Source organism: Streptomyces sp. NPDC014734 (genome assembly GCF_043083325.1).
GTDB lineage: Bacteria > Actinomycetota > Actinomycetes > Streptomycetales > Streptomycetaceae > Streptomyces.
Genome location: NZ_JBIBYN010000007.1, coordinates 272293 through 329963, shown reverse-complemented (window position 1 = coordinate 329963; position 57671 = coordinate 272293). Strand labels below are relative to the sequence as shown.

At 71.1% G+C, this 57671-nt stretch carries 42 protein-coding genes, 1 tRNA gene and 1 pseudogene (2 of these 44 only partly in view); 22 read left to right on the top strand and 22 right to left on the bottom strand.

The features are described 5' to 3' along the window. From iolD to ACF1CT_RS14870, 3 genes are all read left to right on the top strand, one after another. Positions 1-974, top strand: partial view of a 3D-(3,5/4)-trihydroxycyclohexane-1,2-dione acylhydrolase (decyclizing) gene (gene iolD, locus ACF1CT_RS14880; protein ID WP_391784209.1) — the 3' portion only. It extends 913 nt beyond the left edge of the window; the window shows 974 of its 1887 coding nt (coding positions 914-1887); its start codon lies off the left edge, out of view; it ends in the stop codon at positions 972-974. Between the two features lie 75 nt (positions 975-1049). Next, entirely contained in the window at positions 1050-2549 is a 1500-nt protein-coding gene (gene mmsA, locus ACF1CT_RS14875; protein WP_391784208.1) for a CoA-acylating methylmalonate-semialdehyde dehydrogenase, read from the top strand. Positions 2550-3142: 593 nt separating this feature from the next. Beyond that, positions 3143-3622 (top strand): transglycosylase SLT domain-containing protein, encoded by a 480-nt coding sequence (locus tag ACF1CT_RS14870; protein ID WP_391784207.1) that lies wholly within the window; start codon positions 3143-3145, stop codon positions 3620-3622. A gap of 176 nt (positions 3623-3798) precedes the next feature. Here ACF1CT_RS14870 and ACF1CT_RS14865 read toward each other — a convergent pair whose 3' ends face one another. Next, positions 3799-4515: a VC0807 family protein gene (locus ACF1CT_RS14865; RefSeq protein ID WP_391784206.1), complete on the bottom strand. Its 717-nt coding sequence runs from the start codon at positions 4513-4515 to the stop codon at positions 3799-3801. A 209-nt stretch (positions 4516-4724) separates the two neighbouring features. Here ACF1CT_RS14865 and ACF1CT_RS14860 point away from each other — a divergent pair, with 209 nt between their 5' ends. Together ACF1CT_RS14860 and ACF1CT_RS14855 are read left to right on the top strand one after the other, a co-directional pair. Further along, positions 4725-5330, top strand: a complete 606-nt coding sequence (locus tag ACF1CT_RS14860) for a DUF4291 domain-containing protein (RefSeq protein WP_391784205.1) — start codon at positions 4725-4727, stop codon at positions 5328-5330. 177 nt (positions 5331-5507) lie between these two features. Next, positions 5508-6230 carry a DUF981 domain-containing protein gene (locus ACF1CT_RS14855; RefSeq protein WP_391784204.1) on the top strand — a complete coding sequence of 241 codons (723 nt, stop codon included), beginning with the start codon at positions 5508-5510 and terminating at the stop codon, positions 6228-6230. A 248-nt stretch (positions 6231-6478) separates the two neighbouring features. Here the strand turns inward: ACF1CT_RS14855 and ACF1CT_RS14850 are convergent, their stop codons facing one another. Together ACF1CT_RS14850 and ACF1CT_RS14845 are read right to left on the bottom strand one after the other, a co-directional pair. Beyond that, on the bottom strand, positions 6479-7006 hold the full coding sequence (locus tag ACF1CT_RS14850; protein ID WP_391784203.1) for a hypothetical protein: 528 nt from the start codon (positions 7004-7006) through the stop codon (positions 6479-6481). Between the two features lie 305 nt (positions 7007-7311). Next, entirely contained in the window at positions 7312-8457 is a 1146-nt protein-coding gene (locus ACF1CT_RS14845) for a DUF3103 family protein (RefSeq protein WP_391784202.1), read from the bottom strand. A gap of 574 nt (positions 8458-9031) precedes the next feature. Between ACF1CT_RS14845 and ACF1CT_RS14840 the strand changes: the two genes are divergently transcribed. From ACF1CT_RS14840 to ACF1CT_RS14830, 3 genes are all read left to right on the top strand, one after another. Next, positions 9032-11668, top strand: coding sequence for an alpha/beta fold hydrolase (locus ACF1CT_RS14840; RefSeq protein WP_391784230.1), 2637 nt, complete (start codon positions 9032-9034; stop codon positions 11666-11668). Between the two features lie 260 nt (positions 11669-11928). Beyond that, positions 11929-12822 (top strand): ABC transporter permease, encoded by an 894-nt coding sequence (locus tag ACF1CT_RS14835; protein ID WP_391784201.1) that lies wholly within the window; start codon positions 11929-11931, stop codon positions 12820-12822. A gap of 238 nt (positions 12823-13060) precedes the next feature. Next, positions 13061-13525: a DUF1772 domain-containing protein gene (locus ACF1CT_RS14830; protein ID WP_391784200.1), complete on the top strand. Its 465-nt coding sequence runs from the start codon at positions 13061-13063 to the stop codon at positions 13523-13525. 114 nt (positions 13526-13639) lie between these two features. Here the strand turns inward: ACF1CT_RS14830 and ACF1CT_RS14825 are convergent, their stop codons facing one another. From ACF1CT_RS14825 to ACF1CT_RS14815, 3 genes are all read right to left on the bottom strand, one after another. After that, a complete protein-coding gene (locus ACF1CT_RS14825; RefSeq protein WP_391784199.1) occupies positions 13640-14812 on the bottom strand; it encodes a CapA family protein in 1173 nt (390 codons plus the stop codon). Between the two features lie 204 nt (positions 14813-15016). After that, positions 15017-16375 carry a phosphoribosyltransferase family protein gene (locus ACF1CT_RS14820; RefSeq protein ID WP_391784229.1) on the bottom strand — a complete coding sequence of 453 codons (1359 nt, stop codon included), beginning with the start codon at positions 16373-16375 and terminating at the stop codon, positions 15017-15019. Between the two features lie 287 nt (positions 16376-16662). Further along, positions 16663-20529 (bottom strand): hypothetical protein, encoded by a 3867-nt coding sequence (locus ACF1CT_RS14815; RefSeq protein WP_391784198.1) that lies wholly within the window; start codon positions 20527-20529, stop codon positions 16663-16665. Positions 20530-20690: 161 nt separating this feature from the next. Between ACF1CT_RS14815 and ACF1CT_RS14810 the strand changes: the two genes are divergently transcribed. From ACF1CT_RS14810 to ACF1CT_RS14785, 6 genes are all read left to right on the top strand, one after another. Beyond that, positions 20691-20870: a hypothetical protein gene (locus tag ACF1CT_RS14810; RefSeq protein WP_391784197.1), complete on the top strand. Its 180-nt coding sequence runs from the start codon at positions 20691-20693 to the stop codon at positions 20868-20870. A gap of 871 nt (positions 20871-21741) precedes the next feature. Beyond that, positions 21742-23265 carry a type I-E CRISPR-associated protein Cse1/CasA gene (locus ACF1CT_RS14805; protein WP_391784196.1) on the top strand — a complete coding sequence of 508 codons (1524 nt, stop codon included), beginning with the start codon at positions 21742-21744 and terminating at the stop codon, positions 23263-23265. Further along, positions 23262-23822 carry a type I-E CRISPR-associated protein Cse2/CasB gene (gene casB, locus ACF1CT_RS14800; RefSeq protein WP_391784195.1) on the top strand — a complete coding sequence of 187 codons (561 nt, stop codon included), beginning with the start codon at positions 23262-23264 and terminating at the stop codon, positions 23820-23822. Before ACF1CT_RS14805 ends, casB begins: the two co-directional genes overlap by 4 nt. Further along, complete coding sequence (locus ACF1CT_RS14795; RefSeq protein ID WP_391784194.1) at positions 23819-25150, top strand: type I-E CRISPR-associated protein Cas7/Cse4/CasC; 1332 nt, start codon at positions 23819-23821, stop codon at positions 25148-25150. Before casB ends, ACF1CT_RS14795 begins: the two co-directional genes overlap by 4 nt. Next, the gene (cas5e, locus tag ACF1CT_RS14790; RefSeq protein WP_391784193.1) at positions 25147-26031 is read left to right on the top strand and encodes a type I-E CRISPR-associated protein Cas5/CasD; all 885 of its coding nucleotides are present in this window, start codon (positions 25147-25149) and stop codon (positions 26029-26031) included. The genes ACF1CT_RS14795 and cas5e overlap by 4 nt, the downstream gene beginning before the upstream one ends. Beyond that, the gene (locus ACF1CT_RS14785; RefSeq protein WP_391784192.1) at positions 26028-26750 is read left to right on the top strand and encodes a type I-E CRISPR-associated protein Cas6/Cse3/CasE; all 723 of its coding nucleotides are present in this window, start codon (positions 26028-26030) and stop codon (positions 26748-26750) included. Before cas5e ends, ACF1CT_RS14785 begins: the two co-directional genes overlap by 4 nt. Before the next feature lie 147 nt (positions 26751-26897). Here the strand turns inward: ACF1CT_RS14785 and ACF1CT_RS14780 are convergent, their stop codons facing one another. Further along, on the bottom strand, positions 26898-27719 hold the full coding sequence (locus ACF1CT_RS14780) for a hypothetical protein (protein ID WP_391784191.1): 822 nt from the start codon (positions 27717-27719) through the stop codon (positions 26898-26900). A gap of 476 nt (positions 27720-28195) precedes the next feature. Here ACF1CT_RS14780 and ACF1CT_RS14775 point away from each other — a divergent pair, with 476 nt between their 5' ends. Beyond that, positions 28196-28687 carry a hypothetical protein gene (locus tag ACF1CT_RS14775; RefSeq protein ID WP_391784190.1) on the top strand — a complete coding sequence of 164 codons (492 nt, stop codon included), beginning with the start codon at positions 28196-28198 and terminating at the stop codon, positions 28685-28687. Here ACF1CT_RS14775 and ACF1CT_RS14770 read toward each other — a convergent pair. Then, positions 28627-30384, bottom strand: a complete 1758-nt coding sequence (locus ACF1CT_RS14770; protein ID WP_391784189.1) for a CDP-glycerol glycerophosphotransferase family protein — start codon at positions 30382-30384, stop codon at positions 28627-28629. The genes ACF1CT_RS14775 and ACF1CT_RS14770 overlap by 61 nt on opposite strands. Positions 30385-30780: 396 nt before the next feature. After that, positions 30781-30853, bottom strand: a tRNA-Arg gene (locus ACF1CT_RS14765). Positions 30854-31181: 328 nt separating this feature from the next. On the opposite strand from ACF1CT_RS14765, the gene ACF1CT_RS14760 reads away from it, so the two are divergent. The 7 genes and pseudogenes from ACF1CT_RS14760 (at position 31182) to ACF1CT_RS14730 (ending at position 40666) form a co-directional block, all read left to right on the top strand. After that, positions 31182-32885: an ATP-binding protein gene (locus tag ACF1CT_RS14760; protein WP_391784228.1), complete on the top strand. Its 1704-nt coding sequence runs from the start codon at positions 31182-31184 to the stop codon at positions 32883-32885. Beyond that, positions 32882-34927, top strand: a complete 2046-nt coding sequence (locus ACF1CT_RS14755; protein WP_391784188.1) for a GTPase — start codon at positions 32882-32884, stop codon at positions 34925-34927. Before ACF1CT_RS14760 ends, ACF1CT_RS14755 begins: the two co-directional genes overlap by 4 nt. Positions 34928-35023: 96 nt before the next feature. Next, a pseudogene (locus ACF1CT_RS14750) lies at positions 35024-35380 on the top strand (single-stranded DNA-binding protein); the annotation flags it as partial. A gap of 806 nt (positions 35381-36186) precedes the next feature. Continuing rightward, the gene (locus ACF1CT_RS14745) at positions 36187-37641 is read left to right on the top strand and encodes an LAETG motif-containing sortase-dependent surface protein (RefSeq protein ID WP_391784187.1); all 1455 of its coding nucleotides are present in this window, start codon (positions 36187-36189) and stop codon (positions 37639-37641) included. A gap of 239 nt (positions 37642-37880) precedes the next feature. Next, the gene (gene ettA / locus ACF1CT_RS14740; RefSeq protein ID WP_391784186.1) at positions 37881-39545 is read left to right on the top strand and encodes an energy-dependent translational throttle protein EttA; all 1665 of its coding nucleotides are present in this window, start codon (positions 37881-37883) and stop codon (positions 39543-39545) included. Between the two features lie 6 nt (positions 39546-39551). Continuing rightward, positions 39552-39974 carry an acyl-CoA thioesterase gene (locus ACF1CT_RS14735; protein WP_391784185.1) on the top strand — a complete coding sequence of 141 codons (423 nt, stop codon included), beginning with the start codon at positions 39552-39554 and terminating at the stop codon, positions 39972-39974. Beyond that, a complete protein-coding gene (locus ACF1CT_RS14730; protein ID WP_391784184.1) occupies positions 39971-40666 on the top strand; it encodes a hypothetical protein in 696 nt (231 codons plus the stop codon). Before ACF1CT_RS14735 ends, ACF1CT_RS14730 begins: the two co-directional genes overlap by 4 nt. Before the next feature lie 144 nt (positions 40667-40810). On the opposite strand, the gene ACF1CT_RS14725 is transcribed toward ACF1CT_RS14730, so the two are convergent. From ACF1CT_RS14725 to ACF1CT_RS14665, 13 genes are all read right to left on the bottom strand, one after another. Next, positions 40811-41122 carry a hypothetical protein gene (locus tag ACF1CT_RS14725; RefSeq protein WP_391784183.1) on the bottom strand — a complete coding sequence of 104 codons (312 nt, stop codon included), beginning with the start codon at positions 41120-41122 and terminating at the stop codon, positions 40811-40813. Beyond that, positions 41122-42057 carry a serine hydrolase domain-containing protein gene (locus tag ACF1CT_RS14720; protein ID WP_391784182.1) on the bottom strand — a complete coding sequence of 312 codons (936 nt, stop codon included), beginning with the start codon at positions 42055-42057 and terminating at the stop codon, positions 41122-41124. The genes ACF1CT_RS14725 and ACF1CT_RS14720 overlap by 1 nt, the downstream gene beginning before the upstream one ends. Beyond that, the gene (locus ACF1CT_RS14715; protein WP_391784181.1) at positions 42054-43640 is read right to left on the bottom strand and encodes an alpha/beta hydrolase; all 1587 of its coding nucleotides are present in this window, start codon (positions 43638-43640) and stop codon (positions 42054-42056) included. The genes ACF1CT_RS14720 and ACF1CT_RS14715 overlap by 4 nt, the downstream gene beginning before the upstream one ends. Positions 43641-43971: 331 nt before the next feature. Continuing rightward, complete coding sequence (locus tag ACF1CT_RS14710) at positions 43972-44376, bottom strand: globin (RefSeq protein ID WP_391784180.1); 405 nt, start codon at positions 44374-44376, stop codon at positions 43972-43974. A gap of 223 nt (positions 44377-44599) precedes the next feature. Then, positions 44600-45781 (bottom strand): FHA domain-containing protein, encoded by a 1182-nt coding sequence (locus ACF1CT_RS14705; RefSeq protein WP_391784179.1) that lies wholly within the window; start codon positions 45779-45781, stop codon positions 44600-44602. A 101-nt stretch (positions 45782-45882) separates the two neighbouring features. Continuing rightward, complete coding sequence (locus ACF1CT_RS14700; RefSeq protein ID WP_391784178.1) at positions 45883-47241, bottom strand: VWA domain-containing protein; 1359 nt, start codon at positions 47239-47241, stop codon at positions 45883-45885. A 247-nt stretch (positions 47242-47488) separates the two neighbouring features. Next, on the bottom strand, positions 47489-48817 hold the full coding sequence (locus ACF1CT_RS14695) for a protein phosphatase 2C domain-containing protein (protein WP_391784177.1): 1329 nt from the start codon (positions 48815-48817) through the stop codon (positions 47489-47491). A gap of 2 nt (positions 48818-48819) precedes the next feature. Beyond that, entirely contained in the window at positions 48820-51438 is a 2619-nt protein-coding gene (locus ACF1CT_RS14690; RefSeq protein ID WP_391784176.1) for a tetratricopeptide repeat protein, read from the bottom strand. A gap of 61 nt (positions 51439-51499) precedes the next feature. After that, positions 51500-52822 (bottom strand): hypothetical protein, encoded by a 1323-nt coding sequence (locus tag ACF1CT_RS14685; protein ID WP_391784175.1) that lies wholly within the window; start codon positions 52820-52822, stop codon positions 51500-51502. A gap of 197 nt (positions 52823-53019) precedes the next feature. Continuing rightward, positions 53020-54069: a glutamate ABC transporter substrate-binding protein gene (locus tag ACF1CT_RS14680; RefSeq protein WP_391784174.1), complete on the bottom strand. Its 1050-nt coding sequence runs from the start codon at positions 54067-54069 to the stop codon at positions 53020-53022. A gap of 11 nt (positions 54070-54080) precedes the next feature. Beyond that, entirely contained in the window at positions 54081-55505 is a 1425-nt protein-coding gene (locus ACF1CT_RS14675; RefSeq protein WP_391784173.1) for a hypothetical protein, read from the bottom strand. Between the two features lie 430 nt (positions 55506-55935). Beyond that, positions 55936-56910 (bottom strand): N-acetylglucosamine kinase, encoded by a 975-nt coding sequence (locus ACF1CT_RS14670; RefSeq protein WP_391784172.1) that lies wholly within the window; start codon positions 56908-56910, stop codon positions 55936-55938. Beyond that, on the bottom strand, positions 56901-57671 hold the 3' portion of the coding sequence (locus ACF1CT_RS14665; RefSeq protein ID WP_391784171.1) for a 6-phospho-beta-glucosidase. 495 nt of this gene lie beyond the right edge of the window; the window shows 771 of its 1266 coding nt (coding positions 496-1266); its start codon lies beyond the right edge, outside the window; the stop codon is at positions 56901-56903. Before ACF1CT_RS14665 ends, ACF1CT_RS14670 begins: the two co-directional genes overlap by 10 nt.

Genomic DNA, 57671 nt, shown 5'->3' with positions numbered 1-57671 from the left:
GGACCCGCTGGTCCGACTTCACCACCGCCTCCGCCACCCTGTTCCAGAACCCGGCGGTCCGCTTCCTCGACGTCAACATCACCGGCTTCGACGCCCACAAGCTCGGCGCGCTCCCGCTCGTCGCCGACGCCCGCAGCGCCCTGGAGTCCCTCACCGCCGCGCTCGCCGCCCGCCACCACCGAGTCGACCCGGCCTACGAGACCGAGTACACCGAGGCCAAGGAGGAGTGGGAGCGGCGCGTCACCGACGCGTTCACCGCCCACGACCCGCACGCCCGCCCCACCCAGGCCCAGGTGCTGGGTCTGCTCGACGGCATCGTCACCGAGGACGACATCCTGATCAACGCGGCAGGTTCGCTCCCCGGCGACCTGCACAAACTGTGGCGGGCCCGCTCCCCGCACCAGTACCACGTCGAGTACGGCTACTCCTGCATGGGCTACGAGATCCCGGCCGCGATCGGGGTCCTGCTGGCCGCCCCCGCCCGCCCCGTCTGGGCGCTGGTCGGCGACGGCACGTATCTGATGAACCCCACCGAGATCGTCACCGCGGTGCAGCAGGAACTCCCGGTCAAGCTGGTCGTCCTCCAGAACCACGGCTACGCGTCCATCGGAGGCCTCTCCGAGGCGGTCGGCGGCGAGGGCTTCGGCACCGCCTACCGCCACCGCGCCGCCGACGGCACCTTCACCGGCCCGCCGCTCCCCGTCGACCTCGCGGCCAACGCCGGCTCGCTCGGCATGCGGGTGCTGCGTGCCAAGACCGTGCGTGACCTGCGCGAAGCCCTCGCCGAGGCACGCGCGACGGACCGCCCCACTTGTGTCTACGTCGAGACCGAAACGCCAGACACAGTGTCGGGCCCCCCTCCGGCACAGGCGTGGTGGGATGTGCCCGTAGCCGAAACGGCCACCCGGCCACCGGCCGTGGAAGCCCGTGAAACCTACGACCGCCATGCCGCCGACCGACGTCGCCACCTGTGAAGACGCGACCGTGAAGACGCCACCGAAGACGCCACCGAAGACGTCGTTCGAGACGCCATTGAAGGAGTTCCTGTCATGAAGACCGTCAACCACTGGATCGGTGGCAAGACCGTCGAGGGCGCGTCGGGCAACTACGGCCCGGTCACCGACCCGGCGACCGGTGAGGTCACCACCCAGGTCGCGCTCGCCTCCCTCGAAGAGGTCGACGCCGCGGTCGCCGCCGCCAAGGACGCCTACGCCACCTGGGGCACGTCCTCGCTGTCCGCCCGCACCGCGATCCTGTTCCGCTACCGCGCGCTGCTCGACGCCCACCGCGACGACATCGCCGCGCTGATCACCGCCGAGCACGGCAAGGTGCACTCCGACGCGCTGGGCGAGGTGGCCCGCGGTCTGGAGATCGTCGAGCTGGCCTGCGGCATCACCACCCAGCTCAAGGGCGAGCTGTCCACCCAGGTCTCCAACCGGGTCGACGTCTCCGCGATCCGCCAGTCGCTCGGCGTCGTCGCGGGCATCACCCCGTTCAACTTCCCGGCCATGGTGCCGATGTGGATGTTCCCGCTCGCCATCGCCTGCGGGAACACCTTCGTGCTCAAGCCCAGCGAGAAGGACCCGTCGGCCGCGAACCTGCTGGCCGAGCTGGCCGCCGAGGCAGGTCTCCCGGACGGCGTGCTGAACGTCCTGCACGGCGACAAGACCGCCGTCGACGGCCTGCTGAACCACCCGGACGTCGCCGCGGTCTCCTTCGTGGGCTCCACCCCGATCGCCCGCTACATCCACACCACCGCCTCCACCAACGGCAAGCGCGTCCAGGCACTCGGCGGGGCGAAGAACCACATGCTGGTGCTGCCGGACGCGGACCTCGACGCCGCCGCCGACGCCGCCGTCTCCGCGGCGTACGGCTCGGCGGGCGAGCGCTGCATGGCGATCTCCGCGGTCGTCGCGGTCGGCTCCATCGGCGACGAACTGGTCGCCAAGATCAAGGAGCGCGCCGAGAAGATCAAGATCGGTCCCGGCAACGACCCGGCGTCCGAGATGGGCCCGCTGATCACCGCCGCGCACCGCGACAAGGTCGCCTCCTACGTCACCGGCGCCGCCGCCCAGGGCGCCGATGTCGTTCTCGACGGCACCGGCCACACCGTCGACGGCTTCGAGAACGGCCACTGGATCGGCCTCTCCCTCCTCGACAACGTGTCCACCGACTCGGACGCGTACAAGGACGAGATCTTCGGCCCGGTGCTGTGCGTGCTGCGCGTCGACACGTACGAGGAGGGCGTCGCCCTCATGAACGCCTCACCGTTCGGCAACGGCACCGCGATCTTCACCCGGGACGGCGGCGCCGCCCGCCGCTTCCAGCTTGAGATCGAGGCGGGCATGGTCGGCGTCAACGTGCCGATCCCGGTGCCGGTCGGCTACCACTCCTTCGGTGGCTGGAAGGACTCGCTCTTCGGCGACCACCACATCTACGGCAACGACGGGGTGCACTTCTACACCCGCGGCAAGGTCGTCACCACCCGCTGGCCGGACCCGGCCGACGCCCCGACCGGTGTGGACCTGGGCTTCCCCCGCAACCACTGATCCGCCGCCCCGCCCACCGCTCGTCGCCCACCGCTCGGCACAGCGGTCCCGCTCACGGGCCGGCCCTCCCCGCCGGCCCCTCCTTGCCGGTTCTCCCCGCCGGCCCTCCCCCGACGGCCCGCCCGGACGCATCCCCCGCGTCCGGGCGGGCCGTCGCCGCATTCCGGCTCCGCAGGTCCTGGAGCGGGAGCGGGTAAGAAGGTCCGGATCCGGGCCGAGGGATGCCTTCCGGAACGTGCCGGAGGGAAACACGGTGCGTCCGGGGGGATGTGCCGACGGGAGGTGGATGCGCTGCGTTTTTCTTCCCATACGTGGGGTAATTCGGCTCTCTCATTTGTGGCGCAGGCCACGTGACGGGCGCCACTCATATGGTGATTTGGTGGGATTGCGGTGTGCGGTGGACCACGTGACGGCGGTCACTATGGTCGAGGGTAGTAGCCATTTCCGGCGCTGCCTGCCGTCTTTCTCGTGTCCTGCCGGTTCATTTCCGGAGCCATGTACGATCCCCTTTAGTAAAAGGGGGCTATTGACCCGGATTTCCTCGTCGAATAACAATTCTTGGCATCACCCCCCGACGGAAGAGGAATTACCGAATGCAGATCACCGCGATGTCCCAGAAGTTCGCCCGTATGACCGGCGCCAAGAAGGCCTCGCTGGGCATGCTCGCCGCCGGTGCCGCGATCGTCGCCGGTACCGTCGCCGGAGCCCCGTCCGCCTCGGCCGCCACACCCGCGGCTCCCACCCAGGCGACCGGCGGCAACGTGGACACCTGGATCAAGCAGGCGCTGGAGGTCATGCGTGCCAAGGGCATCCCGGGCACGTACGAGGGCATCCACCGCAACCTGATGCGTGAGTCGGGCGGCAACCCCAACGCCATCAACAACTGGGACTCCAACGCCGCCAAGGGCATCCCGTCCAAGGGCCTGCTCCAGGTCATCGACCCCACGTTCAACGCGTACCACGTCGGCGGTACCGCCAAGAACGTCTACGACCCCGTCGCGAACATCGCCGCCGCGGCCAACTACGCCGCCCAGCGCTACGGTTCGATCGACAACGTCAACTCCGCCTACTGAGTGGGGCGTCCGGGTTGAGCGATCTCGCCGAGGGCTGTTCCGGTCCGGGACCGGAGCCCAGCAGAAAACGGGGAAAGGGGAGCCACGACGGCTCCCCTTTCCGCGATTCCGCCCCGCTGCCCTTTCCGCGATTTTTTCCTTCGGTCCCCGGCGCCCGGTGCCCCGAGGCCCCGGCGTCAGCGCGTGGTGTCCGCGACGCCGTCCCGCCGGACCTCCTCGGCGAGCATCCGCGCCATCGGAACGGCCCCCACCCGCCCCGAGACCAGGAACGCGCACACCATCGTCGCCACCATGATCACGGTGCCGAGCCACACCATCGTGTCGACCGGCACGGTGCAGGCGCCCACCGTCCGCACCACGCACTCACCCAGCAGTGCCGCGCCCCACACGGCCGAGAACCGTGTCTCCGCCCGGCGGAACGCCTCCGACCCCGCCGCGAGCCGCCACCACGCGGCGTCCTTGGCCGCGTCCCCCTTGACCAGCCACGGGCGCATCGCCGCCGTCATCATCGGCTGTCCCCTCCACACGGTCACCAGGATGAGGATGCCGACGATGCTGCTCACCCCGCTGTCCTTGGCGAGCATCAGCCGAGGGTCACCGACCATCAGGCTCGTCAGCAGACCGACAAGGTTGACCGTCACCATCAGCGCCGCCAGCCCGTTGAGCCGACGCCCGCGCAACACCCCCCAGGCGGTGCGGACGGCCGGCACCACGCTGCTCCACGCCAGCGCGGCGAAGGTGCTCAGGCCCGCCGCCTTCAGCGCGTAGTACGAGACGAGCGGCACCCCCACGTCCACCAGCAGCGGCAGCACGCTGTTGAGCAGCGCCGCCCCGCGCGGACCGGCCGGGACGGCGGTGGCGATGACCGGGGCGGCGGCGGTCGTGCTGCTCATGACGGGTTCCTCTCCCGTGTCGGCGGGGCGCCTTCGTTGCCCCGCTCTCGATACGTACAGACTCGCCGCCGGGGCGGGGCGCCCGGCAGGGCCGCGTGTACCGAGGTCCGTATGACGAATGTCAGGCTCTGTCGGTGACGCGGCTTCCGGACGCCCGGCCCGCCGTAACTCGCTCGCCCCACGGGTCCGCCCGGTGCTCTGATGAGGGCATGACCGCTCCGACCAGGCCATCGCACGAGATCCGCGCCCAGTACACGGACACCACGATCACCGTCTACCAGGCGTACGCCCCGTTCATCGGCCTCCCCGCCGTGCGCGACGGGCGCTTCCCGGACGTGTGGAAGCGCGACCGCATGACATGGATCAAGCCGAGCTTCCTGTGGATGATGTACCGCTGCGGCTGGGCTTCGAAGGAGGGGCAGGAGACCGTCCTGGCCGTCGAGATCACCCGCGAGGGCTTCGACTGGGCCCTCGCCCACTCCGAACTCTCCCACTACGTCCGGGGGGTTCACCCCGACCGCACCACCTGGCAGCAGCGGCTGCGCCGGAGCCCCGCCCGCGTCCAGTGGGACCCGGAGCGCGACCTCCGCCTGGAACGGCTGCCGTACCGGTCCCTGCAACTGGGCCTCTCCGGTGAGGCGTCACGGTGCTACGCGGACGAGTGGACGGTTTCGATCCGTGACGTCACCCCGCTCGCCCGGCGGATCCACGCACAGGTGAAGGCCGGGCGGCTCGACGACGCGGCCGGACTCCTGCCGCAGGAGGCGCCCTACCCGCTGGGCGAGGCGCCGCTCCCGACGGCCACGTCCGTCTGACCCGAGGACCGAAGAGGGAGACCCTACGGAAACCCCCGACGGGGAAGCCCCCGGCGAGGAAGCCCCCGGCGGGGAAGCCCCCGGCGAGGAAGCCCTCGACGGGATGCCCTCGACGAGGAAGCCCTCGGCGGAAGGGAAATCCCCAATAATGCCCATATGGGGCATTACGCTCCGCGCATGATTCAGCATGTCATGCCGCTCGCCGCATCCGGTCTGAAGATCGACTGGACCAGGATGCCGACGTACAACACGATCATGTCGGTGGCCGCCGGCGCCGGACTGCTGCTCGTGGTGGCGCTGGGACGTCAGCTCCTGACCCCCGGGCGCACCACCACACCCGACGGCTGGGCGCTGGCGTTCGGCGCCCTCGGCTTCACCCTCGTCACCACCGGTCTCCACATGACGCTGACCTGGCCACTCGCCGGACAGGGCTTCCCGTTCGACAACGTCATCTTCGGCGAACCCGCTCTGGCCTTCGGCGTCTTCCTGCTCGCCGCCTCGTTCTACCTGTGGAAACGCGGCGCCGAACTTCTCGGCGACGACCGCGTCGTCCGTACGGCGCGCGTCGCCTCGCCCCTCTCCGTATTCGTCTTCGGCATGGGGCTCGCCTGCTTCGGGATCGCCGCCGCGGGCTGGAAGTACACCCTTTTCGCGGCACCGCCGGAGGAGCCCATCTCGGGGGAGTTCGCGAAGTGGCCGATCCTGGAGGCCAGCTTCATGTCCGGGCTGTACGTCCTCGTGGGCATCGGCGCGCTCCTCTTCCCGTTCGCACTGCGGCGCCCCAGGAGCTGGATGAGCCCGGTGATCGGCGTCGTCTGGGGGCTTGCCGGAATCGCCTTCCTGTTCTTCGGCGGACTCAACTACTTCACCCACATCGGACTCATCGTCAACACCATGTGAGCGGTCGCGGAGCCGGTGGCCCCGTCGGGCCCGCCACCCACCGGGACCACCGGACCCACCAGCCTCACCGGAGCCACCGGAGCCACCGGAGCCACCGGAGCCACCGGAGCCACCGGACCCACCAGCCTCACCGGAGCCACCGGCCTCACCGGGACCGCAGGCCTCAACACTCGATCGCGTACACCAGCCCCGCCCGTTGACCAGCCCGTCCCGTTGACCAGCCAGTCCCGTTCACTACCCCGTCCCGTTCACCACCCCGTCGCGTTCAGTACTTCACCCGCGATGTCCGTGACCTTCCTTCCGTCCGTGGCCACCCTGATCGTGTCCGCGGGCGAACGTTCGTCCAGGAGGCGGGCCTTGCGGACGCTGTTGGCCATCTCGCCGTCCAGCTCCGAACCGATCTCGCGGCCCACGAGCCGGCCGTACGTGGTGGTGTCGGAGGCGGTGAGCAGCACACGGATGATCCGGACGTCCGCGCCCATCGCGCGTTCGAACATCGCCGCCGATTCGGGCAGCACGCTCACCGTGTTGGTGTAGATCAGCCGCCGGTACCCGAGTTCCGCGAAGTTCGCCCAGACCGCCGTCAGGTTGCGCTCGGTGATCGCGGCCCGGTGCGGGTCGTTCTCCGGTGCCGGGTGGACCTGGCCCATCAGATCGCCCTCCAGGACCGTGTGCGCCGTCCTGGCGGCCCGCAGCAGCGCCGAGACCTCCAAGGCCACGGTCGACTTCCCCACGCCCGCGCGCCCGCCGATGAGTAGTGCTTCCGCATGCTTCATGGGGGGCAGAGTGCCAGTCCGTGGACCTCGTTGCGATCCGTTTCGGCGGGTCGTGTCGCCGGGCGCGTCGCGTACGCGCCGACGGGTGCGGTCCGGCGCCGCCCGGTGCCCGCGGGGGGAGGGACGGGCGGCGCGGATGACTCAGGGCCTGTCGGGAGGCCTCTGGCCGGGCGGCAACGTCCTGGCACGCACGCTTTTGGTGCTGCCGGAACGACCGAGCGGCTCCGCCACCGGGCCATCCCGGCGCCCTGGAATCGCACCCACCGCCCCGTCCGCCTTCCGGCCGAAGGTCACCCGACAGGTTCTCAGAGCTCCGACACGTGGTACGGCGAGACGCTCATCCAGCCGTTGCCCGCGGCGCCGTTGCGCGTGCCGCTGGTCGTCCTGGCGAGGGTGTACCAGGAGTCGACGTAATCCGGGTCGTCGGTCCACCAACTGGTGGGGACGGCGTCGAGCAACGCGTCGGCGAGCGGGATGTACGCGCCCTGGTCGGTGATGGTGAGCAGAACCGCGACGATCGCCTTGGCCAGGGCCTGGTAGTTGGTGTCGCCGTCGTCCTCCATCATGACCGCGTCGGCCATGTCGTACTTGTAGTTGGCCCAGTTCACGAGGACCTGGTTCGGGTAGTAGGTCGTGTTCTCCTTGTTCAGGTAGGGCATGTCGACGGTGTCGACGCGCGGTTTGCCGTCCTTGCCGAAGCCCGTGACGAGGGTGAAGATCTCGGCGTCACCCTTGAAGAACGGCTCCTTGACGTCGGCGATCCGCACCGAGTCGATCCGGGTGGTGTCGATGCCCGCCGCGGCGGCCGTGGCACTGACCGCCGAGGTCCGGGCGGGGGCGTTCAGCCCCTTGGCCTCCAGCGCCTTGTCGATGACGTCCAGACCCGCGGCGACGGCCTTCGCGCCGTCGACGTCGACGAGATAGACGGGCCGGTCCGGCGCGGAGTCCAGGGCCAGTTCGTGGGCCGTGCCACTGCTGTCGTACGCGGTGAACGTCGAGGCGTCGTCGTCGGACGGTGCGGCTGCCACCAAGGGAGCCGTGCCCGAGGCGAGCCGGCTCCTCATCGACGCGTCCGCCAGGCCGAGCCGCAACAACGAACCGGCCCGGCCGGACAGGCCCTTGGCGGCGGCGACGTCCTCGTCGGCCCTGACGAGGCGCGCGGCGAGTTTCCGGCCCGCCGCGGCGGTGGCGTCGGCGGTCAGTTCTCCGAGGCCCACCGTGTCCGATCCCAGGGCGGCTCTTCGGACCTCTCCGCTCCACGCCGGATCGGCCAGGGATCTGGCGAGAGCGAGTGCGGTGGCTTTCTCTATGCCGGACACCGAGGGTGCGGCAGTGGCCGCGCCGACGGGTTCGGCCTGTGCCGCCAGCGCGGTGCCCTGAAGCGGGACAAGGGCGGTCGAGGCCAGGGCGACGCCGATCAGGGCGGTGCGCAGAGGTGTGGATGCACTCACGGGGATCTCCTGCTGACGAGTGGGGTGACGGCGCGGTGAGGACGTGCGTACCGACGGACGGCGAACGGCGAACGACAACGGACGGGCGAACGACAGACGACGGACGGGCGGACGAAGAACGACGGATGACGGACGACGAAGCCGGTGGCCACACAGATCTATGCGAGTAGACCGCTTGTAGGTGCTCATGACAAGAGTGCCTGGGGGGGGGGAAGAGGACGTGATTCGGCCGGAGGGTCATCGGGCGGCGATCCGGTCGAGATCCGGTCAAGACACCGGTCGCGGCCGAGATCCGGTCGAAGTCCGGTCGGGGTCACGTCGAGGCCCGGTCGGGATCCGGTCGGGATCCGGCCGGGGGCCGCCTGGCGACGACTGCCGCAATCCGGCGACCCGCACCCGCTCGGGGCCTTCGTACCGCGTACGGAGTACGGCGGGCCGGAGCCGTACACCCCGAGGAGGCCCGGGAATCCGTCCTGATGACTGTCCGTCCGGGACGGCCGACCGCTTAGGCTCGGGAACCATGGCGGCAACCAGCAGAACCCCCGACCCTCGTACGTCCCGATGGCGGCGGCTGATGCCCCGAGGGCGCGGCCGATGGACCGCGGGCATCGCGGCGCTCGCCGTGCTGGCCGGAGTGGGAACCTGGACCGCCGCGGCCGACGACAGCGGCCCCGCCGTGCACCGCCAGGACCGGATGATGCGAGTCGACGGGGTGTCGATCGACACCTCCTACTTCACCACCGGCGGCACGGAACGCAGGCCGGCCGTCCTGGTCGGGCACGGCTTCGGCAACAGCAAGGACGAAGTACGGGCGCAGGCAGAGGAGTTGGCCGCCGCCGGGTATGCCGTGCTGACCTGGTCCGCCCGGGGGTTCGGGAAGTCGGGCGGAGAGATCTCGCTCAACGCCCCCGACCGTGAGGTCGCGGACGTGTCCCGGCTGATCGACTGGCTCGCCGACCGGCCCGAGGTGCGGCTCGACGCCGAGGGCGATCCCCGGGTCGGGATCACCGGGGCCTCCTACGGCGGAGCCGTTTCGCTCCTCGCCGCCGGTTACGACAAGCGGGTGGACGCCATCGCCCCGCAGATCACCTACTGGAACCTTGCCGACGCGCTGTTCCCCGACAGCGTGTTCAAGAAGCTCTGGGCCGGGATCTTCGTCACCTCCGGTGGCGGCTGCCAGAAGTTCGAGAAACAGATCTGCGCGATGTACGAACGGATCGCCGTCACCGGGAAGCCGGACGAGGCCGCGCGTGCGCTGCTCGCCGAGCGGTCGCCGAGCGCCGTCGCCGACCGCATCGAGGTGCCCGCACTCATCGTCCAGGGCCAGTCCGACTCCCTCTTCCCGCTGGGCCAGGCCGATGCCATGGCCAGGGCCATCAGCGGCAACGGCGCACCGGTCGCCGTCGACTGGATCGCCGGCGGGCACGACGGCGGCGACCCGGAGACCGGCCGGGTACGGCAGCGGATCACCGACTGGTTCGACCGGTACCTCAAGGGCGACGAGTCCACCGGCACCGGACCCGGATTCCGGGTCACCCGGACCGGAGGCATCGACTCCACCGACGGCGCCGCCCGCACCCGCGGGGCGAGCAGTGCCACGTACCCGGGGCTGGGCGCCGGAGGGAGAACGATCGACCTCGGACTGCGGACGCAGACATTCCGTAATCCCGCCGGGGCCAACCCACCGAGCGTCTCCGCAGTGCCGGGCGTCGGCGGCGGGCTCTCCGGGCTCTCGTCGCTCGGCGTCGGCCTCTCGATGGACGTTCCCGGGCAGTACGCCGGCTTCGACTCGGCGCCACTGGACGAACCGCTGCGCGTCACCGGCTCGCCCACGGTTCGGGTGAACGTGAAGGCGGACCAGGGCGACGCCGTGCTGTTCGGCAAGGTGTACGACGTGTCGCCGGACGGAAAACAGCAGGTCCTGCCCGCACAACTCGTCGCCCCCTTCCGGATCACCCCGGACCGTCAGGGCCGACCGGTGTCCCTCACCCTCCCCGCCGTCGACCACCGCTTCGACACCGGGCACCGGCTCCGCCTGGTCCTCTCCGCCACCGACCTCGGATACGCCTCACCGGCCGAACCGACGACCTACACCGTGACCACCGCCGGACCCCTCACCGTCCCCACCGCTCCCGGACTGAGAACCGCGGCGGCCACCCTGCCGTGGTGGACCTGGGGCCTTCCGGCCGCCGCCGCGGTGATCGCCGCGCTGCTCCTGCTCACCGCCCGCCGCCGCACCGCGGCCCCCGCGCCCGATCCCGCACTCGCCGAGGTGCCCCTCCAGATCACCAACCTGTCGAAGAAGTACGCCAAGTCCGGCGGTTCCGCGGGTTACGTCGACAGATACGCCGTGCGGGAGCTGACCTTCCGGGTCGAGAAGGGGCAGGTCCTCGGCTTGCTCGGGCCCAACGGCGCGGGCAAGACCACCACCCTGCGCATGCTGATGGGCCTCATCGCACCCGACGACGGCGAGATCCGCGTCTTCGGGCACGCCGTCCGGCCGGGAGCGCCCGTACTGTCCCGCGTCGGTTCGTTCGTCGAGGGCGCCGGATTCCTTCCGCATCTGCCCGGGCGCGCCAACCTGGAGCTGTACTGGCGGGCCACCGGCCGGCCCGCCGAGGACGCCCGCATCGACGAAGCCCTGGAGATCGCCGGGCTCGGTGACGCACTCGCCCGCGCCGTGCGCACGTACTCACAGGGCATGCGGCAACGGCTCGCCATCGCCCAGGCCATGCTCGGAATGCCGGACCTGCTCATTCTCGACGAACCGACCAACGGGCTCGACCCGCCGCAGATCCGCGAGATGAGGGACGTGATGATCCGGTACGCGGCCGGCGGCCGGACCGTCATCGTCTCCAGCCACCTCCTCTCCGAGGTCGAGCAGTCCTGCACCCATCTCGTGGTCATGGACCGCGGCCGGCTCGTCCAGGCGGGCCCGGTCGCCGAGATCACCGGATCCGGCGACACGCTGCTCGTCAGCACCGCGTACGACCTGACCGATCCCCTCGTGGAGAAGGTCGCCGCGCTGCCGGGGATCGGCTCGGCGGCCCGCTCCGAGGACGGCCGCGGACTGCTGGTACACCTCGACGGGGCCACCACGCCCGAGCTGATCGCCGAACTGGTCCGACTCGACGTGCCGTTGACGGGCGTCGGACCGCACCGACGCCTGGAGGACGCGTTCCTCACCCTGATCTCCGGAGGCTCCGCATGAGTGCCGCGGGCGACGCCACAGAAGCAGAATCGGCAGTAGGAACAGAAACCACATCAGGAGCCGAGAAAGGAACCGGAACAGGAACCGGAAGCGAGACGGCAACCGGAACCGGAATCGAGACGGAAACAGGAACCGGAATCGAGACGGAAACAGGAACCGGAATCGAGACGGAAACAGGAACCGGAATCGAGACGGAAACAGGAGCGGGAACCGGAACAGGAGCGGGAACCGGAGAAGGAGTGGGAACCGGAACTGGAACAGTGACTGGAACCGGAACTGGACTGAGCGCCACGGACATCGGGGTTGCGGAGGCCCTCGGCTACCGAGCACGGCGCACCCTGCCGCTGCGCGTCGAGGCGGTGCGCCAACTGCGCAGGCGCCGCACGCTGCTCATGGGCGGGGTGCTGGTCGCGCTGCCGTTCGTCCTGATCGCCGCGTTCGCGATCGGCGGCACCCCGTCCTCGCGCAGTGGCGGAGCGAGCCGGCTCACCCTGATGGACACCGCGACCGCATCCGCCGCGAACTTCGCCGCGACCTGCCTGTTCGTCTCCGCCGGGTTCCTGCTCGTGGTCCCGGTGGCACTGTTCTGCGGCGACACGGTGGCCTCCGAGGCGAGCTGGTCCTCACTGAGATACCTGCTGGCGGCGCCCGTGCCACGGGCGAGGTTGTTGTGGAGCAAGCTCGTGGTGGCCCTCGGCTTCAGCCTGGCCGCGATGGTGCTCCTGCCGCTCGTCGCGCTGGTTTCGGGAGCCGTCGCCTACGGCTGGGGCCCACTGGAGCTTCCGACCGGAGGCGCGCTCGACGGCTCGACGGCCGTCATCCGGCTGGCGCTCGTCGTCGCGTTCGTCTTCGTGTCCCAACTGGTCACCGCCGGACTGGCGTTCTGGCTTTCGACAAGGACCGACGCCCCGCTGGGAGCGGTCGGCGGGGCGGTGGGACTGACCATCGTCGGCAATGTCCTGGACGCCGTCACCGCCCTCGGTTCCTGGCGCGAGTTCCTGCCCGCGCACTGGCAGTTCGCCTGGGTGGACGCGCTCCAGCCGCAACTGGAGTGGGGCGGCATGGTGAAGGGAGCGGCGATCTCGGTGACCTATGCCCTGATCCTGTTCGCGTTCGCGTTCCGGGGATTCGGCCGGAAGGACATCGTGTCCTGAGCCTGTGCGCCCGCTCCGACGGGGGCGTGCGCACAGGCCCCGTCTCCCGTCGTGCGCGTTCCGGCGAACCGGTCTCGGGCGGGTGTGCACACCGGACCCCGGGCGGACACACCGAATCCGGGGGACACACCAGACCTCGGGTGAACACACCGGACTCCAGGCGCGTACACACCCCGACTTCGGGCGCGTGTGCGGAAACCGGCCGTGCGGCGCGTTCTCCGAGGCCATGATGTGGGCCATGTCCTCCCTGCTCCTGGCGCTTGCCGTCATCACGACCGGCCTCTACGCAGGATTCCTGCTGACGTTTCTGATCGCGATCATGCCGGGTATCGCCGTACTGCCGGACGAGCGGTTCGCGGACGCGATGCGCCGCTTCAACGAGAAGGTGCCCGGCCCGCTCTTCCTCGCCCTCTTCGTCGGCGTGATCGCCTTCCCGGCCGCCGTGGTCGTGGCGGGGGGCGGGGCGGACGGCGGGGGCGGCGGTGCCGACCGGGCATGGGCCGGGGCGGCACTGGCCTGTGCTCTTGGCAGCCACCTCGTCACGATCGTCGGCAACATCCCGTTGAACAAGGCGCTCGCGACGTCCGAGGGCGGCGACGACACCGGGGCCCGCAAGGTGTTCGAGGCCCGCTGGAACACCCTCCACCGCGTCCGGACCGTGCTGTCCCTGGCAGCCTTCGTGCTTCTCGCCGTTGCCGTGTAGGGCGCCGCGGCCGGGGCCGCCCGCGCCGACCACCGACCACTGGCCCGCTTCCGGCCCCGTGATGGCAGGCGGATGGCACGGCGGGCGTCGCGACCCGACCCGGCGGCCGGGCCCTCAACACCCTTCCGGATCTCGCCCCCGCCCCCGCCCATGCCCCCGTCCACCGCAGCCACCCACCGGCAGCCGAAGCACGAGCGCCCCGTCCCGATCACGATCCACCCGCGAGCCGAAGCGGCGACCGGCCCGCTCCAGGACCGTGCGCAACCACTCGGCGTCCTCGTCCGACGCCCCCTCCAGCCGCATCCGCCGCGCCCGGAAGGGAACCATGCGCACGTCGACCGACGTGCCGGTGTCGGCCTCCACCGTGACGAGGTGCAGCAACCGCAGGTCGTCGCGGTAGCGCTCATGACCGCCGATCCCCTCGTAGTCGTCCACGAAGTCGCCGCACCCGTACAGGATCGGCCTCCCCCGGTGGACCTCGATCGGTCGCGGATGGTGCGAGGAGTGGCCGTGCACCACATCCACCCCACCGTCCACGAGTGCGTGCGCGAAACGGACTTCGTCCCGCGACACGCCAAATCCCCAGTTCGGCCCCCAGTGCAGGGACACCACCACGATGTCGCCGGGCCGCCGCATCCGACGCACACGGTCGACGATCCGTGCCGCCACCGCGTCGGACGGTTCGGCCGCGAAGTCCACGCCCGCCCGGTCGCCGGTGGCGGCCCAGCCGTGCGGGACACCGCTGGAGGCCAGTCCGCAGGAGAACACCAGCACCCGGCCCCCGCCGCGCAGCGGGACGGCCGCAGGTCGCCGCGCCTCGTCCGCGGTCCGTCCCGCACCCGCCGTCCGCAGCCCGGCGCCGGTCAGGACGGCGAGCGTGTCCGTGAGCCCGCGGCGTCCGAAATCCAGGACGTGGTTGTTGGCCAGGACACAGACATCGGGGCGGACGGCGGCGAGACACGGCAGGTTGTCCGGGCTCATGCGGTAGTGGACCCCCTTCCCCGGGGCGAACACTCCTCCCCGGGTGACGCAGGTCTCCAGGTTGATGATCCGGGCGTCGGGGGCGACCTCGTCCAGGAGGCCGAGCGCCGCCCCCCAGGGCCAGGTGAAACCGACCGGTCGGGGGACGGGTCCGGCGACCGTCTCGGCAAGTGCCACGTAGTCGCGGGCGTCCCGCACCCAGGGCTCGCGCAGTGCCGGGTCACCGGGGTGCGGCAGGATCTGGTCGATGCCGCGGCCCAGCATCACGTCACCGCAGAGGAACAGGGTCACCAGCCCCTCACACATGACGCCGAACCCCTTCCCGGGCTCCCGAACTCCCGAGCTCCCGGGCTCCCGAACTCCCGAGCTCCCGGGCTCCCGAGCTCCCGAGCTCCCGAGCTCCCGAGCTCCCGAGCTCCCGAGCTCCCGAGCTCCCGAGCTCCCGGGCTCCCGGGCTCCCGAACTCCCGAACTCCCGAGCTTCCGGGCCCCCGAACCCACTCGCACGTTCTCAGACCGGAGCCGCGTGGGCGGTCGGGGCCATGTGGTCGACGAACCAGTCACGGGCCAACGCCGTGACCTCCTCCAGGGCGCCGGGCTCCGCGAACAGGTGAGTGGCACCGGGGACGACGGCGATCCCGTTCTCGCAGCGGAGGCGTTCCTGCGCCTGCTGGTTGAGTTCGAGCACCGCACGGTCGCAGCCGCCGACGATCAGCAGGGTGGGAGCCGTTACCGAGGGCAGAGACGCCCAGGCGAGATCGGGCCTGCCGCCGCGCGAGACGACCGCCGAGACCCGCCCGTACTGCTTCGCGGCGGCTCCGAGCGCGGCGGCTGCGCCCGTACTGGCCCCGAAGTAGCCCAGCGCCCGGCCCTCGGCCTCGGGCCGGGCGCGCAGCCACTCGGTGGCGTCCGCCAGCCGTCCGGACAACAGGGCGGTGTCGAACACGTTGGCCCGATCACCCTCCTCACCCTCGGTGAGCAGGTCGAACAGCAGAGTGCCGAGCCCGGCGCGGTTCAGCCCGTCGGCGACGAACCGGTTGCGCGGGCTGTTCCGGCTGCTGCCGCTGCCGTGGGCGAAGAGCACGATTCCGGCGGAGCCCCTCGGAACGGTGAGTCGCCCCTGCAGGCGCACGGCACCGGCCTGCACGACCACCTCCAGGTCCGCGGCCTCCCGATCCCCGGCCTCCTGCCCCCCTACCTGCGGTCCGGCGGCCGAGGCGTCCCCGCCCGGACGGTCTACGGCCGACCGTTCGAGGCAGGCGATCACCTCACCGTCGTCGACCTGGGAGAAATCTGCGTAGAACTGTCCGATCGCGTAGAAATCCCTCGGTGTCTCCGGGCAGATCAACTCGTCCGCCTCCCCGCCCAGCCTCCCCGTCCAGCCCTCCGGCGCCACCGGGACTGCCAGCACCACCCGCGCCGCCCCACGGGCCCGGACGATGCGGCAGGCCGCCCGTGCCGTGGAACCGGTGGCCACGCCGTCGTCCACCACGAGCACCGTCCGGCCCGCCGCCTCCGCCGACCGCCCGTTCCCCCGGTAGCGCCGCGCCCGCTCCTCCAGCACCGCGTGTTCACGGGCCTCGACCCGCGCGAACTCGTCCGGCGAGACCCCTGCCGCGCGTACCACCTCGTCATTGACCACCCGCACACCGTTCTCGCCGATCGCGCCCATGGCCAGCTCCGGCTGGTACGGCACTCCCAGCTTCCGCACCAGACACACGTCCAGTGGCGCGTCCAGCGCCTTGGCGACCTCGGCAGCCACCGGCACCCCGCCACGGGGCAGCCCCAGAACCAGGACCGGCTCGCCCCGCAGGTGCCGCACCCGGTCGGCAAGTCGTCGGCCGGCGTCACGACGATCCATGAAGAACACCATCACGCCTCCTCCCGGAGGAACACCGCGCCCGAACCGCTGGACGCGCCCCCCCGGGCGCCTTGCGTCCGCACCGAGCGCGGCGCCCGTCTTCGGCCCCGACCACCGCAGGCCACCACGAGACTCCACCCGCACCGGTCCGCGGTACGCGCCCCGGCCGACAACCCCATCCTCGCCCCGGCGACAACGACGTGCAGCCCCCGGAGCCCACTCCCACCGCGAGTCCTGCCCCACCCGTCCGACCCGCGCCCCCGGCGACACCGCCTGACGCCCCCCGCACGGACCGCTCAACACCCCGCAGGGTCGAGCCGGCCCGCAGGACCGTTCCCGCCGACGCGGGGCCCGGAACGGAGGTGTACGAACGCGGTCTCGGCGAGTTGCGGCAGCACCTGCGGCGCCAGACGGGGAAGCAGGGGCAACGCATGATGCCAGCCCTCGCCCGCCAGTACCTCCCGCACGAGGCGGCGGGCCTCGTCCACGTCCCGGGAGGAGCCCGTACCGAGGGCATCGGCGAGTGCGCCGAAGCGCAGCACCGAGCGCTTCCGCGGCGCCCAGTCGTCCGTAGCCGGGACAATCGGCCGGACGCCCGCGAGGTACGCCGCCACCGAGACGAGGGCAGCGGCACGGCCGTCCGGGTCGGCCGCCCGCTCGGCCGTCTTCCGGGCCTCGGAGACACTGCCCCGGAAGGCGTGCAGGACCGCCCATTCCGCGACGGGCAGCACTCCTCCGGGCAGTGCCGTCCCGGCCATGTATCCCTCCCAGTCCGCCAGCTTGCCCCGCAGCCCAGGCACCTCGGAGCAGCAGGCACCCTCGTCGAGCAGGGCGTGGATCAGCACCGCGTACGGGTCCCACCGCCGGATGTCCTCCTCCACGCGTGCACAGCCGTTCCGGAGCGCCGCGCACATCTCGGCGTCGTGCCGTCGGGGGTCGGGCAGGGCGAGCAGCAGTTCCGCCACGGCGGGAAGGGCCTTCGCCCGAAGCTGCGGTGGCAGAGAGGTCCGGCGGCCCGCATTCACGAGGTGTTCCCCGACGATCCGGGCGGCGGCCTCCGGATCGTGTGCCGCAAGTCCCACGGCCACGGCGGTCCGCGTTTGTTCCACCTGGACGTGCTTCCTGCCCCCGGACGCGCTCCCGCGCGTCCACACCTCCGCCGAGTCCGCGTCGCCCGCGTGGGCGAAGGCCTGAGCGACCACATCGGCCAGGGACGTCTCGCGGCCGTTCGAGTGCGACGGCGATTCACACAGGGATGCCGCCGCCTCGGCCGCCTCCCGGGCGCACCGTCCGGCCTCGGCGACATGCCCACCGGACGCGCAGGCCACCGACAGGGCGGCGAGCGCACCCGCCCGATCGGCCGGTTCAGGAGAGCGCACCGACAGACGCACCGCGTCGTCGATGTGCCCCGCTGCGGCGAGTGCTCCGGCCAGCAAGTCCGTCCACCCCCGGGCATCCGCCGTCGCGACGTGGCCCTCCCATCGGGCGAAGGCCGCAGCAAGCAGCCGACGGCCGTGCAAAGGGTTCGCCTTCAACGCCTCTTCGACCTGCTGGAGTTCAGCGTTCCGACCCGTCTCCCGCCCCGTGTCGTCCCCGCTCTCCTCCACCTCGACCGGCCTCAGCTCCCGCGCTGTTGCCCCTGCTGCCGTTCCCAGGCCCAACGAGTTCTCGGTCAGCACCGCGATGGCGGGCTCCCGGACGTCGTCGCCGAGCACATCGTGGTGCCATTCGGCCGGCACCGCCCTCAGAAACTCCACCGCGTTCTTCGGCATTTCCACATCGATGAGGGCTTTTACCACGCGGGCCAGAGTGGTGGAGAGTTCGAGCTTCAGATGGGCGCGGTCGGCGGGTGACAACGCTTCGGGCGCGGCGAACGCTTCGAGTAACGCCTCCTGCGCCCGCTGCAACAAATTGCGGGCACTCTCCCGGCGTCCCGAGCCCAGCACCGTGGCAGCCAGCGCCAACAGGTCGACATGGGCCAGATCCGACTTGGGGTCCAAGTCGGCGCAGAAGTCTTCCACACGTTGCCGGAAGACGACGTTTCCCCGGAGAGAGGCTCTTTTTGCCAAGCAGGGGACGCACATCGGCGCGTGACGGAAACCCAGGACCAGGTCCCGGAAGACGGGCTCGTCCTTTCCCGACGCTTTGATCAGTTCGCCCCAGATCTCCAGGGCCTCGGCCTGCTGTTCCGGGTTTCCCAGATGCAGTCCTTCCGCGTGTTCCGCCACGGTGATGAACCTGTCCGTGCTTTTGCCGCCGAGTGCCACCGCCGCCTTGAACCGGGAAGTCCATCCCGCGTTCCCGCAGGAGAGAACGGCACGCAGTATCTCGCCTCCGGGGGTCGTCAGCCCACAGCCGCAGAGAGCCAGTCCGGCGCCCTTCAACTGGTCCAAGACCTCGTCCGGTTCGATGACGGACAGCGCCTCCCCCGCGGCGCGTTCCGTCCACCCGACCGCCTCCCGGGCGATGTTCTCGGCTTCCGGACCCGATCCTCCCGCCTCGGCGAGCACCACGGCGACATCGGTCAGCCGCACCGCCTTGGCCGCCGACTCCGGTGCCGACAGCGCCAGCGCCCGTGCACGCGACACATCACCCGCCAGGGCGAACAATTCGGGGAACCGTCGCGGTACGAGACGCGCCTGTGCCGTGAGCAGGGCCCGGGAGACGGCCACCCGGGCGGTCACGCCGAGATCGTCCGCCCGCTCGGCCGTGACGAGTTCGAGCTGCGCCCGTGCCTCGTCGAGGCGGCCCAGTTCGACAAGCGTCGACTGGCGGTGAGGATCGAGCACGAAGCGTTCGACCCGGTCTGTCCCATGCGGCAGCCGCGGATAGTGCGACAGCAGATAGCGAGGGGTGTCGACGGGCCAGCCACGCGCCTGCCAGGAGTCGGCCCAGGCGTGCAGCGTGTCGACGGCACGTCCGAGCCCCTCCCGTCCGACCTCCTCCCGGGCGCTGCGCAACAGCTTCTCGTCACCGAGGACATAGCTCGGCAAATCGAAGCCCTCCGGCATGAGACACAGCCCCCGCACACCCGCCAGCAGCCGAGCCAGTTCGACCTGCTCGACACCGGTCAACTCCGCCAGGTCCTCGACGCGCAGACCGGCCTCGGCGGCCGCCAGCAGCCCCATGACAGCCCGCCCCGGCTCCGACGCACCGAGCGGTTCCAGCTCATCGCGTACGCTCCGCTTCACCGGCCGGGCCGCACGGACCGGAGCGAGGGACCGCACGGACTCCGGCCTCCGCAAGGGGTGTTCGGCCGGAACATCGGTCGGCAGCTCCGCAGTGGGGCGACTCGACACGATGACGCGGATGCCACGCTTCGCGTCCCGGGCCGTGGCCCGTTTGGGCATGCTGGGTGCCTCGTGGGGGAGCAGCGCCGCGATGCTCACATCGGGCCTTCCGCTCTTCGGTAGCCCGCCGCGCCACGCGGCGTCCTCGTCGAGACCGTCGACCACGATCACGAGTCGGCGCCCGTCCCTGGACGAACGCCTCGCTGCGTCCTGAAACAGCTTCTGGAGCTTCGCACGTGGAACGGCCTGTGGCCCGGCAGGTTTCTTCCTTCCCAGAAGGTCGGTCAACTGCCCCGCCATCTCGTACGCAAAATGCTCGTACCGGTTCCATGCCTTGGCTCCGGACAGGAAGTAGCCCACCACATTCACCCCTTCCGGCGGGTTCAGCACGAACTGCGCCAGCAGGGCCGACTTTCCCGCCTCCGGCGGCGCCTGCCACCAGAGGTACGAGGGGAGGTCCCCGGAGGCTTCGACGAAGGACGTCATGGCCTGCCATTCGCTGTCACGACTGTGAAATGGCCTTCCCGTAAACCTGTCTGCCCCGAAGCGAGCGAGACGCTTCCGGTCCTCACCACGGCCCTTGGACGTGCCGCGATGGTCCTCCGCCTCCAACTGCGCGTCGTCGAGCACCCGGCGCCACTCGTCGTCGAAACCGGCGTCCTCCCCGGCCTCGTGCCGAAGATATTCGACGAGCCGCACCACACCCTGGGTGCTGGCGTGGCCGGGGGCCTTCTCACCGCGGCACCACAATCTGGCAGACGCCGCGTCCACGTCGGCCTCCTGCCCGCAGCGGACGAAGCTGGCCCCGGCCTTCTTCCGGAGGTCGTCCAGCTTGGCGCCGAATGCCTTGCGCGCCCTCTTCACGATCGCCATTTCTCCTCCGCCTTTTGCGTCCTGAACGATCACTCTGGCGCCCTGACCTGGGGCGATTAAGTGCCCCGTGCGATGGCTCGGCCTCCGCTGGGCCTCTCCGCCAAGCTGGCTGTGCAGCCCGGCGGAGGAAGCCCCGGGCCCCAGCCGGAAGGAATTCCACCGTGCACTTCCTGTCAGCCATCGCCAAGGATGCCGCCACCCTGGCCGCCGTCGGCGGCGTGATGTACACGGTCCTGCTCGCGGTCGTCGCCATCACATCGGTGGCGGCCCGTACTCCGGGCCATCGCCGGGACGCTCGCGCCACGTTGGCCATCCTGATGAAGCGGAGGCCGCCGCGTTGACGGCGCCCACGGGCGCTTTCGCGGAGGACGCCAAGTGGGTAGCGAGAAGGAACACATGCACTTCTGATCACCGTCCTTCAGGTCTACTGCTCCGTCTGGGCTGTAGTGGTGCGGTCAGTGGCGAGTCGACATTGCACGGCAGCCGCGCCCGGGGAGGCTTGCGACGTAGGGCCTCGACGGATGCCCACGATGTGCGACAGGAATGGAGAGACGCGATGAAGCGGAGACGCAGCCCGGACGGCGAGGAAGAACCGGAGCGCCGCGCTCGTCGGCGAGACGCCGTCTACGGGAGCTGGTGGCCAACCCTGACCTGCCTTGTGCTCGGTGCGACGGCGTCGCCGGTGATCAGCTGTATGGGTGATCACCTGGCAATGTGGGCGGCCCCGACGATCTGAGATCCCCGAGACCGCCCAGTCGGACGGCTTGTCCGCCTCGTCGTCACCAGCGAGTACAGGCGGATCGAAGCCAGGAAAACGTGTGTGGCTGCCGCTGGGAAGGCGGTGGTCACACGCTCCGACGTGCTGACAGGCTACCTTCCGCTCTCACGTAAACGATTGATTCCGCCACATATGCGCGACCTTGTACAGTTCGTGAGGCAGTATCAGTGGTCCCTTTCGAAGGGATGGCCCGTCATGCACTTCTGATGTCGGCGCGGTTTCCCTCCCCGCGTGAGCGGGGATGTCCCCCTGTTCCGCGGGCGCGTTGAGTTCTCGGGCAGCTCTTCAGGAGTACCCGATGCGACAATTCCACTACTGCTAGCGTTACCCCGGTCGCCGTACGTCACGACCGACCGGAGCGGTAGCCAGTCTTGTCCGAAGCGCGTCCTTCAGTCGAGCGGCGTCCCGTCTGGGACCCGCGTCATCAGCCCTGTGTGCCCGCCATCACCGACGAGGGTGAGGCCGTCGAACTCTCCCTGCTCGAACTCTTCTCTCGTGCCGAGAAGTTGAGCGGACTCTCCTGTGCGACGCCGGGGGAGGGCGTTGCGCTCGTGGAATATCTGCTGGCGATCTGCTTCGCCGCCGAGACCTTTCCTTCATCCGCTGCGGAATGGTGTACCTGGGTAGGCGAAGGGCGCGGCCTGGACTGTGCCGCGGAGTGGCTGGCCGGTGAGCCCGATGACAGATGGAACTTGTTCGATCTCGACCGACCTCTCGGGCAGAACAGTGACTTGGCGCCCTATCTGGACGAATATGGCACCGGGCCCGCGCAGTTGGTTCTGGAGCGTGTGGGGGACTACAGCCAGTTCTTCGACCACCACCATCTCGAACACTCCGAACCGCTGCTGGCCGCCGATGCGTTCAGGGCGCTGCTGACCCAGCACGTCTACGGGCTGTCCGGCCGCGCCAGGGTGTCCGGCAAGGCGACACTGGGACCGAGCCTCACCAACCTCGCCGCAGGACGCCTCCAGGGCCGCATCCGAGTCGTGGTCCAGGGCCGCACCGTCGGTGACACGCTGCGGCTGAACCTCTACCCCCCAGCCGGCGGCGAGGTGGGGAAGTTCAATCGGTCGTGGACGACCGCGGACTTTCCGCGCCGGGGATTCAAGTCGAAACCGCCGGGGCGCGTCACGTCCGGACCGGCGGACCTGCACAGCTGCCTCGGCCGCTCCGTTCTCCTGCGTCCTGTGCCGACGGCGGAGGGCGAGCCCGTCATGGTCGACCGGGTGCTGATCGGTGCGGGGGAACTCCTCAGCCTCGACCCGGAACGCGACCTGGAGGACGCCGTCTTCGCGAAGAAGCTGAACGGGCACGGCAAGCCGCTCTGGCCGTCCCCCACCCGGGCCCTGTGGCGCGACGCCCACGCGCTCTACAGTGCGGCGAGGGAGGCGGACAGGGGCCTGTTCGGGCGGCTGCGGGACCTGTCGTTCCCGCGAGACGGCGACGGTCCGCCCTGCACGATGTGGGCCGTCGGGCTCATCGCCAACAAAACCCTCGCGATCTCCTGGACGGACGGGTACTTCCCGTACGCCCCGAGCCAGGGTGAGGCCCTGTGCGAGGCGTCCCGGCGCGGTTCGGACATCGCCGAGTACGTGGCCCGCGCGTTGGAGCGGTCGGCCTACGCGGCATGGAAGATCGTCTATCCGAACCCCAAACCCGCCGACCGCGGTGCCCAGATGGCCCGCTTCGATGCCCGCCGAGAGTTCTGGCCTGCGGCGGAGGAACCCTTCTATCAGCTGCTCGACCAAACCGCCCGAAGCGAACCGGTGCCGCTCGGTCTGCTGGACTATGCCGGTGAACTGCGGCTCAAGGCGGCGGACTTCCTCAAGCAGCGGCTCGACCCCCTCCCGCAGAACGAAACGGGCCACCGCGCCCGTGCCCGCGCCGAGCAGCGTTTCCGCTGGGACATGGCCGACAAGAAGGCCCCTGCCGAACTCCGAGGGGAGATGCACACATGACGGAGCGGACCGAGCTCCTTTCGGACCGACCGGGCGCCGAACAGCTCACGGTCTGGCTGGTGAGCCTCGTACACAACCGGGAGTACGGCGCACTCGCTCAACTGCGCCGCACCAGGCCGACCGACACCCACATCCGCGCCGGATGGTTCGGGCCATCGGAGCACCGTGAGGTTTTCGAGAAGGTCGCCTTCCTCTTCGGCGTCTACCACCAGGGCAGGCCGGTGCCTTCGTACGGGGTGGGGAGCCTGGGGGCCGCGGCGCGCAGGATCGGGGATGGCACGGGGCGCGGTCCGGACAACCCCGGGGCGCAGCGGTTGCTGGCGAGCCTGGTCGCGAGCCGTCGGGTTCCCTGGCGCCATCTCCAGCACGCGATCACCCGGCTGCGGTCCTGCGAGCAGGATCCGCCCTCGTGGAGCCAGCTCACCGACGACCTCACGCGATGGCACGACCGCAAGGCGCGCATCGCCTACGGATGGTCGGTGGACTTCCACACTCCGGCTCCGCGGAGCCGGAACGGAACGAACAATCAGACGATGTGGAAGGACGCGAGTACGTGACCGAGGCACCCCGTAGCCAGTTCCTCTCCCTGCACCTGCTGGAGACCCTGGTCGCCGTACTGCCCGTTCGGGACGAGAACGGATCGCCGAAGAGCCTTGTCTACGGCGGCGTCGAACGTCACGTGATCAGTAGCCAGGCCCGCCGCCGGGCAGAACGCGTGCACGCCCGCCATCGCGCCAACGTCGGCATCGGCGCGCTGGCCGGCCGGAGCACGGGACTCCGCACCCGTGAGTGGGCGCTCATCACCGCCAAGGCCCTGGAGACCGACCATGGCTGGGACGAGCAGGAGGCCGTCACCACGGCGCGCGCGGTCATCGAGGCAACTGGCCTCAAGTTCGGCGACCCGGCCAAGAAGACCGTCGCCAATCTGACCAAGGTGCTCCTCTTTGCCCCGGCCGACACTGGTGACAGGATCGCCGAACACGTCCAGACGCACGCGGACGACCTGCGGGCCTGGCGGGACGCGTATCTGCTGGCCCAGCGGGAGAACAGCAAAAGGGCGGCCCGGAAGGGCAGTCGGAGGACGGAGCCCGTTCCGGATGAGACGGTTGAGCCCGTCGAGGCGTCGCTGCCCGCGCTGGCAAAACACCACCGTGATGCCGTGCTGCTCGCCATCGCGCCCCGGGATGCCATCGACATCGCTCTCTACGGGCGGTTCCTCGCAGAGATCGCTGACTCGCCCAATGTCGACGGGGCGGTGCAGAGCGGCCATGCTTTCACCGTTCATGAGGCCGAACAGGTCGACGACTTCTACGCGGCGGCGGACGACGCCAAGCTGCACCGGAAGCGGAACGCGCTGAATTTTCTCGACGCCGCCGACGACGCCGGGGCCGGCATGACCGGTTACCAGTCGCTGATTTCCGGAACCTTCTACCGTCATGCCGTCCTGGACCGCGTCCAGCTGATCACCAACCTCCGTGCCGCGGGAATGACGGAGGACGAGGCGGCCGAGGCCGCTGTCGCCGCGGAGAAGGAGTTCGTCAACGCCTTCGTGGAGGCGTTTCCCGAGGCGAAGAAGAACTCCACGGCCTCCACCGGCTCGTTGCCGGCGCTGGTCCTTGCCTTCGAGGGCGCGCGTCCCTACAACTACGCCGCGGCCTTTCAACTCCCCGTCGACGAGAACCCGGTCGCCGCGGGCGGCGAGGGCCCGGCAGGCCCGGCGGCGGTGCGCAGGCTGCTGGCCCACCATGCCTATGTCAGCGACCGCCGCCCCGATCTCCGGTCCACGAGGGTCCTTACCTACGATCCGCAGATCGATGTGGTGCTCCGGGAGCCGGGGCAGGCGAGTGTGGAGGCCGTGACGGAGATCGAGGAGCTGACGCCGTGAACCACGTGCTGCTGATCCGGCTGGCCGCGCCGTTGCAGTCCTGGGGCGTGCTTGGCAGGTTCGGGCGGCGCGACACGCACACCAGACCCACCAAGTCGGGGGTGATCGGGCTGTGCGCGGCAGCGCTCGGCCTCCCGCGGGAACCTCCGCCGGGCGTCCCCCGTAATGACACGAACGACCCGCTCGCCGAACTGACCCCGCTGCTCTTCGGCGTCCGGGCCGACCACCCCGGCAAGCCGGTGCGTGATTACCACACCGTTGGTGCAGGCCGGTATCCGTTGAGACCGCGTGACATCGCCACCGACCACCGGCGTGCTGCCGCGGCCGGTCAGATGCTGGAGACGAGCACCGGGGACACCTTCGGGCACCATGAACTGGACGACTGGTACGGAGCGCCGAAGAAGATCGCCGCCGATCCGCTCTCGGGCATGCTCGTCTCCGGCGAAGTGCGCAGAAACGCCTTGATCACCGAACGCTGGTATCTCGCCGATGCCACTTTCCTGGTGGGGCTCCAGCACACCGACAAGGAACTGCTGGAGCGCATGGGTCACGCACTGGAACACCCGAAGCGTCTGCTCTGGCTCGGCCGTAAATCCTGCCCGCCCTCCGGACAACTCTCCCTGGGAGTTCTGCCCGGCACTCTCGCGGAGGTCTTCTCGGCCGTGGCGCTGCTGCCCGCACTTTTCGACGCGCCCCCGCAGACGCGGGACGACCGTCCTTTGGCCTGGCTCGAAAGCCGCCTCCCGCTGCCCGGTACCGGCCCGGTCATGGACCAGCCGGTGGGTTTCCACGCCATGGGCCCGAAGCACGCGGCGCGTTGGGAGACCCGGATCCGCGTCACCATCGATCCGCACGCCGGCGATTGGAACATCATCCCGTGAAAGCGCCCCATGACATGCCCGCGAGGTTCGTCGCCACACACACCCTCCTCACCCTGGACGCCCGGCATCCGTACGCGGCCAAGTCACTGATCGACGCGCAGGACATGCATCGAACGGTCATGAGTGGCTTTCGGGGCTGGGTCGACGACGGCAGCCGCGACGCCCGCGCCCAGATGGGCATTTTGTCGACCTGGACGCTCGATCTCCGGCAGGCGCGGCTCTCCCTGGTCGTCCAGTCCCGCGTCCCCGGTGACTGGAGCAGGATTCCGAGGGCGGCTCTCGCAGACAAACCGGAGACGCTGACTCTCGACCGCACCTTCGGCGTGGGCGACACTGTCGACTTCCGCACTGTCGTCAACCCCGTCCGAAGCCGTCCGCCGGGGCCCGGCTCGCCCGAGAAGACCCGCGGAACCCGGATCGCCCACACCCGGCCCGATCACGTGAAGTCCTGGTTCGCCCGCCGCCTCCAACCCCTCGGCGAGCCCTCCGTCGCGTCCGATGGAGCGATCCGTGTGGGCGCCGACACCCCCGTCGATGATCTATCGGTCCGGATGCTTCCCCGCATCTCCAGCCCCGCTCCGCACAAGGGACTTCGCATCGCTCGCGCGGAGATCAGGGGCAAACTGACCGTGACGGATCCGAAGGCGTTCGTCGGGGTTCTGACGAGTGGGCTCGGGCACGGGCGGGCCTACGGATGCGGCCTGGTGCTGGTGCGCTGAGGGTACGAGCGCCCCGTCACGCCCCACGCGGACGACGAGCGTGCACGGCCACCGGCCACCGGCCGCCCGCCACCGGCCGTCCGGCCGAGCCCCTCCGCCGCGCCGATTGTGCGCGTCGATTTGCCGGAACCCGCCCCGGGCGACGGGTCAGGCGTAGTAGTGGACGGTTCCGCGGAGAGCCGCCGTCGCTCCACCGCAACGCTGGAGGAAGGTGGCCGCGAGAGCCGTCACCTTGCCCTGCTCGTCGGTGGCCATTTTGGTGATGGTGAGTTCCCCCGTCTGGTTGCCGCAGCCGCGGCTTTCGTGAGAGACCTCAAGGAACGCGGTGGTGCGGTCGGTGAGGTCGGTCGTCCGGTAGGTACGTCCCGCCTGGAGTCGCTCGCCCTCCGGGGCCGCGAACCGGACGCTCCAGCCGTCGCGCTTGCCCGACCCCGTGTAGGCGACGATGCCGTCCGTGGAACCAGTGAGCTGGAAGAGGCTGGTGGATCCGGTGTACCTGTTGCTGGTCCCGCCTCCGATGTAGTCGCCGTCCTCGCTTTCGTAGGCGTAGGAGAGGGGGAACACCTCGTACTTGATCTCCCCGGTGAGTGCGGGTGCGTCAGCGCTGTCGCACAGCTGCGTGAACGTCAGGTCCAACAGGGCGAGGCGGCCCGACGCATCGAACTCGATCTGGTCGATGGCGAATTGACCGAACACCTCGCTGCACCCGCGGTGGGCACGGTCGATGTCCATCCCGGGTGCCCGCCCGCCGGCGGGCGGGCGCTCCGCATCCCGGTACAGGCCCGGTCGCAGGGATTCCCCTTGTGGCGCGGTAAACACCATGTTCCAGGAGTTCGAGGAAAGCACGATCTTTCCGGGGTCGGGTTCGTCGGCGACGCTGTTCACCGACACGGTGTTGGACGTGCCCGAACCGCCGTCGCCGATCCAATCGCCCGGTTCGCTCGTGTACGTGTACGAAGAGACCGCCACCGGTTCCGTCCCCGGCATCGGCTCCGCCCCCGCGGCCTGTGCCGGGGACGGCAGCGCCGCTGCCCCTAACCCCGTGAGCGCGAACCCCGTGGCCAGGGCTACGCCGACGCGTCTCGCACGCATCCAGAAATTCACAGAAATCCCCTCCCGTCGACCGCCTGTTCGGTGCAGGCGGTCGATCCCTACCCCTCCGTCCCGGGCGGTGACACCTTGCTGTGACGGCACCTGACTGCGGTGAAACCTTGCTGTGGTGACATCGGGCCGCTGTGACACCTCGCTGTGGTGACATCGGTCGATCACGTGCCCCGGGTGCCATGTTCCGGCCGAGACACGTCACCGTGGGGCGGCGGACTGCCGGGCGAGCCCCTGCTCCTGGTCGGGGCGGCCGACGGCCGGTTCATGTGGAAGGCGGGACCGGAGGAGCCGCGGCCCTGGACCATCGCGCCGTCCCACGACGGAAGGGGCGTCCGTCCAGTGTGGCGAATCCCTGCCACACGTGCGCCCGGCCCGGTGCCGATGGTGCCCGTCGGCGCCGCTGCCGTGACCGGGTCCGGGAGAGGCCCGCCGGAGCGGTTTCCCGCAGGCCGCTCACGTGGCGTATCGCCCTCGGCTGCGCGCACAGCGCGGCGGGTGACCACCGCACCGCGCTGACGGTGCTCGGCCGGGCACGCACCGCTCTGCTGGCGCTGGACGACAGCCGCATGGCGGCACGGGCCCTGGCCGACACCGGTCGGACCAGGGCACGGCTGGGCGACACCGCGGGCGCGGTCGCCGACCTGTCACGGGCGGCCGAGGACCTGCGTCGGGGCGAGGCGCTGCACTACGAGGCACAGGTCATGGAAGACCTGGCGGACCTCCTGGAGGACCCCGAGGAGGCCAGGGCCTGCCTTCGCCGTGCCCTCACGATCTACGAGGAGGGCGGCAGCCCGCGGGCCGCGGTGGTCCTGGCCCGGCTGGCCGACGGCTGACCTCCCGACGGGCGGATCACCCGGAGAACCAGCCGTTGTCGGTGCGGGCCGTGCCACAGGAGCAGCGTCGTGTCCTGGAGTGGCAGACCACCGCGCAGACAGGCGTACACCGCCGCCGCGGCGGTGCCGGGGTCCGTGAAGCCCCCGTCCGGCGCGGTGACCCCCACTGTCCGCCCGTCGCGCAGACCGACCAGGCAACCGTCCTCCCGGGGGAGCGCGGCCATCCGCGCACCGGGGAAGTCGGAGAGCAGCCGGGCGATACCCTCGGCCGCCGCCTCGGGGGCGTTGAAGCCCGAACCCGCGCTGACGACGGTGGCACTCTCCGTCAGCCGTGTGTCCGGCTCGTCGATGTCGCACGCCAAGTGCCGGAACGAGGACGCGTCTTCGGCCGACTCCTTCGACAGCGCGGCCGGATATCGACGTGTGTGGACATGGATGTCGCCGGTGTCGTCCCGTACGACGGTCGTGTGCACCATGAGCGACCGGGCCCGTGCGACGTCCGACGGCGGAAGCGGGAAGGCCCGGGGCCCCCGTGCGGGCAGGTGCTTGCGCGGGGCGAGGCCGATGAGGTCGTAGACGAGGTCGCGCAGGCGGTGCAGGGCGGCGTCGGGCTCCGCGAAGGCACCGGCGACGACCGCGGCGAACCGGTCCGTGCGGTGCCCGGCCACGACGTTCTCCACCTGCTCGCGCAGCGGTCTGTCCACGGCCATCCACTCGGCGGCCGAACGGAGGGTGTGGCCCGCAGTCCCCGGTACGGCTTCGGAGCCGAACGCGCCGAGCAGTACGGGTCGCCCGATCGCTGCCGCGTACAGCGTCACGGAACCGTGGTCACCGATCACCGTGTCGGACGCCACCAGGGCCTGCTGCCACCCGTCCGTGGGGTCGACGGCGATCAGCCCCGCCTCCATGGCGGTCTGCTGCATGGCCCGCACCTGCCAGGCTCCATGGGCGGACCAGACGTTCGGATGCAGGACGAGTGCCACGCGGAACTCGTCCGCGGGGAGCTGGGCCAGCAACTCGGCGGGAAGCCCGGGTCGGGTTCCGGCCAGCGACTCGCCGCCCCAGGTCGAGGTCACCAGTACCAGCCGCTGACCGGGAGCCACGCCGAGCGCGGACCGGTACCGCTCGCGCCAGCGAGTACTGGCCCGGAGTCGGTCGTAGCAGGGATCGCCCACGAGCACCGTCCGCCCCACCGTGCCCGGATGCGCGGCGCCGAGCTGTGCGGCCTGATCGGGGTGGGACACCGCCAGCCAGGCGCGGCGATCCCTCAGCAGCTCCTCCGGGACAAGTCCCGAAAGCCGCGTGCCGGTCCCGGAGGAATCGGGCACGAACTTGTGGAAGCCGACGCCGTGCGGAAGCACCAGCACGGGGTAGTCGCCGGACGGGACCTTGATGTTCTCGGAGGCGGAGACCAGCAGGTCGGGCGAGATCTCCGAGAGCTGGGACCACGGCAGCGTGCGGCAGCCCGAGGCCCGGAGCAGATCGAGCACCCCGTTGTTGAAGGCGGACGTCGGATCGTAGGCGAACACCACGGTGACGCGGGGATCGTCATGGACGATCTCGGGCACGACGTCCAGCACGCGCACCAACGAGGTGACCGTCCTCGCCGCCACCACCAGCGTCCGCTCGCCGTCGAAGGTCCGCCAACGCTCGGCATCGGCCCCTACCGGAACCAGGATGCGTTCGTCGGAATCCATGATGTACCTCCGCCCGACGGCAGGATCGCACGCCCGGACCTCAGCGGCTCTCGGCTCTCGGCTCTCGGCTCCCGGCTCTCGGCTCTCGGCTCTCGGCTCTCGGCTCTCGGCTCTCGGCTCTCGGCTCTCGGCTCTCGGCTCTCGGCTCTCGGCTCTCGGCTCTCGGCTCAGTAGCGTAAATTTGGGCCCTTGGCAACCGATCCACCGCTTTCTCTTGAGAAAAGGCTACTGGGTGACTTTCCCCGGCGGCTTCGGTTCCGAACGGGGTTCGTCCCGGACCGGTTTCGGCAGGGCGGATCCGGTCACCGCAGCTCCTCTCCCCACTCGCTCGTCACCTGCCGAAAATCGGCCCCGGCCAGCAAAAAAGACCCTCCCGAAGGAGGGTCCATTCCTGTGCGCCCCCGGCAGGACTCGAACCTGCGGCCAAGTGCTTAGAAGGCACCTGCTCTATCCACTGAGCTACGGGGGCCTGGCGGTGGCCTCGGCGGCCTGGAGCCCCGGGCCCGGCAAGTCGGTGACCTGCCGGGACAAGGATAGGGCTCCGATCACCTTGTTCCGGTTGCTTCACCTGCGTGGCACGATGTGGAGGTTCGGTGAAGCGAACCGATAATCGCAGGTGGACGAGATTCGCGCATCGCTTTTCACGTCTCTCGCGCCGGGTGTTGTGCAGTCGTTATGCCTGCGCCCCACTCGTCCCCTCTGTCCTGACCTGAATCCTGCGGCAGGAACCGGCGCGCAGAGGTGGCTATACGCTTCAAAAAGGCTCCAAAATTGGGCATTCTTCGCATGTGGTGACCTTGGACGTACGGCCTCAGCTCATCGACGCACTTTCCGCCCTGCGCGACCGTGTCGCCGCCGTGCGTCTTCCGCTTCCGTTGCCGGGGGCCGCGCGCGCACGCCGGACCCGGGGCGAGTTGCTCGCCCAGCTCGACGACTATCTGCTCCCCCGGCTCAAGGATCCCGAAGCCCCCCTGCTCGCGGTCATCGGGGGATCCACCGGGGCCGGCAAGTCGACGCTCGTCAATTCGCTGGTGGGGCGGCTGGTCAGCGAGGCCGGCGTACTGCGGCCCACCACGCGCACACCGGTACTCGTCTGCCATCCGGATGATCATCATTGGTTCGCGGGGGCCCGTGTGCTGCCGCAGCTCACCAGGGTCTGGCTGCCGCCGCAGGAGTCACGCGACCTCGACGGCCCTGATGGCCGCGATGGCCGCGATGGCATCGGCGGCATCGGCGGTCTTGACGCGCTCGACGGATTCGACGACGGCGGGGACGAGGCCGGGGCCGGGGCCGCACTGCGCGTCGAGACCGCCACCGGGCTGCCGCGCGGGCTCGCACTGCTCGACGCGCCCGACATCGACTCCCTCGTGGTACGGAACAGGGTGCTGGCAGCCGAACTGATCTGCGCCGCGGACGTATGGGTGATGGTGACGACGGCGTCCCGTTACGCGGACGCGGTGCCGTGGCATCTGCTGCGTACCGCCAAGGAGTACGACGCCTCCTTCGTCACCGTTCTCGACCGGGTGCCGCACCAGGTGATCGCCGAGGTGTCGCGGCAGTACGGGGCGCTGCTCACCAAGGCGGGGCTCGGCGAGGTCCCGCGCTTCACCATTCCCGAACTGCCCGAATCGGCCGGTGGCGGCAGTGGGCTGCTGCCCACCACCGCGGTCGCTCCGCTGCGGGCCTGGCTCGGGCATCGGGCCCAGGACCCGGCGGCCCGCCAGCAGTCGGTCGGGCGCACGGTGGCCGGGGTCATCGACTCGCTCGACGCACGGCTGCCCGCCCTGGCCGGGGCGGTCGCGGCGCAGTACGCGGCGGTGGTGCGGCTGACCGCGGTGGTGGAGGACGTGTACCGGGCCGAGGGCGACCGGGTCGGGCGACGGCTGCGCAACGGTGGCGTGCTTGCCGGGGATGCCCGGACCCTGTGGCGTGGATACCCCTTGTTCAGCACGTCCGACGAGCTTCTGGAAGCGCTGGTGGAGAGCCTCGCCGCGCTTCTGCGGTGTGCCGTGGCCGCCGCCGACGAGCAGATCCGCGCGGCCTGGCGGCGTGAACCGGCGGCCACGGCGTTCGGTTTCGAGGACATCGGCCGGGAGACCGGGGGGTGGGGGCCCGCCGAGGACATCGGCGGGCGGATCGCCGTCGCCGTAGGGCGGTGGCGGCGCATGCTGGAGGAACTCGCGGAGGAAGAAGTGCGCCGGCTCGAACGCGGCGCCGCACCCGACCCCGAGACAGTGGCGGCACTCGTCGCTTCCGCGCTGCTCGGCGGCCGACGCACGCGCACCGCCGGGGAACAACTCGCCGAGCGGATCGGCGCCCAGGGCGCGCTGCGACTGCGCGACAGAGGCGGCGCACTGCTCACCGAATGCGTCGACCGGGTACTCGACGGCGAACGCGACCGGCGTCTCGCCCCGCTCGACGCCCTCGACGTGGCCCCGGAGCCGCAGGCCGAACTCATCGCCGCGCTGTCCGTACTGCAGAAGGAGAGGTGGCAGCGATGACTGCCGTCATTGACGAGGGCCCGAGCCGACGCGGCGGGCCGACGGCGGCCGGAGACCCGAACCGGGGCCACAGGGATCCGGCCCACCCGGATCCGGATCGCCCGAACCAGGACCGGCCGAACGGGGACCGCCCGGATCGGAACCTGACGTCCGACCGAAGTGGGGGTGCGCCGGAGGCGGACGGCGACGGTGGCTGGAACGACGGGCTCATCGCCCGGCGTGCCGCTGACAGGGAGGCGCCCACCGATCCCGGCTCCGGGCCGGGTGGCGGCACGTGGCTGCCCCGGGGCGAGGCATACGCGCTGTCCGACGGGTCGCTCCGGCCCCGGCTCGACGCGCTGCGCGAACTCGTCGGGCTGTCCCGGGCCCGGATCGACGGGGACACCCTCGCCGAAGCGGGGAGGGTGCTGGACGAAGCGGCGGCCCGGCGCAGGCTTTCCTCCCGGCACACGGTCATCGCCGTCGCCGGAGCCACCGGCAGCGGCAAGTCGACCCTCTTCAACGCACTCGCGGGCGCCCCGATCTCCGACACGGGGCTGCGCAGGCCGACCACCGCCGCGCCCATCGCCTGTTCCTGGACCGACGGGGCGGCCGGACTGCTCGACCGCCTCGCGATTCCCGGCCGTCTCAGGCGTCGGCCGCACCAGGGTGCCGGGGGCGTCGACGAGGCGTTGCGGGGGCTCGTCCTCGTCGACCTGCCCGACCACGACTCCGCCGCCACCGGGCACCGCGAGCAGGTCGACCGGGTACTCGCCCTGGTCGACGCGGTGATCTGGGTCGTCGACCCGGAGAAGTACGCGGACGCGGCCGTGCACGAGCGCTACCTGCGGCCGCTCGCCGGGCACGCCGAGGTCACCTTCGTCGTCCTCAACCAGGTCGACCGGCTGCCCGGTGATGCCGCCGACCAGGTTCTCGACGATCTCCGACGGCTGCTCGACGAGGACGGTGTGGCACTCGGCGAACACGGCGAACCGGGGGCAGTCGTCATGTCCCTGTCCGCGCTCACCGGCGATGGCGTCGGCGAACTGCGCGAGACGCTCGGCCGTTTCGTCCGGGAGCGCACCGCCGCGGTGAGTCGACTCTCCGCGGATGTGGACGCCGTCGCGGCCAGGCTCCGTCCGGTGTACATCGCGGAAGGGCGGCCCGGCCTCGGCGAGCGGGCCCGGGAGGAATTCGCCGACCGGCTCGCCGAAGCCGTCGGGGCGGCGGCCGCGGGGCAGGCGGCCGAGCGCGAATGGTGCGGGAACGCGGGGCGGGCGTGCGGTGCGCCGTGGTTGCGGCTCTGGCGCCGGTACGAGTCCACCCGGAGGCCGGGACATCCGGAGCGGACCACGAGGCCCGCGCCCTCCGAGGAGCGGTTCACGGCTCGGCAACGCGTCGAGCAGGCGGTACGGACCGTGGCGGACGAGGCCGCCGACGCACTGCCCGCCCCCTGGGCGCAGGCGGTCCGCGAGGCTGCGGTGACCGGCGCGGAAGGACTGCCGGAAGCGCTGGACGAACTGGTGGGGAGCACCCTTGGTTCAGGCGGTTCAGGCGGTTCAGGTGTTTCGGGCAGTTCGAGTGGCTCAGGTGGCTCAGGTGGCTCAGGTGGTTCGGGAGGCGGGCGCGGTCCGGGGGGCGTGATGCCGAGGGCGGATGCGATCCGCGGCGTGGGGCACGGCGGAGGCGGTGGAAGGCCGTCGAGGCCCAGGTGGTGGCCCGCCGCGGTGCTGGCGCAGGCGTCCATGACGTTGTTGCAGATCCTCGGGAGCCTCTGGCTGGTCGGTGAGATCGTCGGTGTGTTCGAACCCGGGTACCTCGTGCCCGCGCTGGTGATGCTGTCGGGTCTCGTCGGAGGGCCGCTGGTGGAGTGGTCGTGTGCGGCCGCGGCACGGGGGCCCGCGCGGCGATACGGGCAGGAGACCGAACGGCAGTTGCGCGAGGCGGCGGCGGCCTGTGGACGGGCGAGGGTGCTCGACCCGGTGGCGGCGGAACTCGTGCGGTATCGCGAAGTGCGGGAGCGGTATGTGGCGGTGACGGAGTTTTCCACAACCGTTCGGTAATCCACAGGTGTCGGCAGGAATTCCGCCTCTCCTCCAATCTGGACGTGCGACCGCACCCACGCGGTCACGCATCCGGATCGAAGGGGAGGCGGAGCCATGAACGAAACCTTGGTGACCTTGGTGGGCAACGCGGCGACGGGCGTGGAGTACCGGGAGACCGTCAGTGGCGGGATGGCACGGTTCCGGTTCGCGGTGACACCGCGTCGTTGGGATCGGGAGAAGCAGAGCTGGGCCGACGGGCGCACCAGCTTCTACACCGTGTGGGCGTGGCGGGGGCTGGCGTCGAATCTCTCCGGCTCCGTATCCGTGGGAGAACCACTCGTCGTACACGGCAGGTTGAAGGTGCGGGAGGAGGAGAGGGAGGGACATCGCAGGACTTTTGTGGATATCGAGGCAGTCGCCGTCGGGCACGATCTGACCTGGGGGACGGCCGCGTTCCGACGGGTGATGAGGGGCGGAACGGGATGTGGCGTCCGTACGGGAGGCGCGGAACCGGGCGGGGCGGATGTTTCGGACGACGGGGTGGGGCGCCTTGATGAACCGGACTGGTCGAGTGGGGCATCCGGGCGGGTGAGCTCGGCAGGGCCGGAGGGATCCGAGAGTTCGGTGAAATCCGGGGGATCGGCGGAATCGGAGGTACGGGCAAGGTCTGTGGGACCGGCAGAGCCGCTGGGGCCCGGGGAACAGGCCCGGCGGGAGGAGGGCGGTGAGCGGGTCGAGCGACGACGGGGAAGGCGGTCGGTATCACGTCAGAAGGGAGATCAGGAACCGGTGTTGGTGCCCTGACTCGACGCCAACGACGCCAACGACGCCAACGACGCCAACGACGCCAACGACGCCAACGGTGCGAGCGATGCCAGCGACGTGGTGCGATGCCCGGCGGTCGGCGAGACGGAGCAGGGGCAGTACGGGCAGGGACGGGAGCGGGCAGGCCTGGGCGAGGTGGATCGGGGCGGTGGTGAGGGGGGCGGTCCGCCGCAGCGGGTCGGTGCGGCCGAGATCGTTGACGTTGTCGCGGAGGGCTGTGACCGTCCGCTGAACGGCGCCCGTCGGTTCTGCGACGAGGAGGTATGCGGGGGCGTGCATCGGGAACCGGGGATAACGATTCTGAGTCGGAATGGTTGTACGACGTTATGACGGGGGACTGTTCATCGCTTCGTCCTTAGGATTCCCCCGTACTCACGGGGCACTTGAGTCAACTGGCGGGGCAATCCCCACACGCGCATCAGGCGCGGAGGGTTCCGCCCGGAGGGAATTCTGTGTTTTCTGCTGCTTCAGCGACCGTTTCGTCTTCCACGGAGACACCTGATGCTCCACGGCGGCGGGGCATAACCCGGCTGGCCGCGTCGGTGGTGGCATCCGGTCTGGTCATGGCAGGCGCCCTCGTCGGCGCCGGCAGTGCGGTCGCCGACGAGGCGACGCACCATCAGGGTGGCGCGTCCGCGGTCCTGGACGGACTGAAGACCTATGACCGTGCCGTGCTCCACACGAATGGCAAGAACCAGCAGCTGCCCGCCGGTGTCTTCGAGATGACCGTCGACGGCGGGGGCAAGCTCAAGACGTACTGCATCGACATCCACAACCCCACGCAGGACCAGGCGAAGTACCTGGAGACGCCCTGGGGCCAGACCTCGCTCGGCGGCAACAAGAACGCCGGCAAGATCCGCTGGATCCTGGAGCACTCCTACCCGCAGATCGACGACCTCGCGGCACTCGCCAAGCAGGCCGACAGCGGTCCGCTGACCGAGAAGACCGCCGCGGCGGGCACGCAGGTCGCCATCTGGCGCTACTCGGACGACGCCAATGTCGAGGCGACCGACAAGGCGGCCGAGAAGCTGGCGGACTGGCTGGAGAAGAACGCCGCGAACCAGGACGAGCCCAAGGCGTCCCTCGCCCTGGACCCGGCAGCGGTCTCTGGCAAGTCCGGCGAGCGGCTCGGGCCGATCACCGTCCACACCAACGCGGGCCAGGTCTCCGTGACCCCGCCGGCCGACGCCGCCAGCGGTGTCAAGGTCACCGACAAGAACGGCCAGCCCCTCACCAGCGCGGCCAACGGTGCGCAGCTCTACTTCGACGTCCCGGCCGGGACCGCCGACGGCTCCGCCTCGCTGACCGTCCAGGCCACCACGTCGGTGCCGGTCGGCCGGGCCTTCGCCGGTGTGACCAAGAGCCAGACCATGATCCTTGCCGGTTCCAGCGAGTCCACGGTCTCCGCGACCGCCGGCGCCAACTGGGCCAAGAAGGGCGCGATCCCGGCCGTCTCGGCCGAGAAGAACTGCTCCAAGGGCGGTGTGGACGTCACCACGGCCAACAAGGGCGACGAGGCGTTCACCTACGAGCTGGCCGGTAAGAAGTACACCGTCGAGGCGGGCAAGTCCGAGACGGTGACGGTTCCGGTCGCCGAGGACCAGGCGTACGACATCACGGTCACCGGCCCCGAGGGCTTCTCCAAGACGTTCAAGGGCGTCCTGGACTGCAAGACCAGCGGCAGCACGACCGGTGGTGGTCACGAAACCCAGACCGAGAGTGAGCAGCCCGCCCCGGCCACGTCCGGCGGCTCGGCCGGTGCGACCGGTTCCACGGGTGACCTCGCCGAGACCGGTGGCTCCAGCGCGACCCCGGTGATCGCCGGTGTCGCGATCGCCCTCGTCGTCGTCGGCGGCGGCGCGGTCTTCCTCCTCCGCAAGCGCAAGGCGCAGCCCTCCGCGCAGTAGTCGAGCGCGGTCGCGGGGCCGGTGAGGCCCCGTGACCGCGGAGCGACGAACCCCGGGCGGGGCTCGCACCCGCCTCGACCTCGGCCCCGGTACGCACAGGCGTACCGGGGCCGTCTCCGTGCCGGGAGCCACGCCGCGGCCGGTGCCCGTGGCGGGGTACGGGCTGGTTTCCGTCCGGGGGTGGACGTCAGGCAAGATGGTGTGTATCTGCCCACACATCGATAGCCGGACGGTTTCTCTTGGCTGAGTACATCTACACCATGCGCAAGACGCGCAAAGCGCACGGCGACAAGGTGATCCTCGATGACGTCACCCTGAACTTCCTGCCCGGCGCGAAGATCGGTGTCGTGGGCCCCAACGGCGCCGGTAAGTCCACGGTGCTGAAGATCATGGCGGGTCTGGAGCAGCCGTCCAACGGTGACGCGTTCCTCTCGCCCGGTTTCAGCGTCGGCATCCTCATGCAGGAGCCGCAGCTCGACGAGTCGAAGACGGTTCTGGAGAACGTCCAGGACGGCGCCGCCGAGATCATGGGCAAGCTCAAGCGCTTCAACGAGGTCGCCGAGCTCATGGCGACCGACTACTCCGACGCGCTGATGGAGGAGATGGGCAAGCTCCAGGAGGACCTGGACCACGCCAACGCGTGGGACCTGGACGCACAGCTGGAGCAGGCCATGGACGCGCTGGGCTGCCCGCCCGGCGACTGGCCGGTCGTCAACCTCTCCGGTGGCGAGAAGCGCCGCGTCGCGCTCTGCAAGCTGCTCATCGAGGCCCCCGACCTGCTGCTCCTCGACGAGCCCACCAACCACCTCGACGCCGAGTCGGTGAACTGGCTGGAGCAGCACCTCTCCAAGTACGCCGGTGCCGTCGTCGCGGTCACCCACGACCGCTACTTCCTCAACAACGTCGCCGAGTGGATCCTCGAACTCGACCGCGGCCGTGCCCTGCCGTACGAGGGCAACTACTCCACCTACCTCGACAAGAAGGCCGCCCGCCTCAAGGTCGAGGGCCGCAAGGACGAGAAGCGCGCCAAGCGGCTCAAGGAAGAGCTGGAGTGGGTCCGCTCCAACGCCAAGGGCCGGCAGACCAAGTCCAAGGCACGCCTCGCCCGTTACGAGGAGATGGCGGCCGAGGCCGAGAAGATGCGGAAGCTGGACTTCGAGGAGATCCAGATCCCGCCGGGCCCGCGGCTCGGTTCCATCGTCGTCGAGGTCGAGAACCTCTCGAAGGCCTTCGGCGACAAGGTCCTCATCGACGACCTGTCGTTCACCCTGCCGCGCAACGGCATCGTCGGCGTCATCGGTCCGAACGGCGCGGGCAAGACCACGCTGTTCAAGATGATCCAGGGCCTGGAGACGCCGGACTCCGGCTCCATCAAGATCGGTGACACGGTCAAGGTCTCCTACGTCGACCAGGGCCGGGCCAACATCGACCCGAAGAAGTCCCTCTGGGCCGTCGTCTCGGACGAGCTGGACTACATCAACGTCGGCCAGGTCGAGATGCCGTCGCGGGCGTACGTCTCCGCGTTCGGCTTCAAGGGCCCGGACCAGCAGAAGCCGGCCGGTGTCCTGTCCGGTGGTGAGCGCAATCGCCTCAACCTGGCGCTGACGCTCAAGGAGGGCGGCAACCTGCTGCTCCTCGACGAGCCCACCAACGACCTCGACGTCGAGACCCTGTCCTCCCTGGAGAACGCCCTGCTGGAGTTCCCGGGCGCCGCGGTGGTCATCTCCCACGACCGCTGGTTCCTGGACCGCGTCGCCACGCACATCCTGGCGTACGAGGGCGACTCCAGGTGGTACTGGTTCGAGGGCAACTTCGAGTCGTACGAGAAGAACAAGGTCGAGCGCCTCGGTGCGGACGCGGCCCGCCCGCACCGTGCCACGTACAAGAAGCTGACGCGAGGCTGATCCGTCGTGGCACGCCACATCTACAACTGCCCGCTGCGCTGGTCGGACATGGACGCCTTCGGGCACGTCAACAATGTCGTCTTCCTCCGCTACCTGGAGGAAGCACGCATCGACTTCATGTTCCGGCTGGCGCCGGGTGACGGCTCACCGTCCTTCTCGGGCGGTTCCGTGGTGGCCCGGCACGAGATCGACTACGTGCGTCCGCTGGTCCACCGGCACGAACCGGTGACCGTCGAGTCGTGGGTAACGAAGATCGGGGCCGCGTCGCTGACGATCGCGTACGAGATCAAGGACCCGGACCAGGTGTACGTACGGGCCGCGACCGTCGTCGTGCCGTACGACCTGGCGGCGGAGCGGCCCCGGCGGATCACCGCCGAGGAGAAGCTCTTCCTCCAGCAGTACCTGGCCGAGGAGCCCGCCGCGGCATGACGGTACCCGTACTGCCGCTGGAGTTCGCCGACGCGGGGGAGACCGCGGATCTCGCGGCCTTCCTCGCGCGGCTGCTCCACTACGACCGGGCCGCCGCGGTGCGGATGCAGGCGGGCGGCAGCGCACTCGCCGTGTTCGGCAGGCCGCCGTCGTTCGAGGTCCTGGCGATCCGGACGGCACGGCTGGCCGGACGGCACGACTTCGACACCACGGTGTCCGCCGGCGAACTCCTCGAATCCCTCGACACCGGGAACGAGGGCACGGCGGCCGGACCGGGCGTGCTGCCCGCCGCCGTCACCGGGCCGCCCTGGACAGGGGTTCTCCCGCCCCGCGGCGGGTGGCGCGAACTTCCGGGGCTGCCCGACCCGGTCTCCCTGCGCGAGGCCGTCACCACCGCGATCACGGAGTTCCGCTCCCGCGACGAGGCGCTGCCCGAAGGACACCGCACACGGGCCGAACGGGACGTGATCGGCCGCGAGATCTGGTCCCGCACGATCGGCTCCACCGGCCTCCCGCTGCGGGCCGTCCACGCCGCCCAGTCCCTGGGGTTCCTGCGTCCGGCACCGGACTTCCCGGTCGCCCTGCTCGCGGCCGGGGCCTGGCTGCGGCTGCGCACCCCCTTCGGCTCGATCGCCCTGCGCGGGCGGGACAACGGGCTCGGCACGCTCGCCGTGTCGGTCGGTACGCGCTGAGCGGTGCCGGACGGGGCCTGTGCCCCTCTCGATCACGGTGTTGCCCCCGCCCGGCCGGGGCGAATGCGAGGGGGCGTCACCCCGCCCGGTCGGCGCCGGACACGCGGACGTATCGGTCGGCGCGTCGGGAATCCGCATCCGCGATCACCGGTCGGTCAGTGCCCGGTCGATCAGCCGCAGCCCGGCCGCGTCCTGCGCGTCCTGCGCCGGGTCGCCCATCCGCAGACCGAAGGCCGCGCTGGTCGCGGCCCGTGCGCCGTCCGGCGTCACCCCGCTCTCGGAGACGATCCCCAGGTGGGTGCCGCCGTGGAACCAGATTCCGTCCCGGCTCCCGGCCACCGGCCGCCAGGCGATGCCCAGGCCGTAGCGGACCCCGGGCGCCGCGATCCAGCCCTCGGCAGCCACCGTCTCCTTCATCGCGGCGAGCTGGGCCGGACGCAGCAGCCGCCCGCTCATCAGCGCGCGCAGGAAGACACCGTGGTCGTGGGTGGTGCTGATGACCGAGCCGTCCGCCCCGCCGCCGGAGGCCAGCGTCGTGTCGGCCGGCCGACGTCCGGGAACCAGGTGTACGCGGTGGCCGTGGGCGCCGGGACGTACGACGAGGAGCCCGGGGTGAGGGTGTGGCGCAGGCCCAGCGGTTCGATGACCCGGTCATGGATCTCCTGCGCCCAGGTATTGCCCGTCACCTGTTCGATGATCAGGCCGGCCACCACGTAGTTGGTGTTGGAGTAGCCCCAGCGCCGTTCCCGTTCGGGGTGTTCGGCGTTCGGCAGCCACAGCGGCGGGCGGGTCAGGGCGGACTTCAGCTGGTCCTCGGGGGCCGTACCCCGGAAGCGCGAGCGGCGGTATCCGGCCGGGGTGAAGGCGTCGGCCGCGTCGGGCGAGACGGCGAGATAGTCGTTCAGGCCGCTGGTCTGCCGCAGCAGATGGGCGACCGTGATCCTGCGGCCGTCGTTCCCGTTGCCGCGCACGGCACCGGGCAGCCACCGTTCGACGGTGTCGGTGAGCGCGAGCCGCCCCTCGCCGACCAGTTGGAGGGCGAGCACCGCCGTGAAGGTCTTGGTGTCGCTGCCGATCCGGTAGTACGCGTCCCAGGGGACCGGGCACCGCGGGTCGGACCGGTCGGCGCGCCCCGCCCGGGCCGTCGTCCGGCCGTCGGCGGTCTGCACCTCCGCCAGCACACCGGTGGCCCCGGCGGCGAGGACCGCGTCCACATCGCGCTGGAGCCGGCCGCGCGACGTGGCGTCCCCACGCGGTCCCGCCCCGTCCCGGGCCCCGGTGGTGGGACGGGGCACGGCGCGACGAGGCGAGGCCGCCGTCGCCGTCGGGGCGGACGCCCCGGTGAGCAGTGCCGCGGCCGTGGTCACCAGGCCCGTGCGCCGGCTGATCACCACACCTCCCCGGTGCGGGGGCAGGTCAGGTCGGCGGCGGGAAGCGTGCCGTCCCGCAGGTAGCCGACGACGGTCCGGTCGGCGCAGGGGACGGGGGTGAGGCCGTCGAGCCCGCGCCCGAACACCCCGTGTGCCCGGATGTCCGCCGTCACCAGCCGTGAACCGGTCAGGCGGCGGTGCAGGGCCAGCGCGCCCTCGTACGGGACGTTGTTGTCGCGCCGGGCCTGGAGCATGAGCACGGGCACGTCGTTGCCGATCACGGTGGCGGGCTCGCGGGACGTGCTCGTCCAGAAGGCGCACGGCGCCGTCATGCCATTGGCGAACGGGCCGAACACCGGCTGGGTCACGCGGCTGCGTTCCATGTTCCGCCAGTACGTCTCCGGGTCCTTCGGCCAGCCCCCGGCGGGCCAGCCGCTGTCGCCGCACATGAAGATCGTGCCGCCCACCATGCTGTCCGCCAGTTCGGGGGAGGTCAGCAGCTCCAGCATGGCGGCGAGTTCCGGACCGGGCTCGACCGGCAGCCCCGCGGCGGCGTCGACCAGGTCGCGCACCGTGGAGGCGAGCGCCGGGTCGTACTCCTCGTGCTGGATGAGCTGCCTCAGCACCAGCCGCAGCAACGACGCGTCGAGGCGGACGCCGGACACGACGACCGGACGTCGTTCGGCGCCGTCGAGCAGTTCCTGGACGCGTGCGCGGACGCGGGCGGGCGTGCCGCCGAGCCGGTAGGTCCCGTCGTGCCGGGCGGCCCATCCGGCCCAGGCGTCCAGCGCCTCTTCGAGGGGGCGGCCCGCCCGCTGGAACAGTTGGTACTGGGTGGCCGCGGGATCCGTGGACGAGTCGAGGACGATCCGGTCGGCGCGACGGGGGAACATCTGGGTGTAGACGGCGCCCAGGTCCGCGCCGTACGAGACGCCGTAGTACGACAGCACGGGCTCGCCCAGCGCCGCGCGGATCGCGTCCATGTCGCGGGCGACGTTCCGGGACGTTGCCTGCGGCAGGAGCCGGGCGTTGTCCCCGTGCTCCCGGCAGCGTCGCGCCGTCTCGCGGGCGTCGCGCACCGACCGGTCGAAGTCCTCGCGGCGGGTCGTGGTGGGGCCGGGCGCGGGTGCCGGTTCGGCGGGGGCGCAGGCGACGGGCGTGGACTCACCGAGGAAACGGGGGTCGAAGCCGATGAGGTCGTAGCGGTCCGCCGCGTCCTTCGACGCGGACCGCAGGTGCAGTGTGTTGGCCAGGCCCGTGCCGCCGGGACCGCCCGGATTGGACAGCAGGATGCCCCGGCGCTGACCGTGCGCCGCGGTGGCGGCGATCCGGGAGACGGCGATCTCGATCGTCGGGCCGCCGGGATCGGCGTAGTCGAGCGGCACGGTCACCTTCGTGCACCGGGCGCCCGCGGCGCGCAGTTCCTTCTGCCCCGGTGAGCAGGGGCCCCAGACGAGGTGCCGACGGGCCGACTCGGCGGTGGAGACGGCGGTGGAGACGGTGGCGGAGGGGGACGGGGAGGAGGTGGTGGCGGACGCGGGCATACCGCCCGCGAGTAAACAGGCAAGGCCGAGACCTGCGGTGACCGGACGGGCGGCGCGCATCGTGCTCCTCGGATCGGGTGGGGATACCCGCACGACGCTAGGGGCCCGCGCGACCCGGGAACATCGGGCCACCCGGTCGATGGAGCCTGGGGACAGCACCACCCACGCACAGGGCGGACGCGACGGGGACGGTGGGGCGACGGGGATGGTGGGGCGACGGGGACGGCAGGGACAGCAGGGACGATGAAGGGCGGTGGGGGACGGCGGGGCGGCGATGGGGGCGGCAGGGACGGTGGGGGCGACGGAAAACCCGCTCCCGGAGGACGGGAGCGGGTGTGGGTGCGGGTGTGCGGAAGTCAGTGGAGGCAGGACCGGCCCGGAGGGCGTGGGTTCAGCCCTCGGTGTTCACCATCGAGGCCGCGGCGTACGTGAGGTAGTCCCACAGTTGCCGCTCGTGCTCCGGTGCGAGACCGAGCTCGTCCAGCGCGACCCGCATATGGCCCAGCCACGCGTCGTGCGCCGCCCGGTCCACCTGGAACGGGACGTGCCGCATCCGCAGCCGCGGGTGTCCGCGCCGTTCGCCATAGGTGCGGGGGCCACCCCAGTACTGCATCAGGAACAGCCTGAACCGCTCCTCGGCCGGGCCCAGATCCTCCTCCGGGTACATGGGCCTCAGCAGCGGGTCCTCGGCGACCCCCTGGTAGAAGCGGTGCACCAGGCGTCGGAAGGTCTCCTCGCCGCCGACCTGCTCGTAGAAGGTCTGCTCCTGCAGCGTGTCGCGCGGAATCTCAGTCACCCGTCCATCGTCGCAGACGCACCGGCCGAGTACCCGGGTCCTAGGACCCGCCACCGACGCCGCTCCGCCGCACCTGCCGGACCGACCGACGGGTCGGACGGGGTCGGCAGGTCCGGCGAGCCAGGTCGAGCGGCACCGAGCCAGGTCGAGCCGCGTCGAACGGCCCCGAACGGCGTCGAACGGCGTCGATCCGGGGCCGGCCAGGGAGAGGGCGGCCCGCCCGTCAGCCCCGGCGGATCGTGATCGTCGTCCACGCCCCGACGTGCACCCTGTCGCCATCCTTCAGCGGGACGGGAACGTAGGGCTGGATCGGGTCCTCGGCGCCGTTGAGCGTGGTGCCGTTGGTGGAGTTCTGGTCGACGACCGCCCAGCTGCCGTCGGGCTGCTGCACCAGCACCGCGTGCTGGTGCGAAACGCCCGGGTCCTCGGGCGGCACGGACAGATCGATGTCGGGCGACTCGCCGGTGCTGTGCCTGCGACGGCCGACGGTGATCTGGTTGCCGGACAGCGCGACCCGCTGCTCCGGGGAGTACGCGGGCAGGTTGAGCCCGGTCGCCTCCGGGCCGCTGCGCTGCATCATCGACAGGAAGTACTCACGGTCCGGGGCGACGACGGCGGTCCAGTTCGCGGGCGGCTGGTTCTGGTTTCCGCCCGGCAACGGCGCTTGGTGCTGCTGCGGTGGCCGCGGCGACGGCTGCGGGCCCTGGGGCGGCGACGGCGGCGACAGCATCCAGTCGTCGTCACCGGCCTGCGGCGGCCGGGGCGCGGGCGGCGCCGAGGACACGGGCGGCTGCGGTGCGAGGGACTGCGGAGCGGACGGGCCGGGCCGCTCGAAGCCGGGCGGTGCCGACTGCTGCTGGAACGGCGACGAGGACTGCTGCTGGAACGAGGGCGGCGGCCCCTGCTGCTGGAACGGGTGCGGCGGCTGCGACGCCTGCGGACCCGGTGCGGGCGCGGAGGCCGGTGTCAACGGCCCGGGGCGGCTCTCCCGGTCGGGGGAGAGCGGCTCGGCCGGGCGGTTCACCTGCGAGGGCCGTGAGCCCTGGTACTCGAACGGGTCGTGCTGCTGCGGCCCCGACGGCTGCTGCGCCTGGAAACCCGGCGGCAGGTTCAGACCGGGGGGCGGGGCCAGCGGCGTGTACGAGGTCGCGGTGTTCGTCAGGAAGTTCCAGCGGCACTCCTCGCAGTACGGCGCCATCGCCTCACGGGGCGTGCGGCACTGCGGGCAGAGCTCGGCCTGCTGGGTCGCGTCCGCGCCGGTTCCCTGCGGAAAGCCGGGAACGGGCGGCGGGGGAGGCGGTGGGGGAACGGCGCCCGCGGGCGCGCCCGCGCCGGTCATGCGGTGGCCGCAGACCTCGCACCAGTCCTCGGAACCCGACTGGTGTCCGTTCGGGCAGGTCGGCATGTCGGCACTTCCCCCTCTCCTCGTCCGGCCCCTGGGGCCGTCATCCTCTGCTCTTCGCCGCCGGGCGGATCACCCGGCGGCGGCTCGGCGCGGTCGTGCGGTCACTTCTTGACGCGAACGGTCTTGGTGGAGCGGGTTTCGAGTGTCATCGAGTCGGCCTCCGCGACCTTCGCCTTCAGTCGCACAGTACCGGTCGCCGCGTCCACCACGTCCACCACCTTCGAAAGCAGTTTCGCGGTGTCCTCGTTCCCGGACACCGACGCGAGCTGCACCGCGCGGCCCAGTTTCGCGGTCGCGCCGTCGAAGTCTCCCGACTTGCGGGCATCGAGACCCTGCTGGATGACTTGTGCGAGTTCCGCCTGGCCCGTGTAGTGCGCGACCTGCGGATTGATGGACGTGGACGCGGCCATGTCCTCCGTCCACACCGCCCGTACCAGCCCCTGGGAGAGCGTCTGCGGCGCCCCGCCGGCGGGGTCCGGCAGGATCAGCGAGACCCGGGAGGCCAGCATCTCCTGGCCGATTCCGGCCTCCGGCACCCGCACGCACACGTGGTAGTCGCGGGACTCGTCGCCCCACGAACCCGTGGGGTAGTCCCCGGCGCGGGGGCCCGCCTCGGTGCGGCGATCGGTCAGGTCGACGACCGTCGGTGCCACCTGCTTCACGAACGCGATCTCGACCCCGACGGGCGTCCAGAGCCGCAGCGCGACGTCCGCGACCTCCTTGCCCATCGCGTTCTCCATCATCTGCGTGAAGTCGGCGGCCAGCCCCGCCGGGTCCGCGACGATGTCGGCAGTGCCGAGCAGGGCGGAGGCGATGGCCGTGACCTCCTTCACCTCCCAGTCGGTGCCGACACCGCGGGCGTCACAGGTGAAGCGGCCCGCACAGGAGTCGAGCGCGGCCCGCAGGTCCTCCGGCGCCTCGTGCTCGTTGCGCCCGTCGGTCAGCAGGATGCCGTGCCGGATCTCCACATCGGCGGCGCCGAGCAGCCGGTCGGCGAGCCGGAGCCAGGTGCCGATCGCCGTGCCGCCACCGGCGCCGAGCGAACGCAGGGCCCCCTTGGCCTGGGCCCTGGTCTGCGCGTCGGCCACCGCGAGCCTGCCGTTGCCCGGGTAGACCTCCTTGGCGACGTGTGTGCCGCCGACCACGGCGAACGAGGTGCCGTCGCGCAGGGTGTCGATCGCCGCCGCCGTCGCGTCGCGGGCGTTGCGCATCTTCGTCGGCGGATAGTCCATCGAACCCGAGCAGTCGACCATGATCACCACGGCGGCGTTCGGCCCCCGTCCCGCCGTGTGCGCGGGCGCCGAGGCTCCACCGGACAGCGGGACGCCGCCGGTGGTGCCGCCTCCGGTGGAGGTGACCGTGACGATCGCGTTGACCTCACGACCGCCCTCCGGCAGAAACTCGTTCTGGTACACATCGACGGAGAACTGCGGCACGTGCGACTTGGAGAAGTTGGCCATCTGATCGGCTCCTCGTGGACTCCAGGTGTCGGATGAGGACAGCTGTGAGCGAAGAAGTACGGGCAAGGTCGGGTCGGCGCCGAACCGGCGGAACCTTTTCGGAACGCCGGGTCGGAACGGCCGGGACGGATGGAACGGTCGAGACCGGCGGAACGGACGGGACGAACCGAACGGTCGGGGCGGAACGGGCGGGGCGGAACGGCCGGGTGGGGTGGCGGAACCGGAATCAACTGTTACGGAACGTGACTCATGGGGTGTCGCAGCCCGATCCTGCCCCCTGCGACGGCAGGGCGAACGGCAGCAGGGCCACTGTTACGTTGTCGTGGCCCCCACCGTCGAGTGCGTGGCCCACCAGCACCTGAGCACCGTGCAGCGGCCGTGCCCCCGCGTCGGACGGCACCGCCGCGGCCATCTCGGCGGCCGACTCCGCGTAGTTCCACAGACCGTCCGTGCACACCACCACGAGACCGGGCCGGTCCGGTTTGAACGAGGCGGTGTGCGGCTCCAGTTCGTACGCGTCGGCGCCGAGCCACCCGGTGATGGCGTGGGCCCGCTCGTCCGCGTAGGCCTCGGCCTCGTTCATCAGCCCCGCGGCCACCATCTGGGCGGCCCAGGAATCGTCCTCGGTGAGCCGGGCGGGTGGTGCGGTGCGGTCGTCCGGCACCCAGTACACGCGGCTGTCGCCGACCCAGCCGACCACCAGCAGGCCGTTCGCCATGATCGCGCCGACCAGGGTGCACGCCGGGGCGTTCTGCTGCCGGTGCGGGTCGTTCTCCCCGGCCGGGCCGGACTTCCGGGCCAGGGAGTTGACCGACTCCGCGGCCACGAGAATCGCCTCGTGCATCGCCTGCTGCGGATGGGTGCCGCGCGGCAACGACTCCAGGAGCGCCTCGTTGGCGGCGGACGCCGCGGCGGCCGACGCCTCGTCCGGACGGCTCGCGGACGAAACGCCGTCGCACACGATCGCGACGACGGCCGGTGAACCGTCGGACAGGGCGGTCGTCGACACCGCGAACGAGTCCTCGTTGCGGTGATGGCGCAGCCCCCGGTCGCTGACGGCGGCCACCGAACCGAGTTCCCGCTCCATGTGATCGCGCTCGCGCGGCTGGGCGTGGCCGCAGTTCTCGCAGTAGCCGTCGGTGTCGACCCGGCCGGCGCGGCACGCCACACACAGCTTGGTACCGACCGGCGGCGTGGCGAACGGACCGGCGGCGGAGCTGCGCGGGTCGGGCGCGCCACCGGGCGCGGGCGTTTCGGCGGAGGGAGCGAACGCCGTGTCGGGCGCGCCCGGTCCGGCGGACGCGGCCGGCGCGCCACCGGGAGCCGGTGACCCGGCCCGTCGTACGGAAGCGGCATCGGCCCCGGGCGCGGCGATCTCGAAATCGTCCGAGCCGCCGGTTCCGCCGGGCCGGACCTCCGTCGGCGCGGCCGGGGTGATCGTCGGACGCTCCTGCGGCGGGGCGGGCACGGCCGACAGGTCGTACCCGCACGCACCGCAGAACAAATCCCCCGGATCCAGCGGCTCCTCGCAGCCGGGGCACTTCGGCAGGGGCGTCTCCTCGGGCTTCTGCGACATCCTCACACCCACGTTCGGGGGCGGAAACGGTTGGCCCGCTCCACCAGTTCGATCCTCTCGTCGCCGGGCTCAGCGAGCCGGGCGAGCGTCCGGTACGACCGTTCCAGCCCGAAACGCAGGCCACGCTCGTCCAGCTCACTGCCGAGCAGTGTCCCCGGCCCGGCCGCTCCGGTCACCCCGGTCGGTCCATTGGGCCCGGTCGGTCCATTGGGCCCGGTCGCCGGGCGGCCGGAGAGCACCCAGTCGAGCGCCGTGCCCAGCACCTCCGTCGACAATTCCTCGCGACGCACCGGGTCCAGGCCGAAACCGGTGAGTTCCGACACCTGGTCCGCCGCGGCCGCCAGATCGGCCATCAGCGGCTCGTCCGGCGCCCGTCCGCGCAGCCGCGCCCGTACGGCGGCGACCCTTGCCGCCGTGTAGTGGATCGACGACTCGGGCACGGACTCCAGTGTCGCCACCGCGCCGCCGCGGTCAGCCACGGCCAACTGCACCCGGGCCAGGCCGAACGCCGCGCTGACGAAGCCGGGGTCGGTCGCCCAGACCAGACGGTAGTACTCGGCGGCGTTGTCCAACTGGCCAAGGACCTCCGCACAGATCCCCAGGGCCAGCTTGGGTGCCGGCTCGCCGGGAAACGCGTCGTACACCGCGTCGAAGGACAGCGCCGCGTTCTCGTGGTCACCGGTCACCAGCGAGGTGACCCCGCGGAACCAGACGACCCGCCAGTCGTCCGGATGCAGGCCCTCCAACTCGGTGAGGGTCCGGCTCGCCGCGCCGTGTTCACCCGTCTCCAGGAGGGCGCGCAGTTCACGCAGCCGGGTCTCCAGGGAGGCGGTCGGCACGCCGCTCAGCGCGGCGAGCAGTTCCGCGGGGGCGGTCGTCATCAACCCGGCGAGGAAGCCCGCGTTGGGGTCGTTCACATCGACCCGGGGCATCGGCAGCGCAAGGGAGGAGGCCCGTGCGTCGAAACCGGTGAGCCGCGGGGCGTGCGGGGCGTGCGGCACCGCCGCGGCGGCACCCGGCGCGACGGCCGGGACCCGGGGCCCCGGGACCACGGCACCGACGGGCAGCGCCCCGGGCGCGCCCGACCGGCTCCCGCGCCGGCCGGAACGCCCGGACGGTGCCGGGGCGACGGCCCGGGCCCCCAGCCGTGACACCTCGTCCGTCGAATCGGCGAACAACCGCGTGTCGGTGACCCGCACCTCCGTGCCGAACAGCGTCGAGAGCGCCGGACGCGGCCGGCCCGACTGCAGGGCCACCACCTCGCGCAGCACCCCGGTCAGCTGCTCCGCCATCTCCGCCGCCGAGGCGAACCGCCGTGCCGGATCCGGGTCGGTGGCCCGCACCAGCAGCCGGTAGAACGACTCGTAGGTCCGGAACACCTCGATGTTGTCCGGGTCGGGCAGCGAGTCCACGTAGACGTTGGTGTAGCCCTGGAAGTCGAAGGTGAGCACCGCGAGCGTCCGCGCGACCGTGTACAGGTCGGAGGCGACCGACGGGCCGACCTCGGCGACCTCCGGCGCCTGGTATCCGACCGTGCCGTAGATGGCCGACTCGTCATCGTCCATCCGGCGCACCGCGCCCAAGTCGATCAGCTTGAGCTGGTCCTCGGTCTGGATCGCGTTGTCGACCTTGAAGTCGCAGTACAGCCGGTTGCGGCTGTGCAGGTGCCCGAGCGCCTCCAGCGCCTCGATGCCGTACGCGCACGCCTGCTCGACCGGGAGCGGGTCGCGCCGTCCGGCCGGGGTGCGCCGCTCGTTCGCGATCTCCTTGAGCGACTTGCCGCCGACGTACTCCATCACTATGTAGCCGTCCAGCGAACCGGTGCGCTGGTCGAGGTGCTCGACGAAGTTGTAGATCCGGACGATGTTGGCGTGTTCGATCTCGGCGAGGAACTGGCGCTCCGAGATGGCGGCTTCCATGGCGTCCTGGTCACCGGTGTCGAGCAGGCCCTTGAGGACCACCCAGCGGTCCGACACGGCACGGTCGACCGCGAGGTAGACCCAGCCGAGACCGCCGTGCGCCAGGCATCCCACGACCTCGTACTGGCCGTGCACGACGTTGCCCGCGGTGAGCTTGGGCACGAAGGAGTACGGGTGGCCGCACTTGGTGCAGAACCCCTCCGTGCGGCCCGCCCGTTCGCCGCGGGCCCGGCCCACCGGGGCCCCGCAGTCGGAACGCGAACAGAACCGCTTGCGTTCCAGGACCTCGGGATTCTCCATCACCGCCGTACGCGGGTCGGGCCGCGGTACGTCCGGCACCTCGACCAGACCCGCGCCCAGCCTGCCCCGGCCGGACGCGTTCGAGGACGAACCCTTGGAACGCACCGACACCGACGGGGAGGTGGAGGCCCCGGACAGCGAACGCGACAGCCTCCCCGAGACGGATCGCCGGGAGGTCGACGAACGGGACGAGGCGCGCGACGACGCCCGGGACGACGACCGCGAACCGCTGTCGCTCCCGCGGCTGCTCGTGGCGCCGCCCGCGATCCCCGTCGGCGGCGAGCTCACCATGCCCGTCGGCGAGACGACCGGGGCCAGACCGCAGGTGTCGCAGTACAGCTCACCGCCGCCCACGTCCTCGTAATCGCCCTCGCACGAGGGGCGCTGACACTGCGTACTCATGGTCCGTCCCCCTGTCCACCGCGCCGCCGCGGCGGCCCTTGCATGGTGTGCATGACCGTGTTCACCGTCCGTCCTCCGGTCCGGAGACCCGGCGCTGGTCCAGCAGTTCGGCCGCCGTCTCCTGGTAGCGCAGTACCGCCTGGGCGGCGACCCGCAGATCGCACGGCGCGCTCCACAGCATCCGGCGTGCCACGTCGTACCGCTCGATCAGCAGCGGGTCCTCGGCCAGGCCGTGCCGTGCGACCTTCGCCCTGTACGCGTCCAGCCTGCCGCGCAGTTCCGCCCGCACGGCCAGCGGGGCGGTGACCGCGGTCAGCGACTCCCGGGCGCGCAGCAGCTCCTCTTCGGCCTCCCGCTCCAGCGTCTCCAGGAGTGGTGAGAGGCGGTGCCACCGGGCGTGTCTGCGATGGTCCGACGCCAGCGCCAGCCGTTCCTGCAGCGCGGTCGCAGGGCCGCTCACCGCGGGCACCTCGGTGGCGGCGATCTTCGCCAGTACCTCACCGCGCGCCGACCGGGCCTCGGTCAGGGTCCGGTCCGCACGGGAGAGGACGTCGCGAAGCCGCACCAACCGCTGCTCGGCGTCCTGCCGGACGGCGAGCACCGCCTCGATCTCCCGCCGCACGTCCTCCAGGGCGCGCGCCGCCCGGTCGTATCGCGTGGTGTCGGGGCGTCCGCCGCCGGGAGCCGAACTCCCCGGCCCGGACAGCCAGAAGGCCAGCGGATCGGAGATCACCTGTACCCGCAGCGTGGCCAGCTCCTCGGTGATCGCCTCCAGTTCGTCGCCCGCCGGGTGCTCACCGGGCCGGACGCCCGCCGAGTGCGCCAGCGAGCGGGTGCGGTGCAGCTCGGCGGCGAGCAGGTCTATCCGGGCGGGCAGCGCGGACCACACGGAGTCGGAGGCGACGACCATGTCCAGCGAGCGGGCGTACAGGTCGTTCATCCGGGCGACCAGCTCCTCCAGCGTGAACCGCTCGGAGAGCCTGGCCGGGCCGGTGATCGACGGGGCCGGGCGTCCGGCCGCGTGCGCGACGGTGACGCTCTGCCCCCGCAGCAGCTCGGTGAGGGCCACCAGGTCGTCCCGGTTGGGGTGGCGGCGGCGGGCCCGCACCGCGCGGGCCCGCGCCAGCGCCCCCGCGTACGCCTCGAAGTATCCCCACAGCAGCGTGATCGACTGCTCGGTGGCGGCCCAGCGTTCCCTGGTGACGCCGGTCAGATCGGCGCCCTCCAGGAGCCGGCGGCCCGCATGGTCCTGAAGGGCGAGGAGCGAGGTCTCGATCGCCTCGTGCTCCGCGCCCAGCCGGGCCAGCGCACGGTCCGCCTCGTCCCGGTCCAGGACCGGTCCGGGGGGCCTTTCCGCGTAGGGGAAGGGGCCCGCGACGCCCATCGATCACCTCTCCGCTCCTCCTGCCGGGACGGGCCCGGAAGGATCAGTGCCACTGCCTCGTCGGTCCGGGCCGCGTCCTCGCACACGGTCCGGACCGACCCGGCACCAGTGCCCTTCTCGGCGACGGGTACCCCGTCGCGCCGCCCGGTACCGCCCCGGGCCCCCGGAATCGCCGGTGCCGGACCGGACGGGTCCCGTCAGCCGGTGCCGGACGGCTTCGTGGGCGCCACCTTCCCGGGCAGCGTCTTCTCCAGCCACCTGTTGTACGACGTCGTCCAGGGGCCGTTCGCGCCGCCGCCGGTGTACTTCGCCAGCACCTGGTTGATGCGCGCCACCAGGTCGGTCGCTTCCGTGTTCGCCGCCACCCCGTAGTACTCCTCGGTGAACGTCGTGCCCTTGAACTCGACCGAGGGGTCCTGGGCGATCTGCGCCGCCGCGAGCGCGTCGTCCGTGATCACGGCGGCGACCTCACCGAGCTGCAGTCGCACCAGGCAGTCGAGCTGATTGGGAACATGGAGTCCGTCCGCACTCTGACCGGCCGGAACATGCTCGGGATCGTGGATCACGCCGTACTGCCGGTCTCCCTTCCGCAGCCGCTCCAGGTTCTTGCGGGCGCTGGAACCGTCGGCGGTGCACACCCGCTTCCCGACCAGCGACGCGTCGTATCCCGTGATCTTCATGCTCTTCGGCGCGAGAACCTGCTGACCGGCGGTGAAGTAGGGCAGGGAGAAGGCGACGTGCTTCGCGCAGTCGATCGTCATCGTACGAACCACGATGTCGACGTCTCCGGTCTCCAGCAGCTTCACCCGGTCCGCGGTCGAGACGACTCGGAAGACCACGCGCTCGTCCTCCGGCGTCGCGGGCAGGATGTCCGCGGCGATGGCCTTCGCGAGATCGATGTCGAAGCCCTGGATCCTGTTGTTCGTCGGGTCGCGGTAGCCCCAGTTGAAACTGTTCTGGTCGACGCCCACGATCAGATGGCCGCGCTTCTTGATCTCCTCGATCTTCTTCCCGTCGGCCGCGGACGCCGGGACACTCGTCCACGGATCGCAGTCGGTGGTCCGGACCGTTGTCGCGTGTGCCGTCCCCGGTCTCGTGGCGGAGACGACACCCGCCGGATCCGAGTCGATGCGGAGCGGCAGCAGCGTGAGCGAGGCCGTCACGGCGCAGGCCACGGCCATGCACGTCACGCCACCCCAGCCACGCAGCCTGCCGACGGCGGCCCTTGCCGTGTGCCTCCTGGTCATCGCCTTCCCTCTCACCGGTACTCCGACAGCCTGCGGTTGATACCGACGATCGCCGCGGCCGCTCCCAGCACCGCGATCAGGGCAGCCCCGACCGGCAGCGGGGACAGCGCGCCCCGGCCGTTCTTCGCGGCGGCCGCGAACTGTCCCTGTTCGTGGGTGCGTGCCCCATCGAGCTTCTTGTCCACCAGTGAGAAGGACTCGGCGGTCGAGTTCTTCGGCTTGGTGATCAGATCCAGTGCGCTCTCGTATTTTCCGAGCTTCTCGTCCGCGCTGGCCTGACCGTGGAGGCGCTCCCACGTGCCGACCTCGGTGAGCGCGTCCTTCACCGGGGACCTCCCCGCGTTGTCCTCGGCGTACTTCCGGGCGTTCTCCAACTGCTTCTTCAGCTTCGCCATGTCCTTGGCGAACTCGGTCTCGTACTTGTCCTTGTCGTTCTGGGCGAGCACCGAACCCCGGGCGACAAGACCGACGTTCTCATCGGCTCGTGCCCGCAGGGAGCTGATCCACGCGGCGTTGAGCTCCTTGAGGGACCGCTGCCCGTTCAGCTCGGCGCTCCGCAGCTCGGACCGTGCCACCGTCTGTCCGACGGCCAGCCACAGCAGGAGCACGGTGGAGGCGGCGGTCGCGACGAGCAGTCCGTGGTTGAAGACCCGATTCGTGCCGCGGTAGTTGCGCCGCTGCGCCCAGCCCAGCGCGACCAGCGCCACGACCCCGAGTCCGGTCGCGAAGAACGGCCACGCCCTGGCGTCGTCGCTGTCCCGGTCGAGCCGATCGGTCTCCGCCTGGTACAGCCGCTCGGCGGCCGGCAGCAGGACGACGGTCATCTCCTGGTTCGCGTAACGGAGATAGGCGGAGCCCAGCGGATATCCGAGACGGTTGTTGGCGCGGGCCCGCTCGATCAGTCCCGTGTACCGGGGAAGCCCCTGGCTGAGGGTGGTGATCTCGTGTCCGGAGTTCGTCGACGCGTCGGTGTCGGCCGCGGCCTCCACCAGGAGCCTGGACGCCAGAGTGATGTTCTGCTCGTACTCGGCGATGTTCTCCTTGCGCGCGTCGGGGTTCTTCTTGTTCTCGCCGGGGTTCTCGTCCGACTCCTCGGACCTGACCAGGAAGTCGCCGGTCACGGCGGTGTCGGCACTGGCCAGCGACTTGTAGAGATCGGCAGCGTTCTTGCTCAGCTGCTGGCTGCGTCCCACCACGTCGTTCGCGGCGTCCGCCCGGCCCTGGACTTCGAGCGCCGTCACGGCCCCGAACGCGACGACGAGCAGGGCCAGCGCGGCCCCGATGATCCGGAGCCTGCCCGGCTCGGTCGTCGCCGCGGCCCGCAGGCGTCCTGTCGTGACGGCCCAGACGCCGGGGTCCTGCGGAGCGGGCACGGGTGCGGGCGGCCGGGGCCGCGCCTGTTCCTGCGCGGTCCGCACGTTCGGCGGGTGTGTCACGTGCTCTCCCCCTCGGTCGCCGTCGATGGCCCGGCCCCCGGCCGGTCGGGGGACTGGTACCCGGCCAGAAGTATGGCCGCGCGAACCGTCGCACACACGGTGAACGCCCGGATCGCGCATCGGTCCGCTGCCGGACCCCTCCGCATTCGATCAAGGCGCGCGCCGCCGATCAAGCCGATCGGCGGACCGAACCCCGAATCGGCTCGATCTCCCCACCCATGAACACGTTCGGGGCGGCTGACCGGTTCCCGTACGCGGGAGGCGTCCCGCGGCGCACGGCACCGGGGACGCCTCCTGGGGCGAAACGACGGGATCCCTCCCGAGGATCCCTCCTGAAGGATCCTTCCGAAGAGCCCTTCTGAAGGGGTCCTTTCGAAGGGTCCTTCCGAAGAGTCCTCCTGAAGAGCAACGGCGGGAGGCCGACGACGGGTCAGTGGTACTGGGCGCGCAGCCTCTCGTGCACCTCGGCCGCCGCTCCCGTGCGATCGAGGCCGAGCAACGCGGCCCCCAGCACCGGGGGTTCCGTCACCACCCGGACGACCGCCCTCGGGGCCCGCGCCGCGAGAAGCTCGGAGATCCCCTCGTCCAGCTGCGGGTGACGGGCCGCCAGCACGCTGCCGCCCAGCACCACCGGGGCTTCCTCGTCCAGCAGATCGAGCCTGGTCAGGGCGACCGACGCCATCGCGACGACCTCCTGGGCCAACCGGTTCACCAGCGCGCCCGCCACCGGGTCCCCGGCCGCCGCGGTCGCGAACAGCACCGGGCTCAGCTCGTGCCTGCGCTCGAAATCGATCCGGCCCAGGTGCAGCGCCTCGATCAGCGCGTACATGGAGTCGAGCCCGAAGTGTCCGGGCAGCGTGCGGGCGAGCTCGGTCGGCTCGCCGCGCCCGTCCTCGGCCCGGGAGGCGAACCACATCGCCTCCTCGGCCAGCCCGGCACCGCCGCCCCAGTCGCCGGATATCCGGCCTATCGCGGGGAACCGGGCGGTCCGCCCGTCCGGCACCATGCCGACGCAGTTGATCCCCGCACCGCAGACGACCGCCACGCCCCGGGGCTCGTCCACCCCCGCGCGCAGGATGGCGAAGGTGTCGTTGTGGACCTCGACCGTGTCGCCCCAGCCGCGGGCGCGCAGCGCGGCGACCAACTGCTCCTCCTCCACCGGGAGGTCGGCGTTGGCGAGGCAGGCCGACACGTGGGCGACGGCCCCGGCCGGTACGCCCGCCGACTCCAGCGCCCGGTCGACGGCCGCGCCGAGCGCGTCGACGGCCTCCTCGATCCCCACCACCGGCGGCTGGAAGCCACCACCGCGCGCGGTCGAGAGAATCGTTCCGTCAGCACCGATCAGGGCCACGTCGGTCTTGCTGTTCCCCGCGTCTATCGCGAGGACCGAAGCGTTCACGCCCACGCCAGGTGCTCCCGGTTGTGCGCGATCAGCTTGTCGGTGAGCGCCTCGGCGTACTCGAACTGGCCGATCAGGGGGTGCGCGAGGAGCGCCTTGAACACCCGGTCCCGACCGCCGCGCAGCGCCGCTTCCAGGGCCAGGTCCTCGTACGCCGTCACGTGGGAGATCAGCCCCGCGTACAGCGGGTCCAGCTCTGGCACGGCGAGCGGGGTCGCGCCCGTCCCGTCGACCGCGGCCTGTACCTCGATCACCGCGTCGTCCGGCAGGAACTCCAGCGTTCCGCGGTTGTACGTGTTCACCACCTGCACCGGGGAGCCGCCCGAGCCGAGCAGCGAGGACGCCAGGTCCACCGCGGCCTCGGAGTAGAAGGCGCCGCCGCGCTTGGCGAGCAGCGCGGGCTTCTCGTCAAGCGCCGGATCGCCGTACATGGCGAGGAGTTCCTTCTCCATCGCGGCCACCTCGGCGGCCCGGGACGGCTTGGTGCCCAGCTCCCGCACGACCTCGTCGTGCGCGTAGAAGTACCGCAGGTAGTAGGAGGGGACGACGCCGAGCCGGTCGACGATCGCCCGGGGCATGCGCAGGTCGTCCGCGATCGCGTCGGCGTGCTCGGCGAGCAGCCTCGGCAGCACGTTCTCGCCGTCCGGGCCGCCGAGACGGACCCCGAGTTCCCAGGTCAGGTGGTTGAGCCCGACGTGGTCGAGGTGCACCTGGTCCGGTGTGACGTCGAGCAGCCGGGCGAACTTCCGCTGGAAGCCGATCGCCAC

Coding starts and splice junctions, on each gene's coding strand:
- ACF1CT_RS14700 (WP_391784178.1), bottom strand. CDS start 47,241: ATGGCCAACTTCTCCAAGTCGCACGTGCCGCAGTTCTCCGTCGATGTG.
- ACF1CT_RS14815 (WP_391784198.1), bottom strand. CDS start 20,529: ATGGCGATCGTGAAGAGGGCGCGCAAGGCATTCGGCGCCAAGCTGGAC.
- ACF1CT_RS14705 (WP_391784179.1), bottom strand. CDS start 45,781: ATGCCGACCTGCCCGAACGGACACCAGTCGGGTTCCGAGGACTGGTGC.
- ACF1CT_RS14830 (WP_391784200.1), top strand. CDS start 13,061: ATGTCCTCCCTGCTCCTGGCGCTTGCCGTCATCACGACCGGCCTCTAC.
- ACF1CT_RS14690 (WP_391784176.1), bottom strand. CDS start 51,438: ATGAGTACGCAGTGTCAGCGCCCCTCGTGCGAGGGCGATTACGAGGAC.
- ACF1CT_RS14685 (WP_391784175.1), bottom strand. CDS start 52,822: ATGGGCGTCGCGGGCCCCTTCCCCTACGCGGAAAGGCCCCCCGGACCG.
- casB (WP_391784195.1), top strand. CDS start 23,262: ATGACGGAGCGGACCGAGCTCCTTTCGGACCGACCGGGCGCCGAACAG.
- ACF1CT_RS14680 (WP_391784174.1), bottom strand. CDS start 54,069: ATGACCAGGAGGCACACGGCAAGGGCCGCCGTCGGCAGGCTGCGTGGC.
- ACF1CT_RS14730 (WP_391784184.1), top strand. CDS start 39,971: ATGACGGTACCCGTACTGCCGCTGGAGTTCGCCGACGCGGGGGAGACC.
- ACF1CT_RS14695 (WP_391784177.1), bottom strand. CDS start 48,817: ATGTCGCAGAAGCCCGAGGAGACGCCCCTGCCGAAGTGCCCCGGCTGC.
- ACF1CT_RS14870 (WP_391784207.1), top strand. CDS start 3,143: ATGCAGATCACCGCGATGTCCCAGAAGTTCGCCCGTATGACCGGCGCC.
- ACF1CT_RS14865 (WP_391784206.1), bottom strand. CDS start 4,515: ATGAGCAGCACGACCGCCGCCGCCCCGGTCATCGCCACCGCCGTCCCG.
- ACF1CT_RS14855 (WP_391784204.1), top strand. CDS start 5,508: ATGATTCAGCATGTCATGCCGCTCGCCGCATCCGGTCTGAAGATCGAC.
- ACF1CT_RS14840 (WP_391784230.1), top strand. CDS start 9,032: ATGCCCCGAGGGCGCGGCCGATGGACCGCGGGCATCGCGGCGCTCGCC.
- ACF1CT_RS14860 (WP_391784205.1), top strand. CDS start 4,725: ATGACCGCTCCGACCAGGCCATCGCACGAGATCCGCGCCCAGTACACG.
- ACF1CT_RS14725 (WP_391784183.1), bottom strand. CDS start 41,122: ATGAGCGGGCGGCTGCTGCGTCCGGCCCAGCTCGCCGCGATGAAGGAG.
- ACF1CT_RS14770 (WP_391784189.1), bottom strand. CDS start 30,384: ATGGATTCCGACGAACGCATCCTGGTTCCGGTAGGGGCCGATGCCGAG.
- ACF1CT_RS14850 (WP_391784203.1), bottom strand. CDS start 7,006: ATGAAGCATGCGGAAGCACTACTCATCGGCGGGCGCGCGGGCGTGGGG.
- ACF1CT_RS14715 (WP_391784181.1), bottom strand. CDS start 43,640: ATGCGCGCCGCCCGTCCGGTCACCGCAGGTCTCGGCCTTGCCTGTTTA.
- ACF1CT_RS14825 (WP_391784199.1), bottom strand. CDS start 14,812: ATGTGTGAGGGGCTGGTGACCCTGTTCCTCTGCGGTGACGTGATGCTG.
- ACF1CT_RS14755 (WP_391784188.1), top strand. CDS start 32,882: ATGACTGCCGTCATTGACGAGGGCCCGAGCCGACGCGGCGGGCCGACG.
- mmsA (WP_391784208.1), top strand. CDS start 1,050: ATGAAGACCGTCAACCACTGGATCGGTGGCAAGACCGTCGAGGGCGCG.